Origin of the sequence: Roseomonas mucosa ATCC BAA-692 (assembly GCF_000622225.1) — a bacterium.
Lineage (GTDB): Bacteria > Pseudomonadota > Alphaproteobacteria > Acetobacterales > Acetobacteraceae > Roseomonas > Roseomonas mucosa.
Window position 1 is genome coordinate 55,573 of record NZ_JHWD01000018.1, and the last position, 41,565, is coordinate 97,137.

The 41,565-nt window shown below is 70.9% G+C and carries 37 protein-coding genes, 1 tRNA gene and 1 pseudogene (1 of these 39 only partly in view); 18 read left to right on the plus strand and 21 right to left on the minus strand.

The genetic code is table 11. The annotated features are described in order from the left end of the window. Positions 1-125: the 3' end of a potassium transporter Kup gene (locus BT98_RS0115705; protein WP_369699837.1), read on the plus strand. It extends 1,771 nt beyond the left edge of the window; the window shows 125 of its 1,896 coding nt (coding positions 1,772-1,896); its start codon lies off the left edge, out of view; its stop codon occupies positions 123-125. A 37-nt stretch (positions 126-162) separates the two neighbouring features. Further along, the gene (locus BT98_RS0115710) at positions 163-537 is read left to right on the plus strand and encodes a hypothetical protein (RefSeq protein WP_019462350.1); all 375 of its coding nucleotides are present in this window, start codon (positions 163-165) and stop codon (positions 535-537) included. Between the two features lie 141 nt (positions 538-678). Here the strand turns inward: BT98_RS0115710 and BT98_RS0115715 are convergent. Beyond that, a tRNA-Ala gene (locus BT98_RS0115715) sits at positions 679-754 on the minus strand. A gap of 158 nt (positions 755-912) precedes the next feature. Between BT98_RS0115715 and BT98_RS0115720 the strand changes: the two genes are divergently transcribed. Both BT98_RS0115720 and BT98_RS0115725 read left to right on the plus strand, forming a co-directional pair. Next, positions 913-1,662 (plus strand): CoA transferase subunit A, encoded by a 750-nt coding sequence (locus BT98_RS0115720; RefSeq protein WP_019462351.1) that lies wholly within the window; start codon positions 913-915, stop codon positions 1,660-1,662. A gap of 12 nt (positions 1,663-1,674) precedes the next feature. After that, on the plus strand, positions 1,675-2,325 hold the full coding sequence (locus BT98_RS0115725; protein WP_019462352.1) for a CoA transferase subunit B: 651 nt from the start codon (positions 1,675-1,677) through the stop codon (positions 2,323-2,325). Positions 2,326-2,573: 248 nt separating this feature from the next. On the opposite strand, the gene BT98_RS0115730 is transcribed toward BT98_RS0115725, so the two are convergent. From BT98_RS0115730 to BT98_RS0115750, 5 genes are all read right to left on the minus strand, one after another. After that, positions 2,574-2,969 carry a hypothetical protein gene (locus BT98_RS0115730; RefSeq protein WP_027297273.1) on the minus strand — a complete coding sequence of 132 codons (396 nt, stop codon included), beginning with the start codon at positions 2,967-2,969 and terminating at the stop codon, positions 2,574-2,576. Positions 2,970-3,085: 116 nt separating this feature from the next. Next, positions 3,086-3,565 (minus strand): hypothetical protein, encoded by a 480-nt coding sequence (locus tag BT98_RS0115735; protein WP_019462354.1) that lies wholly within the window; start codon positions 3,563-3,565, stop codon positions 3,086-3,088. A 98-nt stretch (positions 3,566-3,663) separates the two neighbouring features. Beyond that, positions 3,664-4,470 (minus strand): undecaprenyl-diphosphate phosphatase, encoded by an 807-nt coding sequence (locus BT98_RS0115740; protein ID WP_019462355.1) that lies wholly within the window; start codon positions 4,468-4,470, stop codon positions 3,664-3,666. A gap of 159 nt (positions 4,471-4,629) precedes the next feature. Further along, complete coding sequence (locus BT98_RS0115745) at positions 4,630-5,484, minus strand: prephenate dehydratase (RefSeq protein WP_019462356.1); 855 nt, start codon at positions 5,482-5,484, stop codon at positions 4,630-4,632. Further along, entirely contained in the window at positions 5,481-6,212 is a 732-nt protein-coding gene (locus BT98_RS0115750) for a 3-deoxy-manno-octulosonate cytidylyltransferase (protein WP_026033429.1), read from the minus strand. The genes BT98_RS0115745 and BT98_RS0115750 overlap by 4 nt, the downstream gene beginning before the upstream one ends. A gap of 242 nt (positions 6,213-6,454) precedes the next feature. Here BT98_RS0115750 and BT98_RS0115755 point away from each other — a divergent pair, with 242 nt between their 5' ends. Next, positions 6,455-6,997: a c-type cytochrome gene (locus BT98_RS0115755; RefSeq protein ID WP_019462358.1), complete on the plus strand. Its 543-nt coding sequence runs from the start codon at positions 6,455-6,457 to the stop codon at positions 6,995-6,997. An 11-nt stretch (positions 6,998-7,008) separates the two neighbouring features. Then, positions 7,009-7,803, plus strand: coding sequence for an inositol monophosphatase family protein (locus tag BT98_RS0115760; protein ID WP_019462359.1), 795 nt, complete (start codon positions 7,009-7,011; stop codon positions 7,801-7,803). A gap of 42 nt (positions 7,804-7,845) precedes the next feature. Here the strand turns inward: BT98_RS0115760 and BT98_RS0115765 are convergent, their stop codons facing one another. Further along, positions 7,846-8,025 (minus strand): hypothetical protein, encoded by a 180-nt coding sequence (locus BT98_RS0115765; RefSeq protein WP_019462360.1) that lies wholly within the window; start codon positions 8,023-8,025, stop codon positions 7,846-7,848. Positions 8,026-8,304: 279 nt separating this feature from the next. Between BT98_RS0115765 and BT98_RS0115770 the strand changes: the two genes are divergently transcribed. From BT98_RS0115770 to BT98_RS24650, 4 genes are all read left to right on the plus strand, one after another. Continuing rightward, positions 8,305-10,185 (plus strand): extracellular solute-binding protein, encoded by a 1,881-nt coding sequence (locus BT98_RS0115770; RefSeq protein WP_027297274.1) that lies wholly within the window; start codon positions 8,305-8,307, stop codon positions 10,183-10,185. 9 nt (positions 10,186-10,194) lie between these two features. Further along, positions 10,195-11,295, plus strand: a complete 1,101-nt coding sequence (locus BT98_RS0115775; protein WP_027297275.1) for a microcin C ABC transporter permease YejB — start codon at positions 10,195-10,197, stop codon at positions 11,293-11,295. Between the two features lie 62 nt (positions 11,296-11,357). Beyond that, positions 11,358-12,389 (plus strand): ABC transporter permease, encoded by a 1,032-nt coding sequence (locus BT98_RS0115780; RefSeq protein WP_019462363.1) that lies wholly within the window; start codon positions 11,358-11,360, stop codon positions 12,387-12,389. Between the two features lie 11 nt (positions 12,390-12,400). Beyond that, complete coding sequence (locus BT98_RS24650) at positions 12,401-14,059, plus strand: ABC transporter ATP-binding protein (RefSeq protein WP_019462364.1); 1,659 nt, start codon at positions 12,401-12,403, stop codon at positions 14,057-14,059. Between the two features lie 284 nt (positions 14,060-14,343). Here the strand turns inward: BT98_RS24650 and BT98_RS0115790 are convergent, their stop codons facing one another. Continuing rightward, positions 14,344-14,754, minus strand: coding sequence for a MarR family winged helix-turn-helix transcriptional regulator (locus BT98_RS0115790; RefSeq protein WP_027297276.1), 411 nt, complete (start codon positions 14,752-14,754; stop codon positions 14,344-14,346). Between the two features lie 116 nt (positions 14,755-14,870). Continuing rightward, positions 14,871-16,304, minus strand: a complete 1,434-nt coding sequence (locus BT98_RS0115795; protein ID WP_019462366.1) for a leucyl aminopeptidase family protein — start codon at positions 16,302-16,304, stop codon at positions 14,871-14,873. 346 nt (positions 16,305-16,650) lie between these two features. Between BT98_RS0115795 and BT98_RS0115800 the strand changes: the two genes are divergently transcribed. The 5 genes from BT98_RS0115800 to BT98_RS24660 all read left to right on the plus strand — a co-directional run bounded on the left by BT98_RS0115800 (position 16,651) and on the right by BT98_RS24660 (position 22,775). Further along, positions 16,651-17,790: a glycosyltransferase family 4 protein gene (locus tag BT98_RS0115800; protein ID WP_019462367.1), complete on the plus strand. Its 1,140-nt coding sequence runs from the start codon at positions 16,651-16,653 to the stop codon at positions 17,788-17,790. Next, entirely contained in the window at positions 17,787-18,989 is a 1,203-nt protein-coding gene (locus BT98_RS24655) for a glycosyltransferase (protein WP_019462368.1), read from the plus strand. The genes BT98_RS0115800 and BT98_RS24655 overlap by 4 nt, the downstream gene beginning before the upstream one ends. A gap of 196 nt (positions 18,990-19,185) precedes the next feature. Further along, on the plus strand, positions 19,186-20,166 hold the full coding sequence (gene gmd, locus BT98_RS0115810; RefSeq protein ID WP_019462369.1) for a GDP-mannose 4,6-dehydratase: 981 nt from the start codon (positions 19,186-19,188) through the stop codon (positions 20,164-20,166). 5 nt (positions 20,167-20,171) lie between these two features. After that, complete coding sequence (locus BT98_RS0115815; protein ID WP_019462370.1) at positions 20,172-21,167, plus strand: GDP-mannose 4,6-dehydratase; 996 nt, start codon at positions 20,172-20,174, stop codon at positions 21,165-21,167. A gap of 174 nt (positions 21,168-21,341) precedes the next feature. Further along, positions 21,342-22,775 carry a glycoside hydrolase family 28 protein gene (locus tag BT98_RS24660; RefSeq protein WP_081798621.1) on the plus strand — a complete coding sequence of 478 codons (1,434 nt, stop codon included), beginning with the start codon at positions 21,342-21,344 and terminating at the stop codon, positions 22,773-22,775. 352 nt (positions 22,776-23,127) lie between these two features. On the opposite strand, the gene BT98_RS0115825 is transcribed toward BT98_RS24660, so the two are convergent. The 12 genes and pseudogenes from BT98_RS0115825 to BT98_RS0115875 form a co-directional block, all read right to left on the minus strand. Continuing rightward, positions 23,128-24,552: a M20 family metallopeptidase gene (locus BT98_RS0115825; protein ID WP_026033430.1), complete on the minus strand. Its 1,425-nt coding sequence runs from the start codon at positions 24,550-24,552 to the stop codon at positions 23,128-23,130. Between the two features lie 40 nt (positions 24,553-24,592). Continuing rightward, positions 24,593-25,474 (minus strand): ATP-binding cassette domain-containing protein, encoded by an 882-nt coding sequence (locus BT98_RS24665; RefSeq protein WP_019462373.1) that lies wholly within the window; start codon positions 25,472-25,474, stop codon positions 24,593-24,595. Continuing rightward, positions 25,474-26,502, minus strand: a complete 1,029-nt coding sequence (locus BT98_RS0115835) for an ABC transporter ATP-binding protein (protein WP_019462374.1) — start codon at positions 26,500-26,502, stop codon at positions 25,474-25,476. The genes BT98_RS24665 and BT98_RS0115835 overlap by 1 nt, the downstream gene beginning before the upstream one ends. 359 nt (positions 26,503-26,861) lie before the next feature. After that, entirely contained in the window at positions 26,862-27,758 is an 897-nt protein-coding gene (locus BT98_RS0115840; protein WP_019462375.1) for an ABC transporter permease, read from the minus strand. After that, positions 27,755-28,762, minus strand: coding sequence for an ABC transporter permease (locus BT98_RS0115845; RefSeq protein ID WP_027297277.1), 1,008 nt, complete (start codon positions 28,760-28,762; stop codon positions 27,755-27,757). The genes BT98_RS0115840 and BT98_RS0115845 overlap by 4 nt, the downstream gene beginning before the upstream one ends. Before the next feature lie 43 nt (positions 28,763-28,805). Continuing rightward, the gene (locus tag BT98_RS0115850; RefSeq protein ID WP_019462377.1) at positions 28,806-30,365 is read right to left on the minus strand and encodes an ABC transporter substrate-binding protein; all 1,560 of its coding nucleotides are present in this window, start codon (positions 30,363-30,365) and stop codon (positions 28,806-28,808) included. Between the two features lie 14 nt (positions 30,366-30,379). Next, entirely contained in the window at positions 30,380-34,210 is a 3,831-nt protein-coding gene (locus tag BT98_RS0115855; protein ID WP_019462378.1) for a hydantoinase B/oxoprolinase family protein, read from the minus strand. A gap of 17 nt (positions 34,211-34,227) precedes the next feature. Next, a complete protein-coding gene (locus BT98_RS0115860; protein WP_019462379.1) occupies positions 34,228-35,010 on the minus strand; it encodes an IclR family transcriptional regulator in 783 nt (260 codons plus the stop codon). A gap of 347 nt (positions 35,011-35,357) precedes the next feature. After that, the gene (locus tag BT98_RS27830) at positions 35,358-35,828 is read right to left on the minus strand and encodes an amidohydrolase family protein (protein ID WP_202801222.1); all 471 of its coding nucleotides are present in this window, start codon (positions 35,826-35,828) and stop codon (positions 35,358-35,360) included. Between the two features lie 3 nt (positions 35,829-35,831). Then, a complete protein-coding gene (locus tag BT98_RS27835) occupies positions 35,832-36,314 on the minus strand; it encodes an amidohydrolase family protein (protein WP_019462381.1) in 483 nt (160 codons plus the stop codon). Beyond that, positions 36,311-37,801, minus strand: a pseudogene (locus tag BT98_RS28155) (MFS transporter). The gene BT98_RS27835 and the pseudogene BT98_RS28155 overlap by 4 nt, the downstream one beginning before the upstream one ends. 209 nt (positions 37,802-38,010) lie before the next feature. Then, complete coding sequence (locus BT98_RS0115875) at positions 38,011-39,267, minus strand: UbiH/UbiF/VisC/COQ6 family ubiquinone biosynthesis hydroxylase (protein WP_019462384.1); 1,257 nt, start codon at positions 39,265-39,267, stop codon at positions 38,011-38,013. Positions 39,268-39,433: 166 nt separating this feature from the next. Here BT98_RS0115875 and BT98_RS0115880 point away from each other — a divergent pair, with 166 nt between their 5' ends. The 3 genes from BT98_RS0115880 to BT98_RS0115890 all read left to right on the plus strand — a co-directional run. Then, positions 39,434-39,772 carry a P-II family nitrogen regulator gene (locus BT98_RS0115880; RefSeq protein ID WP_019462385.1) on the plus strand — a complete coding sequence of 113 codons (339 nt, stop codon included), beginning with the start codon at positions 39,434-39,436 and terminating at the stop codon, positions 39,770-39,772. 78 nt (positions 39,773-39,850) lie between these two features. Then, a complete protein-coding gene (locus tag BT98_RS0115885; protein WP_037251158.1) occupies positions 39,851-41,170 on the plus strand; it encodes an ammonium transporter in 1,320 nt (439 codons plus the stop codon). Positions 41,171-41,360: 190 nt separating this feature from the next. Beyond that, a partial coding sequence (locus BT98_RS0115890) for an antibiotic biosynthesis monooxygenase family protein (protein WP_027297278.1) occupies positions 41,361-41,565 on the plus strand: 205 nt, incomplete at its 3' end.

Genomic DNA, 41,565 nt, shown 5'->3' on the forward strand with positions numbered 1-41,565 from the left:
CGAAGATGCCGGGCTGGCAGCAGTGGCTGTTCACGCTGATGAGCCGCAACTCGCTGCCGGCCACGGAGTTTTTCCGAATCCCCAGCGACCGTGTGGTGGAGCTGGGCGCGCGGGTGGCCATCTGAGGCGCTGGCCGCCGCGATCCGCTGAAGGAGGTGGCGCTTGGCCCTGCTGATCCTCTCGCCGAGTGGCGGGACAGGGCTTCCGGAAGGAAGCCGCGAGCACCGCTACGAGATCACGCTGACGCTGGGCCCGGACGGGCTCCCCTCCCCCGGGGCATGGCAGGCGGACCCCGACCCCTGGCCTGCGCGGCGCCTCTGGCCGGGCGAGGGCCTCTCGGAGGGGGATGTGCAGTATAACGAGGACCTGGGCTGGGCGCTGCGCTTCTTCCGGCAGGGCGGGCAGGCCTCGGCGGCGATGGATGCGCCGCTGCATGCGGTGATGCAGTTGCGGGCGCGGCTGCGGCCCGGCGAGAACGTCACGATCGTCGAGGCGGACGGGCAGGAGCATGCCTGGCGGGTGGTCGGCCTGAGCTGAGGCGGGGCGCGGCCATTCGCCGGAAGCGAGGCGTTCCGGGCGACAGCTTCGTGCGGATGGTGGCGCGGACCAGACCGTTTCCGCGTTTGCAGGCCCCCGGAAAAGGTTCGAGGGGTTTCCGTTTCCGGAAACCCCTCGTCATGGTGGAGCCAATCGGAATCGAACCGACGACCTCCTGAATGCCATTCAGGCGCTCTCCCAACTGAGCTATGGCCCCGCCGTGCTGCGGTGAACGGGCTTTTAGCGGCGTCCGCAGACCCCCGCAAGCCCCCCACCATGACTTTAAAACATGCGCATGACGGATTACCGTGCTGCGAAATCCGCGGGGCAATGGGCCGGCGCATGGGGGCCAAGCATGAAGGCCAGGGAGTGGGAATGAGCAGAAAGGTCTACGACAGTCCGGCGGCGGCGCTGGACGGGTTGCTGCATGACGGGATGCTGATCCATTCGGGCGGCTTCGGCCTCTGCGGCATTCCGGCGGCGCTGATCGAGGCGGTGCGGGACAGCGGCGCGAAGGACCTGACGGTCGTGTCCAACAACGCAGGCATCGACGGCGCGGGGCTGGGGCTGCTGCTGGAGACGCGGCAGATCCGCAAGATGATCTCCTCCTATGTCGGCGAGAACGCCGAGTTCGCGCGGCAGTACCTGGCCGGGGAGCTGGAGATCGAGTTCAACCCGCAGGGGACGCTGGCCGAGCGCATCCGGGCTGGCGGCGCGGGCATTCCGGCCTTCTTCACCCGCACTGGCGTCGGCACCGCGGTGGCCGAGGGCAAGGAGGTGCGGAACTTCGATGGGCATGACCATGTGATGGAGCGCGGGATCTTCGCCGATCTCGCGCTGGTTCATGCCTGGAAGGCGGATACCGAGGGCAACCTCGTCTTCCGCAAGACGGCGCGGAACTTCAACCCGATGATGGCGACCGCCGCGAAGGTGACGGTGGTACAGGTGGAGGAGCTGGTGGAGCCGGGGACGATCGACCCGGACCACATCCATACGCCGGGGATCTATGTGCAGCGGATCGTGAAGCTGCCGGCGGGCTACGAGAAGCGGATCGAGCAGCGCACCGTGCGCAAGCGCGCCGGAACGGCGGGTGCCGCCGCCGGTTCCGAAACCGCCACCGCCTGAGGAGACGCGACGATGCCCTGGACCCGCGACGAGATGGCGGCGCGCGCCGCCCGCGAGCTTGAGGACGGTTTCTACGTGAATCTCGGGATCGGCATCCCGACGCTGGTGGCGAACCACATCCCCGAGGGGGTGAGTGTGCAGCTGCAGAGCGAGAACGGCATGCTGGGCATGGGCCCCTTCCCCCATGAGGGCGAGGAGGACCCGGACCTGATCAATGCCGGCAAGCAGACCGTGACGGCGCTGCCGACCACCTCCTTCTTTTCCTCCGCCGACAGTTTCGCGATGATCCGCGGCGGGCATATCGACCTGTCGGTGCTGGGCGCGCTGCAGGTAGCGGAGAACGGCGACCTGGCGAACTGGATGGTGCCGGGGAAGATGGTGAAGGGCATGGGCGGGGCGATGGACCTCGTCGCCGGCGTGAAGCGCGTGGTGGTGCTGATGGAGCACACCGCCAAGGGCGCGCCGAAGCTGCTGCACAGCTGCGACCTGCCGCTGACCGGCAAGGGTGTGGTGGACCTGGTGATCACCGAGCTCGCCGTCTTCGCCATCGACAAGGAGGCGGGGAAGATGACCCTGGCCGAGTTGGCGCCGGGGGTCACGCTCGACGAGGTGCGCGGCAAGACCGAGGCGGATTACGCCGTGGCGCCGGGCCTCGCCGGCTAAGGGGACGGGCGCCCTTCCCCGGCGTCGCGCTTTGCGGCTGGCCGCCGGAGAGCCCGGCTCCGGCGCGATCCGGCGTCAGCGAGCGCCGACGAGCCCGGTCCAGGGCTCGGAGAGTCCCGGCGGATAGGGGGCCGGGGGACAGGCGGCGCCTTTTCCCCCCGGGACAGCACGACGGAGGACACAAGGAAAAAGGACGGCCGGATGATCCGGCCGCCCTTTCCCGTTCCAGCGCCCAGGAGCGCGCCGGATCACGAACGCTTCTGCGTCACCTTGTAGGTGCAGGCGCCGTTCTGCGTGGTGGCGGTGCCGGTATAGGCGCCATCGGCGAACTTGCCGGTGGCGTGGCCGCCGTCGAACAGGAAGTCCACGCTGCCGTCCTGCTGGAGCTTGGTCTCGACCTCGGCACGGCGGGCCCAGCGCACCACGGCGGAGCCGTTGGCGACGGTGGTGGTCACCGGCTGGCGGGCGGGACGGCAGGCGCGCTGGGAGGCCACGGCGTAGCCGGTGTAGACGCCGTCGAGGCCCGGCGGGAAGGCCGGGGTCTCGGCGACGGGAGCGGGCGCAGGCGGCGGCGGCGGCGGGCTGCTGGCGCAGGCGGCGACCGCGGCGAGCAGGGGAAGGGCAAAGAAAAGACGGGCATTCATCCCGCATACTCCCTAGTTCTCAGGAGCGAATCGTGACGATCCGCCTGTCAAAAGAAAGAACAGACAACGGCCCTGGTTGCCACTACGGAAAGAGAGCAGGGCGTAACTTTTCGGCATCACTGTATCGCGGAAGACACGCCGGCCGCAGGCTTCGTGCCACCGTCCGAAGCGGTCCGCAGGCCCTGCAGACTGCGGCGGTCCGCCTCGATCTGGCGGCGCATGTCCTCCAGCTGCTTCTCACGTCCGGCGAGGCGCTGTTCCAGGTCGTTGATCCCGGTGGCCGAAGTGGAGGCGGACTGGCTCTGGGCGGCCGATCTCGGGGTGGTGGCGCGGGCGGTACGGCGGGGTACGGCGCGGGCGGGCCGGGGCGGCGGGGCCTGGGTCCAGACCGGCAGGGGCGCCACGGAGGGCGGTGGGAGAAAGGTGGCGGGGGCCGTGGAGGGTGGCGGTTGCAGGCGTTGCAGGGGCCGGAGGGCGAGTTCCTGCATGTCGCGGCGGGGGCCGACCTCGTTGGGCCACATCTGGGCCCTGGCAGGGTCCGGCAGGAGCCCGGCCAGCAGCAGGGCGGGAAGCGCGAGAGCGGCGATTCGGCGCATGGACCTCGGGGGAGCCTTTCCTGTCGCGGCGCCGGGCGCCACTTCAGGGTGAGCTTAGCGGAGGAAGTTCCCCCGAGGGTAGTCTTCCTGTCCTTGCCTCAGCGCAGGCTGAGGAGCGCGAGCATGACGAGGCCGAGAGCGATGCGGTACCACCCGAAGGGCTGGAAGCCCATGCGGCTGATGTGGCGGAGCACCCAGCGGACCACCAACAGCGCCACGACGAAGGCGGCGAAGAAGCCGATCGCGATCTCGCTGATGTCGCCGACGGCGAGCTCGGCGCGGGCCTTGTAGAGGCTGTAGACCGTGGCGGCGAGCATGGTGGGGATGGCGAGGAGGAAGGAGAACTCGGCGGCCGCCTTGCGTTCCACGCCGAAGAGCAGGGCGAAGATGATGGTGGCGCCGGAGCGGCTGGTGCCGGGGATCATGGCGAGCACCTGGCCGAAGCCGATCAGCAGGGCGCTGAGGGGACCGATCTCCGCGATGGAGTGGATGCTGGGCTTGGGGCGGTTACGCTCGATGATGATGAGCGCGATGCCGCCGATGATCAGGGCGAAGCAGACGACATAGGGGTTGAACAGGACCTCGGTGATGGTCTTGTGCAGCAGGGCGCCGAGCACCATCGCCGGGATGAAGGCGAGGAGCAGGTTGACGACCGCGTAGCGTTCGCGCGAGCGAGGGGTCCAGAAGCCGGTGGCCATGGCGATGAGGTCGCGCCAGTAGACGACGATGACGGCCAGGATGGCGCCGAGCTGGATGACGATCTCGAAGGTCTTGCCGGGCGGGCCCTGGAAGCCGATCAGGTCGCTGAGCAGGATCAGGTGGCCGGTGGAGGAGATGGGCAGGAACTCGGTCAGCCCCTCCACGATCCCCATCAGCAGGGCCGGAAGAATAATGGCGAGATCCATGCGGGCCGATGCTCCTGCGTCTCAAGAAATAGGCCGCGCATCAGGACCGGGAAGAATATTCGCCGGCCTGGATGCGGGCGCGGGTCTTGTGGAGCATTCCGGAAGCAGGCGGAAGGCAGGAATCCGGCCATGGAATTAATATTTGGCCGGACTTCTGTCTTATAGCGGAACCTCTTCCTGCTGCCGCCGATAGGGGTGGCCGGGATAGGCGCCGAGCACGTGCATCTGGCGCGAGAAGTAGCGCAGCTCCTCGAAGGCGCGTTGCAGCGGCGGGCTGCCGGGGTGACCGTCCACGTCGCAGAGGAACTGCGTCGAGGCGAAGCGGCCGTCGAGCATGTAGGATTCGAGCTTGGTGATGTTCACGCCGTTGGTGGCGAAGCCGCCGAGCGCCTTGTAGAGCGCGGCGGGGACGCTGCGGGTGCGGAAGACCAGGGTGGTGACGCAGCCGGGCGCGTCCACCGGCGGCAGGGTGGCCTCGCGTGACATGACGTAGAAGCGGGTGGTGTTGTGGGCCGCGTCCTCGACGTTGCGGCGGAGGATGTCGAGGCCGTAGAGCTCGGCGGCGAGCGAGGAGGCAACGGCGGCGTCCTCGGTGCCGCCGCGCTGGGCGACGAGCTGGGCGGCGCCGGCGGTGTCGGCCTCGATCACCGCCTGGAGGCCGGTCTCGCGCAGCAGGTCGAGGATCTGGCCGAGCGCCACGGGATGGCTGTGGATGCGGCGGAGGCTTTGCAGGGTGGCACCTCCGGGGGCCATCAGGCAGTGCTCGACGCGTTCGAAATGCTCGCCCACCACGTGCAGGCCCGAATCGGGCAGCAGGCGGTGGATGTCGGGGACGCGGCCGGCGAGGCTGTTCTCGCAGGGGAGCATGGCGAGATCCGCCCTTCCCTCGCGAACCGCGGCCATGGCGGCCTCGAAGGAGGGAGAGGGCAGCGTGGTCCAGCCGGGGTAGGCGGCGCGGCAGGCGAGGTCGGAATAGGCGCCGGGCATGCCCTGGAAGGCGATGGTCTGGCTCATGCTGCGAGGGTCCTGCGGGCGCGTTCGAGGTCGGCCTGGGTGTCCACGCCGAAGGGGGCGTGATCGACGCGGACCACGCCGATGCGCATCCCGGCCTCCAGGGCGCGGAGCTGCTCCAGCTTCTCGCGCTTCTCCAGCGCGCCTTCGGGCAGGGCGACGAAGCGGGCGAGCGCCGGGCGGCGATAGGCATAGACGCCGATATGGTGCCAGTGCGGCCCCTCGCCGGAGGGGATGAGGTTGCGCGAGAAGTAGAGGGCCGGGGCCACGGCGACGCCGCGCGGGAAGGCGCAGGCGACCTTGACCACGGAGGAGGCGGCGGCTTCCTCCGCGCTGGCGATGGGGGCGACGAGGGTGCCGATATCGACGCGCTGGTCGGCCAGCGGTGCCAGCACGGCGCGCAGCATGTCCGGCGGCATGGTCGGCAGGTCGCCCTGGAGGTTCACCACCACGTCGTGGGCGCCCACCGGGTCGATGCTGGCCAGGGCGAGGTTGATGCGGTCGGTGCCGGAGGGAACGTCGTCGGCGACCAGGATGGCGGTGCCGCCGGCGGCGCGCACGGCCTCCGCGATCTCGGGGCGGTCGCAGGCCACGGCGACGGGGCCGATATCGGCCTCCCGCGCGCGGTCGAGGACGTGGACGATCATCGGCTTGCCGTGGATGTCGGCGAGCGGCTTGTCCGGCAGGCGGGTGGAGGCCATCCGGGCGGGGATCAGGACGAGCGGGCGCACGGGTTGTGAGACGGGCCTTGGACGGTTAAGGTCCGGGCGCTTGTAATGGAGCCGGGAGGCAGGCGCAAACCAGGGCCTGAACGGGTTTCGCGCAGGCCGTCCGGTCGCATCCCCCTGGCCTTCCCGATGGAGGCCGTGCCGGGGGCGGGCCGGGAGGCCTGGCCGGGGCCCGGGGTGGGGATTGCGCCGCCGACGCGGCCCGCGCGGGCGCGGCAACAACGATAAAAGGGAACGACGGGGCGATGAGCCTGGAGGGGAACAAGGCGTTTGCGGCGATCCTGACGGCGGGCGTCGTCTTCGGAGTCGCCGGTTTCATCGGCAGTGTCGTCGTTTCCCCGCACCGGCTGGAGAAGCCTGCGATCCAGATCGGCGACGCGCCGGCCGAGGCCGGTGCCGCGGCGCCCGCACCCTATGAGGTGCCGCCCGTCGCGTCGCTGCTGGCCAATGCCAATGCGGAGACGGGCAAGACCCTGGTGCAGCGGCAATGCAGCGCCTGCCATGTCTTCGAGAACAACGGGCGCAACGGGGTGGGGCCGAACCTGTACGGCATCGTCGGGCGGCACCACGCGGTGGAGCCCGGGTTCAACTATTCCCCGGCGAACAAGGCGCTTGCCGACAAGGTCTGGGACTACGAGGCGATCAACCGCTTCATCTCGGCGCCGGCCAAGGCGATGCCGGGGACGCGCATGGCCTATGCCGGGCTGAGCAGCCCGCAGCAGCGGGCGGATGTGCTGGCCTATCTGCGGACGCTGTCGGACAACCCGCCTCCCCTCCCCACCCCCTGACGGTGCCCGACATGCCCGTGCTTCCCGAGAGCTTCGTCGCCGCCGCCCAGGCGGGGGCCGACCTGGCGGGGGCGGCGATCCGGCCGCTCTTCCGCTCGGCGCTGCTGGTGGAAGCCAAGGGCGACGCCAGCCCGGTGACCGAGGCGGACCGGCGGGCGGAGCTGGTGCTGCGCGAGCACCTGCTGGCGGAGTTTCCCGAGCATGGGGTGATCGGGGAGGAGCATGGCTCCGTGCGGCCCGGGGCCGAGTGGGTCTGGGTGCTGGACCCGATCGACGGGACGCGGGCCTTCGTCACCGGGCGGCCGCTGTTCGGCACGCTGATCGGGCTGCTGCACCGGGGCAGGCCGGTGCTGGGGGTGATCGACCAGCCGGCGACGGGGGAGCGCTGGACCGGGATCGCGGGGCGGCGGACGGAGTTCCGCGGCGGCCTCGGCGGGACGGTGGGGTGCCGGGCCTGTCCGGCGCTGTCGGCGGCGGAGCTGGCGATGACCAGCCCCACGATCTTCCGGCCGGAGGAATACGCGGCGCGGGATGCGCTCTGCGGCGCCGTGCGGCGGGTGAGCTGGGGCGGGGACTGCTACAGCTATGGCCTGCTGGCGCTGGGGCTGATCGACGTGGTGGTGGATTCCACGATGAAGCCCTGGGACTGGGCGGCGCTGGTGCCCATCGTGGAGGGCGCGGGCGGGCGGATCACGGACTGGCACGGGCGGCCGCTGTCGCTGGAAGGCGACGGCACGGTGATTGCCGTGGGGGATGCGGCGCTGCTGTCGCAGGCGGGGCGCATCCTGGGTTCATCGCCCGGTTGATGCCGGCCCCGGCCCCATGGCGGGACCGGAGGGTGGCTGCGTTCAGGCTTCCCAGCGGCGGCGGGAGCGCATGCGGTCCACCGCCTTCTTCGCCTTTGCGTCGAGATGGGCCAGGAGCTCGTCCGGCGAGCGGCGCAGGCGGTTCAGCCCGTTGCGCAGCATCTGGCCGCCATTCTTCACGGCGTCGCTGAGGCTCTTCGTGGCAGGTTGTTCCTCGGCCATCGGGGCACTCCTATGATGTCTCCGCCGGGGCTCGGCGGCGGGTTCAGGGGGGTCGGGATGGTTGGCTGGCCCGGCGATGTCCCCTGGCGGGGGAATGGCGCCGTGCCAGGATGGAACATTGCAGTGCGGCATTCGGTTTCGGGGGCGGATGAAATTCCTCGCCACGCCGCCGGTGCCCGGCGGCGCCCCCCTCCCTGGAATCCCCTTTGGGGGCGAATGACACGATATGCCATGCGGGGAGAGGTTGAGGGCGGGGCGGGAAAGCCGCATCTTCCCGCGATGTTCAGACGAGACCTGCTCGCCACCGCCCTGACGACCGCCGCCCTGCCGGGCCTGGGGTCACGTGCCGCCCTGGCCCAGGGCGCGGCGACCCCCTCCCCGGCCCCCGCCTCCGGCGCGGCGGTGCGGCGGGTGCATGGGCTGTCGCTGCTGGGCGATCCTTCGCTGCCGCCGGATTTCGCGCACTGGCCCTGGGTGAACCCCGAGGCGCCGAAAGGCGGCGAGATGGTGCGGACGGCGCTGGGTTCCTACGATTCCTTCAATCCCTTCATCCTGCGCGGCACGTCGGCGGTGGGGATCGGGCTGCTCTACGAGACGCTGCTGATGGACAGCTCGGACGAGGCCAGCGCCGCCTATGCGCATCTCGCGAAGCTGGTGGAGGTGCCGGCGGACAACCGCTGGGTGGCCTTCGAGCTGCGGGAGGAGGCGCGCTGGCATGACGGGAGGCCGCTGACGGCGGCGGACGTGGCCTGGACCTTCGCCACGATCATGGAGAAGGGGCATCCGCGCTTCCGTGCCTACTGGGCCGATGTGGCGGAGGCGGTGGCGGAGGGCGAGCGGCGGGTGGTCTTCCGCTTCCGCAACGCGGACAACCGCGAGCTGGCGCAGATCATCGGGCAGATGCCGGTGCTGCCGAAGCATTGGTGGGAAGGGCGGGATTTCGCGCAGCCCTCGCTGGAGGTGCCGCTGGGCTCGGGGCCGTACAAGGTGGAGCGCTTCGAGGCGGGGCGCAGCATGGTGCTGTCGCGGGTGAAGGACTATTGGGGCCGCGACCTGCCGACGATGAAGGGGCTGCAGAACTTCGACGTGCAGCGCTTCGAGTATTTCCGTGATCCCACGGTGGCCTTCGAGGGGTTCAAGGCGGGGCAGATCGATTTCCGGCAGGAGAACATCGCGCGTTCCTGGGCCACCGCCTATGATTTCCCCGCCGTGCAGCGGGGGCTGGTGAAGCGGGACGAGCTGCACCACGAGATGCCGGTGGGGATGCAGTGCTTCGCCATGAACCTGCGGCGGCCGATCTTCGCCGACCGGCGAACGCGGGAAGCGCTGGGGCTGGTCTTCGATTTCGAGTGGATGAACGCCAACCTGTTCTACAACTCCTACAAGCGTGCCTATTCCTATTTCAACAACACCGAACTCGCCTGTTCCGGCCTGCCGGAGGGGCGTGAGCTGGAGATCCTGCAACCCTATCGCGACAGGCTGCCGGCGGAGCTGTTCACGCAGCCCTTCAAGATGCCGGTGACGGATGGCAGCGGCAACAACCGCGACAACCAGCGCCGCGCGCTGGAGCTGCTGCGGCAGGCGGGCTGGGTGGTGCGCGACCGGCAGATGGTGAACGCGCAGGGGCAGAAGCTGAGCTTCGAGATCCTGCTGAGCGACGCGACGCTGGAGCGTGTGGCCCTGCCCTATGCGCAGTCGCTGCAACGGCTGGGGGTGGAGGCGAACGTGCGGACCATCGACCTGGCGCAGTACCAGGTGCGGATGGACCACTTCGACTATGACATGACGGTGGAGCTGTTCGGGCAGAGCCTTTCGCCCGGCAGTGAGCAGCGCGATTTCTGGGGCAGCGCCGCGGCGAAGCATGACGGCAGCCGCAACACGCTGGGCGTCGCCGACCCGGTGGTGGATGCGCTGGTGGAGCTGGTGGTGAACGCGCCGGACCGGAAGGAGCTGGTGACGCGCACCCATGCGCTGGACCGCGTGCTGCTGTGGAACTTCTACACGGTGCCTCATTATTTCAGTGACACGTTCCGCATCGCCTGGTGGGACCGTTTCGGACGGCCGCCGCGCAACCCGCGCTACAATATCGGCTTCGAGGGCTGGTGGATCGATCCCGCGCGGGACCGGGCACTGGCCGAGGCACGGCGCTCCCCGGCCTGAGCGGCGCGGATGGCCGCCTATCTTCTCCGGCGCCTGATCCTGGTGGTCCCGACGCTGTTCGGGATCATCCTGATCAACTTCGCCGTGGTGCAGTTCGCCCCGGGCGGGCCGGTGGAGCAGATGATCGCCGAGTTGCGGCGCGGCGGCGGCGGTTCCATCGGGCGGCTGACCGAGGGGGGCGGGAATGCGGAGGTGCGGCCCGCCCAGCCGCAGGGCGGCGGCGAGGGATCGGGCTATCGTGGGGCACGGGGGCTGGACCCGGCGGTGGTGAAGGATATCGAGAAGGCCTTCGGCTTCGACAAGCCGGCGCCGGAGCGCTTCCTGGCGATGTTGAAGGACTACCTGCGCTTCGACTTCGGGCAGAGCCTGTTCCGCGGGCGGCCGGTGATCGAGCTGATCGGGGAGCGGCTGCCGGTTTCGGTAAGCCTGGGGCTGTGGTCCACGCTGATCATCTATCTGGTCTCCATCCCGCTCGGCATCCGCAAGGCGGTGCGGGACGGCACGGCGTTCGATGCCTGGACCTCCGGCGTGGTGCTGGTGGGCTATGCCATCCCGGGGTTCCTGTTTGCCATCCTGCTGGTGGTGGTCTTCGCCGGGGGGTCGTTCCTCCAGTGGTTCCCGTTGCGCGGGCTGGTCTCCTCGGGCTCGGAGAGCTGGCCCTTCTGGCAGCGGGCGCTGGACTATGCCTGGCACATGGTGCTGCCGACCGTGGCGCTGGTGGTGGGCGGCTTCGCCGGGCTGGTGATGCTGACCAAGAACTCCTTCATGGACGAGATCGGCAAGCAGTACGTGCTGACGGCCCGGGCCAAGGGGGCGGGCGAGCAGCGCGTGCTCTACGGCCATGTCTTCCGCAACGCCATGCTGCTGATCATCGCGGGCTTCCCCTCGGCCTTCATCGGCATCCTCTTCACCGGCGCGCTGCTGGTGGAGATCGTCTTCTCGCTCGACGGCCTCGGGCTGCTCGGCTTCGAATCCGCGATCCGGCGGGACTACCCGGTGATGTTCGGCACGCTCTACGTCTTCACGCTGCTCGGCCTCGTCATGCAGATCATCGGCGACTTCGCCTATACCCTCGTGGACCCGCGGATCGACTTCGAGGCCCGGCGTTGAGGGTGGGTGCCGCGCTCCGGGGGGAGGTGGAGCCTCGCCCCGGCCATGGGAGGCCGCCCCGGATGAGTCCCCTGAACCGGCGCCGCTGGGCGAATTTCCGGGCGAACCGGCGGGGCCATGTCTCGCTGTGGCTGTTCGGGGTGATCTTCGTGGTGACGCTGTTCGCCGAGGTGCTGGCGAACGACCGGCCGATCGTGGCGCGGGTGGAGGGGCGGTGGTTCTTCCCGGTGGTCACGGATTATGCGGAGAGCGACATCCTGCCGGACGGCTTCCCGACCGATGCGGACTGGCACGACCCGGTGCTGGCGGCGGAGGTGGCGAAGCGCGGCTGGGCGGTATGGCCGCTGGTGCCGTACCGCTACGACACGGTGGTGCGGGACCTGGGGCGGCCGGCGCCTTCCCCGCCGGATGCGCGGCACTGGCTGGGGACGGACGACCAGGCGCGGGACGTGCTGGCGCGGGTGGTGTGGGGGTTCCGGATCTCGGTGCTGTTCGGCTTCGCGCTGACCTTCGCGGCCTCGGCGATCGGCGTCGCGGCGGGGGCGGTGCAGGGCTATTACGGCGGCTGGGTGGATCTGGGCTTCCAGCGCTTCATCGAGGTGTGGTCGGGGATGCCGCAGCTCTTCCTGCTGATCATCCTGTCCTCGGTGATCGAGCCGGGGTTCTGGACGCTGCTGCTCTTCCTGCTGCTCTTCTCCTGGATGAGCCTGACGGGGGTGGTGCGGGCGGAGTTCCTGCGCGGGCGGAACCTGGACTATGTGCGGGCGGCGAAGGCGCTGGGCGTGTCGGATGCGCGGGTGATGGCGCGGCATATCCTACCTAATGCGATGGTGGCGACGCTGACTCTGCTGCCCTTCATCCTGTCGGGGAGTGTCACGGTGCTGGCGAGCCTGGACTTCCTGGGTTTCGGCCTGCCACCCGGTTCGCCCTCGCTGGGGGAGCTGGTGGCACAGGCGAAGAACAACCTCCAGGCGCCCTGGCTGGGGGCCACGGCCTTCGCCGTGCTGGGGGGCACGCTGACGCTGCTGATCTTCATCGGCGAGGCGGTGCGCGACGCCTTCGATCCGCGCAAGCTGCCGGGGGGTCGCGGATGAGGGCGGGGCTGATGGCCGTGAGCGAGGCCGCGAGCGAGCCCGTGCTGGCGGTGGAGAACCTCCAGGTCGCCTTTCGCGGGGCGCCGGTGGTGCATGGCGTCTCCTTTGACGTGCGGCCGGGGGAGACGGTGGCGCTGGTGGGGGAAAGCGGGTCGGGCAAGAGCGTGACGGCGCTGTCCTGCCTGCGGCTGCTGACCGTGGGGGGGAGCAATCCCTCGGGCCGGGTGCGGCTGGACGGGGTGGAGGTTCTGTCCGCGAAGGAGGGCGAGCTGCGGCGGCTGCGCGGCGGCGTGGCGGGGATGGTGTTCCAGGAGCCGATGACCTCGCTGAACCCGCTGCACAGCATCGGGCGGCAGGTGGCGGAGGCGATCACGCTGCACCGGCCGCTGCGCGGCGCGGCGTTGCAGGAGGAGGTGCGGCGGCTGCTGCGGCGGGCCGGGCTGGCGGCGTTGGAAAGCCGGCTGGACGCCTTTCCGCACCAGTTGTCGGGCGGGCAGCGGCAGCGCGTGATGATCGCGGTGGCGCTGGCCAACGACCCGAAGCTGCTGATCGCGGACGAGCCGACCACGGCGCTGGACGTGACGGTGCAGGCGCAGATCCTGGACCTGCTGGACCAGCTCAAGCGCGAGAGCGGCATGGCGATGCTGCTGATCACCCATGACCTGGGCATCGTGCGGCGCCATGCCGACCGGGTGGTGGTGATGCAGAACGGCGTGGCGGTGGAGCAGGGCGAGACGGCCTCGGTGATCGCCGATCCGCGGCATCCCTATACGCGGATGCTGCTGAACGCGCAGCCGCATGGCGGGCCGGCGCCGGTCGCGGCGCGGGCGAGGATGGTGCTGGATGCGCGCGACATCCGCGTGCGCTTTCCGGTGCGGCGTGGGCTGATGCGGCGCGTGGTGTCGGAGGTGCGGGCGGTGGATGGCGTCTCGCTCGCCATCCGGCGCGGTGAGACGCTGGGCGTGGTGGGCGAGAGCGGATCCGGCAAGACGACGCTGGGGCTGACCGTGCTGCAACTGGAGCGCGGCGAGGGCTCGGTGCGGCTGGAGGGCGAGCGGATCGACGGGCTGGGGCGGCGCGCGCTGCAGCCGCTGCGGCGAAGCATGCAGGTGGTGTTCCAGGACCCCTTCGGCAGCCTATCGCCGCGCATGACGGTGGCGGACATCGTGGCCGAGGGTCTGGCGGTGCACGAGCCCGCCCTGTCGCGGGCGGAGCGCGAGGCACGGGTGGCGGATGTGCTGCGCGAGGTGGGGCTCGATCCCGGTTCGGCGCATCGCTATCCGCACGAGTTCTCGGGCGGGCAGCGGCAGCGCATCTCCATCGCGCGGGCGCTGGTGCTGCGGCCGAAGCTGGTGGTGCTGGACGAGCCGACCAGCGCGCTCGACGTCTCGGTGCAGGCGCAGGTGGTGGAGTTGCTGCGCGAGTTGCAGGCGAAGCATGGGCTCGCCTATCTCTTCATCAGCCATGACCTGCGCGTGGTGCGGGCCATGGCGCACCGCATCCTGGTGATGAAGGATGGGCGCGTGGTGGAAAGCGGCGAAACGGAGCAGGTGATGTCGGCGCCGCGCGAGGACTATACGCGCGTGCTGATGGCGGCGGCCTTCGAGACCTCCCGTGGAGGGCCGCTGGCCGTCCCCGGCGGGGATGAAGCTCCGGCTGTTCCCGGCTGATCCGTCCGGAAGGCTTTTCCGGGAAGCGTCGCGCCTTGCCGCTGGCTGCGGGGGGGGAACTCTGCTCTCCGGCGCGATCCGGCCGCGGCGAGAACCGGCGAAAATGGGTTCAGGGCCCGTAGGGTCCTGGCGGAAAGGCGGCGCATTCCTCCCGGGACAGCGCGGCGCCGGAACGGATCGAGCGTGGCGGGCGGGGAAAGCGCGGGCCGGGGTGTCCTGGCACGGAAGAGCTCCGGCGCGGGCGGCGGCGGTTGGCCGCCGGCCGCCGCCGGGGAAGTCTGACCTCAGGCCGCTACGTGACGCAGGCGGGGATCGGCCACCATCGGCTCGTTGGCCGGGTTGGCGGTGCCGGCTTCGCCGCGCGTCGCCTCGCCCATGATGGTGGACATCTCGCGCAGCAGCGACGTGCCTTTGGGTGTGCGCTGGACCAGCACGCTGCGGCGATCCTGCGGATCGGTCTTGCGGCGGGTCAGGTCGAGTTCGCCCAGACGGTCCAGCGCGCGGGTGATCGCCGGCTTGGACACGTTCAGCGTGGCGGCGAGACCGCGCACGGTATGCGGGCCGTCGGAGAGATAGGTGGTCAGGAAGACGCCGAGTTGCCGGGCCGAAAGGTCGGGGCCATCACGACGAACCAGTGCGACCACGGTGTCGCGCAGGATCTCTACGAGCTCATCTCCGCTGATCTTCGATGACATCAGTTTTTTCCATCCTTCTCTTCTTCTGGCAGCCCCGCACGGGTTCTGGACCCGCAACGGCCGGGACTGGTGATCGCGGCGCCGCAAGCGATGCCGCTTGTGGAACCGTCATGCCCTCATGTCGTTTCGCTTCCGGCATTTTCCCGCTGGGAGAGCCAATCGGCGATTCCGGCATGCAAGGCGCGAAGCGCCTGCGCTTCGCCACCTTCCGGGCGCCCGGGACGGCTGACATCGTTCCAGGCATAGAGATCGACGTGCAGCCAGGGCGTTGCCGCCGGCACGAAGCGATTGAGAAACAACGCCGCGACCACTGCACCGGCCATGGGCCGCGAGGCGACGTTGTTGAGATCCGCGATGGTACTGTCCAACCACGAATCGTAACCGCGCCGCAATGGGAGATGCCACACAGCATCGTGATGCGCGTCGCCGGCCCGCTGCACGATGCGCGCCAGCGCGTCATCGTTGGAGAAGATCGCGGGCAGATCGGGGCCGAGAGCCACGCGCGCCGCGCCCGTCAGCGTTGCGCAATCCAGGATGATCGCGGGCGACTGCTCGGCGGCGAAGGCCAGCAGGTCGGCGAGGACGAGGCGGCCTTCGGCATCGGTGTTGCCGACCTCGACGGTGAGGCCCTTGCGCGTGCGCAGCACGTCCATCGGGCGGAAGGCTTCGCCGGAGATGCTGTTCTCCACGGCGCCGACAAGGACGAGGAGGCGCACCGGCAGGCGCGCGCGGATGATCTGCGCGGCGAGGCCGAGCACCACCGCGGCGCCGCCCATGTCCTTCTTCATCCGCAGCATGCCGGCGGAAGGCTTGAGGTCGAGGCCGCCGGTGTCGAAGCAGACGCCCTTGCCGCAGAGCGCGACGAGCGGGCCGTCCGCGGCACCCTCCCAGCGCAGGATGCCGACGGCGGGCGCGCGCGGGCTGCCGCCGCCAACGGCGGCCAGGGCGGGGAAGCCCTGCCGCAGCGCGTCGCCTTCCACCGTCTCGAAGGCCGCGCCCTCGGCCTCTGCCATGGCGCGGGCGGCGGCGAGGAGTTCGGCCGGGCCGAGATCGGCGGCGGGGGTGTTGATCAGGTCGCGCACCCAGTGGATCAGCGCGGCGGTGCTGGCGGCCTCCCCTGCCCCGGGCGGGGTGACGAGGCGGGCGGGCTCGCGCTTCGCCGGCTTGAAGGCGGTGTAGGCATAGGCGCCCAGGCCCCAGCCCAGCGTGGCGGCGGCGGGGTCGGGACCCTCGCCTTCCAGGTGCCAGGCGGTGCCTTCGGGGAGGTTCCGGGGCAGGTCGCCATAGGTCCAGGGCTCGGCGCGGGCAGCGGCGGGTGCATCGCCGAGGCCGAGCACGGCGCCGGAAAGCCCCTCTGGCCCGGGCAGCAGGGCGATCTGCCCGGCTTTGGCCTTGAAGCCGGAGGCGCGGAGAAAGGCTGCGGCGGCGGGATCGAGCGTGGCGGCGAAAGCCTCCAGCCCTTCCTGCCCGGTGGCGTGCAGCGGCAGGCTGGCCTGGCTGTCGGTGGGCAGCAGGGCGGAAGGCCGGGAAAGAGGCGGTGGAATCATCATGCCACGAAACCGGACTGCTCCGCTCCTTGTTTGAGGTGCTATGTGAGAACGGTTGTATCCGTCTCACGAATGACCTTCGCTCGTGAAGGGCAAATCGTGCAATTTCCGGCCACCCGCCGGTTATTTCACTCTCGGAAACACTGCGATACTTTGTAACGCGTTTCCCGAGCGTCCGGCGTGCCGGGAAATGGAATTCCGGCGTGGCCATGCTGGGCTACGGGATGGGATTCCAGGCATCGGGGAGCCGGGCGATTCGGATAATGGGCCAGGGGCGCTTCCGAGCCCCCGGCGGCGCGGGGTCGCGAGCCGTCTTTGCAGCCCGGGCGCGGGATGATAGGCGCCGGGGGTGATCCATCTCCTCCTCTGGTACTGGGGGCGGCGGGGCGGCGGGGCGCAGCACACGCTGAACCTGGCGCGGGCCCTGGCGCGGCGGCCCGATATCCGGCTCGGCCTGTCCCTGGCGGACCGGCTCGAGGCGCTGGACGCCTTCCGCACGCTGGATGCCGATCTGGAGGTGGTGCGGACCTTTCGTGGCGCACCGGGTGCCCTGGCCGGGCTGGCGCGGCTGCCTTCGATGCGCGGCGGGCTGGTGGCGCAGGCGCGGCGGATGCGGGCGGACCTTGTGCTGTCCGCCATGAACCATGTCTGGACGCCCTTCGTGGCCCCGGCCCTGCCCCGGGCGGGCATCGCCTATGTGCCCTCGGTGCACGATGCGCGGCCGCATCCGGGGGACCCTTCCCTGCTCTGGGACTGGCGGCTGCGGCAGGAGCTGGAGGCGGCGCGGGCGGCGGTGGTGTTCTCCGAGGCGGTGGAGCGGGAGGTGGCGGCGCTGCGGCCCGGCCTGCCGTTGCTGCGCCTGCCGCTCGGCGTGCCGGTGGAGGTGTCTCCGGGACCGGAGGCCCTGGCCGGGGGGGCCGTGCCGGGGCGGTTCCTCTTTTTCGGGCGGCTGCGGGCCTACAAGGGGCTGGACCTGTTGCGCGATGCCTTCCGCCTGCTGCGGGAGCGGCATCCGGAGGCGACGCTGCGCGTGGTGGGCGAGGGCGATGCGGAAGCCTGCGCGCCGGGGCTTGCCGCCCTGCCGGGCGTGGTGGTGGAGCCGCGCTGGGTGGCGGATGCGGAGATCCCGTCCCTGCTGCGGCAGGCCTGGGCGGTGGTGCTGCCCTATCGGGAGGCCAGCCAGTCCGGTGTGCTGTCGCAGGCCCTGGCGCTGGGCGTGCCGGTGGTGGCGACGCCGGTGGGCGGGCTGGCGGAACAGTTTGGCGCGGAGAGCGGGGTCGCGCCCCGGGCCGCCCCTGGCGTGGTGGCGGAGGCGGCGGAGGCCCCTGCCCTGGCGGCGGCCATGGCGCGGCTGCTGGAGCCGGGGGCGCGGGACGGGTTCTCGCGCGCCGCGCTGGCGGCGGGGGCGGAGCTGCGGGACTGGGACGGGCAGGCGGCGCTGCTGGTGGAGGGCCTGCGCCGGCTGGGCTTCGGACGGGACATGGCATGAGCCCGCTGCACCGGCTGTGGCAGGCGCTGCCGCGCGGGCTGCGGCGGGAGGCGCTGTTCGGCGGGGCCGCGCTGTTGGCGCCGCGCCCGGCGCGGCCGGAGCCGCAGGGCGCGGGGCCGCTCCATGTCGCGGGCTATCTGGGCGCCGCCACGGGGCTGGGCGAGGGCGCTCGGATGATGCTGCGGGCGATGCGGGAGGCTGGGCTGCCGGCGGCGGGGATCGACCTGACCGCGGCGCAGCGGCAGGGGCCGCCCTTGCCGGAGCGGGAGATCGATGGGGGAAGCCTGTTGCCGGGCGCGGTGCCGGAGGGGCCGGGGACCATCGTGCTGCATGTGAACGGGCCGATGCTGCCCTGGGCGCTGCTGGCGCTGGGGCGGCGGGCGGTGGCGGGCAAGCGGCTGATCGCCTACTGGGCCTGGGAGCTGTCTGCCCTGCCGGCGGACTGGCGGCGGGGCTATGGCGCCTGCCACCGGATCTGGGCGCCGAGCCGGTTCTGCGCCGAGGTCTTCGCCCGGCCCATGGCGGGGCGGCCGGGCTTTCCGGCGCCGCTGGTGGTGCCGCACCCGCCGCCGCGGCCCGATCCCTCGGCGCTGGGGCGGGCGGATTTCGGGCTGCCGGACGGGGCCTTCGTCGGGCTGAGCATCTTCGACGCGACGTCCTCCCTGTGGCGCAAGAACCCGATGGCGGCGATCGAGGCGCACCGCCTGGCCTTTGGGGATTCGCCGGAGCATGTGCTGGTGCTGAAGACCCATGGCACGGCGCGGGCGGGCGAGGCCTGGGCGGAGGTGGCGCGGGCGGCGGCGGCGCGGCCGAACGTGCGGGTGCTGGATGCCGCCCTGCCCCGGCGCGATCTCTGGGCGCTGACCGCCTGCTGCGACGTGCTGGTCTCGCTGCACCGGGCCGAGGGCTATGGGCTGACCATCGCCGAGGCCATGGCGCTGGGGCGGCCGGTGGTGGCCACGGGCTGGTCGGGCAACGTGGATTTCATGGCCGGGCCGGGGTGCTTCGCCGTGCCCTGGCGGCTGGTGCCGGCGCGGGACCCGCAGGCGACCTATGACCTGCCCGACGCGGTCTGGGCCGAGGCCGACGTGGCGGCGGCGGCGGTGGCGCTGCGGCAGGTGGCGGGGGATACGGCGCTGCGGCACCTGCCCCCGGCACGGCTGCCGGTGCCGGATTACCGGGCCGCGCTGGCGGGGTGATCCCGCAGGGTCCTGACGGACGGGGGTTGGGGAAGACGGAGCCTTGCCCCCGAGACACGATGGAACCCATGACGGGCGGCGAGCGGGAAAGCGCGGGGATTTGCGCCGTTGCCGGCACAACCGGACGGCGAACGATCTGGCCAAGCGGGACGGGCACCGCTAAAGCGCGGCTTGTATCGTTTCGAGGCGGGGGACCATGCCGAAAGCGTTGATCACCGGGGTGACGGGCCAGGACGGCGCCTATCTCTCGCAGTTGCTGCTGGAGAAGGGCTACGAGGTCTATGGGCTGGTGCGGCGCTCCTCCTCCTCCGACGTGGTGGACGAGCGGCTGCGCTGGCTGGGGATCGCCGGGCAGGTCCGGGTCATGGACGGCAACCTGATCGACATCAGCTCGCTGATCCGGGTGCTGAACGAGGTGAAGCCGGACGAGGTCTATAACCTCGGCGCGCAGAGCTTCGTGAAGACCTCCTGGAACCAGCCGCTGCTGACCGGGCAGGTGACGGCGCTGGGGGCGAACAACGTGCTGGAGGCGGTGCGGCTGGTGGCGCCGCAGGCGCGCTTCTACCAGGCCTCATCCTCCGAGATGTACGGGCTGGTGCAGCACCCGATCCAGAGCGAGAAGACGCCGTTCTATCCGCGCAGCCCCTATGCGGTGGCCAAGCTCTACGCGCACTGGATGACGGTGAACTACCGCGAGAGCTTCGGGCTGCACGCTTCCTCGGGCATCCTGTTCAACCATGAGAGCCCGCTGCGCGGCATCGAGTTCGTCACCCGCAAGGTCACGGACGGGGCGGCGCGGATCAAGCTGGGCAAGGCGACCGAGCTGAAGATGGGCAACCTCGACGCCAAGCGCGACTGGGGCCATGCCAAGGACTATGTCCGGGCGATGCACCTGATGCTGCAGCAGGAGGTGCCGGACGACTACGTGGTCGCCACGGGGCGCACCACCACGGTGCGCGACATGTGCCGGATCGCCTTCGGGCATGTCGGGCTGGACTACGAGGAGTTCGTGAAGGTCGATCCGGCCTTCCTGCGCCCGGCCGAGGTGGACCTGCTGCTGGGCGATCCCTCCAAGGCCAAGGAGAAGCTGGGCTGGGCGCCGGAGATCAGCCTGGAGGAGATGATCAAGGAGATGGTGGACGCCGACCTGTTCCGCCACCGCTCGCGGATGGGCTGAGGCCGGTGTCCGGCGCGGTTCCGGAACCCGTCTCCCCGGGACGTATTCCGGGGCGCATCCTCGTCACCGGGGCGGGCGGCTTCGTCGGGGGGCACCTGCTGCCGGTGCTGCGGCGGCATTTCCCGGCGGCGCGGCTGATCGCCGCCAGCCGGGATGGCGGGAAGCACGTGCCCGGGGCGGACGAGACGCTGGAGATGGACCTGCTCGGCGGGGACCTCGCCGGGCGGATGCGGGAGGCGGCGCCGGATGCGGTGCTGCATCTGGCGGCGCAGGCCTCGGTGCCGGTCTCCTTCCGCGACCCGCGCCTGACCTGGCGGACCAACCTGGACGGAACGCTGGCGCTGGCCGAGGCGGTGCTGGAGGCGTCGCCGGCGGCGCGCTTCGTCCATGTCTCCTCGGCGGAGATCTACGGGCTGTCCTTCCAGGCGGGGGTGCCGCTGACGGAGGAGGCGCTGCCGCGCCCGGCCAATCCCTATGCGGCCTCGAAGGCGGCGGCGGACATCGCCATCGGCGAGATGGCGCTGCGCGGGCTGAAGGCGGTGCGGATGCGGCCCTTCAACCAGACCGGGCCGGGGCAGTCGGACGGCTTCGTGGTCGGCGCCTTCGCGCACCAGGTGGCGCGGATCGCGGCCGGGAAGCAGGAGCCGGTGATCCGCACCGGGGCGCTGGACCGCTGGCGCGACTTCCTGGACGTGCGGGATGTCTGCGAGGGCTATGCGCTGGCGCTGGCGGCGGAGTTGGCTCCGGGGACGGTGATCAACCTCGCCACCGGGGCGCCGCGCAAGGTGGGCGACATCCTGGAGGCGCTGCTCGCCCTGGCCGGGGTGGAGGCGCGGGTGGAGCAGGAGGCGTCGCGGCTGCGGCCGACCGATGTGGAGCGCACCGCGGGCGATATCGGCGCGGCGCGGCGGCTGCTGGGCTGGGCGCCGCGCATCCCGTGGGAGACCACGCTGGCCGACATGCTGGCGGACTGGCGGACACGGGTGGCGATGGAGGGCTGAGCGGCTTTCCGGGCCGCTCACAGGTAGGCGGGGCGGAAACGCGCCCTGCCCCCGGGAAGGTCACGCGAGGCTTGTACCGGGGCATGCGGTGGCCGGGATGCCGGGCGTCCGAAGCGGTGTTTCCAGGGGATCGGCAAGTGATCTAAGCAGGCAACCTCGCACCGAGGTTGCCCGATGCATCGTCTCGTCCCGTGCTTCCTGCCCCTTGCCCTCGCCCTGCTGGCCGGCACGGCGGGGGTGCGTGCCCAGGGGAGTGCCCCTGGTGGCGTTTCGGGGGAGGCCCGGGTGCCGGGCGTCCTGGCGAGCCATAGCTGCGACCCGCTGAAGCATGGCGCCCGGGGCGACGGGACCACCGACAACACCGCCGCGATCCAGGCGGCGATCGATGCCTGCTCGGCGCGCGGCGGCGGGCGGGTGAGCTTCGGGGACGGGGTGTTCCTGACCGGGCCCCTGGCGCTGAAGGACCATGTGACGCTGGAACTGGCGCGCGGCACGCGGCTGCGCGCCGTGGCGCAGGCGGACCGCTTCACCTGGGCCTTCATCGGACGCCCTTTCCGGCCGCACGAGGCGCTGATCTCCGGCGTGAATGTCAGCGATGTCGGCATCATCGGCGAGGGCACGATCGACGGCCAGGGCGCGGAGCTGTGGTGGCCGGCGGCGGTGGCGGCGCGGGAGGCGATGCGGGCTGGGGTGAAAAGCTGGGGGCCGGGGATGGAGAAGGTGCCGGCGGGCAACGGGCTGCCGCGCCCCTGGCTGATCGAGTTCTACAATGCCCGGCGGGTGCTGCTGCGCGGGGTCCACCTGACCAACGCGCCGATGTGGACGGTGGCGCTGCGCTATTCCGAGGATGTGGTGCTGCGCGATGTCCGCATCACCAACGCGCCGGATTCGCCGAACACGGATGGCGTGGACATCGTGTCCTCGCGCAAGGTGTCGCTGTCGAACCTCGGCATCGACACGGGCGACGACGGCATCGCCATCAAGGCCGGCCTGCCAGGCCCCGACATGCCGAAGCGTGCGGCGCGCAACATCACCATCAGCAACGTGCGCTTCGGCCATGGGCACGGGCTGGCGATCGGCAGCGAGCTGGCGCATGGCGTGGAGCATGTGCGGATCAACGGCGCCCATTTCACCGGAACGCAGTACGGCATCCGCATCAAGGCCGGGCGGGACCGGGGCGGCGATGTCGGCGACGTGCTGGTGCGGCATGCGCGGATGACGGATGTGGCGGTGCCGCTGTCGATCGACTCCTCCTATCCGGGCGAGCCCCGGGACGCGGCCCAGGCGCCCGGCCCGGGGGCGGTGGCCGTGGCCACGCCGGCCGCCCGGGCGGAAGCGCCGGTGACGCCGCTGACGCCGCGCATCCATGACGTCACGATCCAGCACCTCTTCGCCAGCGGCGCACGGCGGGCGGGGCTGCTGGCCGGCCTTCCGGAAGCACCGCTGCGCGACATCCGGCTGCAGCATGTCAGCATTGCCTCGCGCGGCGAGGGGATGGTGCTGCGCCATGTCGAGGGCAGCTTCAGCGGCGTGAAGATCACCGCCGCCCGGGGGAAGCCGGTCGAGGAAGGGCCGAAGACCCAGGTGGCGGTGCTGGAGACGCCCTGAGGCCCGGTTTCCAGGCGTCGCGCCCGTGTCCGGCCCCGGGGGAGGCGCCGCCTCCCCCAGTCCCCCTCCGCTGGGGGAATAGTATTCCCCCAGACCCCGCCTTGAGTGGGCACCAGGTGGCAAGGTCGGTCCGTTCTCCGGTCCCGGAGAGCAGGTGGATCGGCGGGGCTCCCGAAAGAAAGACTACCATGTCTGTGCATGTGGCGCACGCAGTCGCCGGAGAGCCTGGCTCTCCGGCGCGATCCGGCGTCAGCGGGGGCCAGCGAACCGGGTCCAGGGCACGCAGTGTCCTGGCGAAGTGGGGGTTTGGGGGCGAGGCAGCGCCTTGCCCCCAAGGGACCGCGCCGTGCGGTCAGCCTTTGGCCATGTCCAGCGGCGGCGGGATCTCGGCGGGGATGGGGCTTTCGTAGCGTTGGCCTTCGAGGCGGCGGGCGAGGTCGGCCTTGGCGCGGGCGATGAGATCCGGGTTTTCCAGGGCAGCCGTGGCGGTGGCGGCCATCACCTTGGCGGCGTGGATCATGCCCTTGTGGGCGTGCGGGCTCTGGCCCTGGGCAGTGAGCTGCCAGGAATGGAAGGGCGTGCCGGTGGCGCAGGTGGCGCCGTGGGCCTGCACCGTGGGAACGACCCAGGAGACGTCGCCGACATCGGTGGAGCCGACGGCGGGCTTCCGGGGCGCGTCGAGCGGCACGATGGTGTCGCAGAGGTCCATCGACGGGTCGAAGGGCAGGCCGGCGCTGCGGAAGGCGGCGCGGATGTCGCCCTGGTCCAGCGTGGCACGGATGGCGGCGGCGTAGGCACGGTCGGCCTCGTCGAATTCCGGCGGGCCGAGGCGGTCGAACTCGGCCTGCATGGCCTCTTCCAGCGGGCGGTTGCCGACGAGGTTGGAGAAGGCGCTGACGACCTTCACCGCCAGCGTGGTTTCCGTCATCAGCGCGGCGCCCTGGGCGATCTTCCTCACCCGCTCGAACAGCGCGCGCATGCCGGCGACATCGGTGTTGCGGATGGCGTAGCGGACCTTGGCGCGCGGCTGCACGACATTGGGGGCGATGCCGCCGGCGTCGAGGATGGCGTAGTGGACGCGGGCCTCGCTGTTCATGTGCTCGCGCATGTAGTTGACGCCGACATTCATCAGCTCGACGGCATCGAGGGCGGAGCGGCCCAGTTCCGGCGCGGCGGCGGCGTGCGAGGCGCGGCCGGTGAAGGTGAAGTCCACGCGGGTGTTGGCGAGCGCGATGGCGGGGGCGACGCCGGCAAAGGAATCCGGGTGCCAGGTGATGGCGATGTCGGCGTCGTCGAAGAGTCCGGCGCGGACCATGAAGGTCTTTCCGGCGCCGCCTTCCTCGGCGGGGCAGCCGTAGTAGCGGACGCGGCCCTGGATGCCGCGCTCGGCCAGCCAGTCCTTGACCGCCGTGGCGGCGAAGAGCGCGCCGGCGCCGAGGAGGTTGTGGCCGCAGCCATGGCCGGCGCCGTTCTGGCCCTCGACGGGCTTCGGCTCGGCGATTCCGGCCTGCTGCGAGAGGCCCGGCAGGGCGTCGTATTCGCCCAGGATGGCGATGACGGGGCCGCCCTCCCCGGCCTCCGCCATGATGGCGGTGGGAATGCCGGCGACGCCGGCCTCGACGCGGAAGCCCTGCTGCTCCAGCGCCTCGACATGCGCTGCGGCGGACCTGCGTTCGGTGTAGAGGGGCTCGGGCGTTTCCCAGACGCGGTCGGCAAGGGCGATCATCTCGTCCCGCTTCGCGTCCACGAGTTGCCAGATGCGCGGCGTGTTGCGCATGTCGGGAGTCTCCTCGGTCAGGGGCGTCGGCGTGCCGTCGTCATGGCGATGCGGCGGGTGGCTGTCCAGGCCCGGGGGCCGGGCGGGCGGCATGGGAAGAGGCGTGGAAGGGCGAGCGGTCAGGGTCCGGGTCCGGCATGGCCGCGAGGAGCATGCGGGCATAGTCGCTGGCGGGGCTGCGGAAGACGGTCTCGGTGTCGCCTTCCTCCACGAGCTGGCCGCGGTAGATCAGCGCGACGCGGTCGCAGATGTAGCGGATCACGCCCAGGTCGTGGCTGATGAAGAAGTAGGTAAGGCCGAGCTGGGCCTGGAGCTCGTGCAGCAGGTTCAGCACCTGGGCCTGCACGGAGACGTCGAGGGCGGAGGTGGGCTCGTCCAGGATCAGGAAGTCGGGCTTCGTGGCCAGGGCGCGGGCGATGCCGATGCGCTGGCGCTGGCCGCCGGAGAATTCGTGCGGGAAGCGCGAGAGGTGCTGCGTGCCGAGGCCGACGCGCTGGAGGAGTTCCGCCGCGCGGTCGAGGCGGCCGCGCCCGTCGAGGCCCATGCGGTCGCGGTGGATCTCCATCGGCTCGCACAGGATGTCGCACACGCTCATGCGCGGGTTCAGCGAGGCGTAGGGGTCCTGGAAGACGATCTGCACGCGGGCGCGCAGGCTGCGCATCTCGGCGGGCTTCAGCGTGGCGAGGTCGGTGCCGTCGAAGAGGATGCGGCCGGCGGAGACTTCCTCCAGGCGGAGGATGCAGCGGGTGAGCGTGGTCTTGCCGGAGCCGGATTCGCCGACCAGGCCGAAGCTCTCCCCCCGGCGGACGGAAAGCGAGACGTCGCGCAGGGCGCGTACCTCGGCCGCGGCGGTGCCGAGCAGGCCGGCGAGGCCCTTGCGGGCACCGCCATAGGTCTTGGTGACGTGTTCGATGCGGAGCATCAGGCGGCCTCCTCCCGCGTGCGGGCGGCGACGAGGCAGGCGGCCTCGTGATGCGGGCCGAAGCGCTCCATCGGCGGCAGGGCGGCGTCGCAGGCGGGCTCGGCCCAGGGACAGCGCGTGGCGAAGCGGCAGCCGCGCGGCGGGGCGATCAGGTTGGGCACGGTGCCGGGCAGGCCCTGGAGCTCGCCGCGCTTCGTGCCGGCGGTGGGGACGGCGGCCATCAGCGCGCGGGTATAGGGGTGGACGGGGTGCTTCAGGACCTCGCGCACCGGGCCGGCCTCGGCGACATTGCCGGCGTACATCACCGCCACATGGGTGCAGAGCTGCGCCACCACGCCGAGATTGTGGGTGATGAACAGCACGCCGAGGCGGTGCTCGCGCACGAGGTCGTGGATCAGGCGCAGGATCTGCGCCTGCACGGAGACATCGAGCGCCGTGGTGGGCTCGTCGGCGATCAGCAGGTCGGGGCGGCCCACCAGCGCCATGGCGATCAGCACGCGCTGGCGCATGCCGCCGGAGAACTGGTGCGGATAGTCCGCGAGGCGCGCGGCGGCGTCGGGGATGCCCACCTCCTCCAGCGCCTCCACCGCGCGGCGGCGGGCGGCGGCGCGCATCGCGCGGCGCGAGGCGCCGGGGGCGAGGCCCAGCAGCGCGGGATCGGCGCGGCCGGCATGGAGCGCGACATCGGTGATCTGCGTGCCGATGGTGAAGGCCGGATTCAGGTTGGTCGTCGGGTCCTGGAAGATCATGCCGATGCGGCGGCCGCGCAGGGCGCGCATCTCCTCCTCGCCCGCCCTGAGGAGGTCCCTGCCCTCGAAGCGGATCTCGCCCCGGATGTAGCGGGCCGGGGGCGAGGGCACGAGGCGCGAGACCGACAGGCCGGTCAGCGACTTGCCGCAGCCCGTCTCGCCCACGATGCCCCAGATCTCGCCGCGTTCGACGGTGAGGTCGATGCCGTTCAGCACATGCGCCTCGCCCTCGAAGGAGCGCATCGCCAGGTGCAGGTCGCGGATTTCCAGCAGCGCCATGGTTCAGGTCGTCCTTGCTGCCCTTGGGGAAGGCTCTGCCGGCCTTCGGCGCCGAAGCAGTGCTTCGGCCCCCAAACCCCATCCGCCAGGCCCCTGAGGGTCCTGGACCTCCCTTTCGCTGGCTCTGGCAATGGCGGGGGCCACGCCGGAAGGCCTGGCCTTCCGGCGCCTGTGATCGCCGCGCATGCTGAGGTTCTTCAGGGCGCTGCCTTGCCACCGGTGGCCGGGGAGCGGCCAGTGATGCGCGCCAGTCACATGCGCCCACTCAAGGCAGGGTCTCGGGGAGGCGCGGCCTCCCTGAGCGGAGAGGGGTCCGGGAAGAGGCGGAGCCTCGCCCCGGGATGCGGAAGGCCGGATCATCAGCGGCGTGCCTTCGGGTCCAGCACGTCGCGCAGCCCGTCGCCCAGGAGGTTGAAGCCGAAGACGGCGAGGAAGATGGCGAGGCCGGGGAAGATGGCGGTCCACCAGTAGTCGGGCATGTTGCCGCGGGCGACGGAAAGAAGGGAGCCCCATTCCGGCGTGGGGGGCTTCACGCCGATGCCGATGAAGCCGAGCGAGGCGACGGTGAGGATGGCGAAGCCCATGTCGAGCGACATCTTCACGATGATGGGGCTCATGATGTTCGGCAGGATGTGGCGGAGGAGCAGGCGGGCGGTACCGGCGCCGACGGCGCGGGCGGCGATGACGAACTGCTCCTCCTTCCTGGCGATGACCTCGCCGCGCACGAGGCGGGCATAGCCGGGCCACCAGGACAGGGTGATGGCGACGACCATGTTCAGCAGCCCGGGGCCGAGGGCGGCGGCGACGGCCATGGCGAGGATGAGGCCGGGCACGGTGAGCATGAGGTCGGAGAGGCGCATCAGCACCTCGTCCACCCAGCCGCCGAGAAAGCCCGCCAGGGCGCCGACCAGGATGCCCACGGTGCTGCCGAGGATCACCACGGCGAGGCCGGAGATGAGCGAGATGCGGGTGCCGGCGATGGTGAGGGAGAGCACGTCCTGCCCGACCTCGTTGGTGCCGAACCAGTGCGCGGCGGAAGGCGGGATGAAGCGGGAGGCGGTGTCCACCATGCCCGCGACATGCTGCGGATAGGGGATGATGGCGGGGCCGATCGCGGCGAGGAGGAGGAGCAGCGCGACGATGGCGAGGCCGAGGACGGAGACCCAGGAGCTGCGGAAGCGGTAGAGGCCGCGGCGCCAGCGGTCGGAGCGGGCGCTGGCGGGGGCTTCCACGAGGGTGGCGGTGACGTCGCTCATCCGAGGCGGACCCTTGGGTTCAGCAGGCCGTAGAGCAGGTCCACGATCAGGTTCACGGTGATGAAGAGCGCGCCGATGCAGAGGGTGACGCCGATGATCGGCATGAAGTCCTGGCTCAGCACGGCCTGGGTGGCGTAGAGGCCGATGCCCGGCCAATCGAAGACGGTTTCCACCAGCACCGTGCCGCCGAGCAGCCAGCCGAAATACAGGCCGATGACGGTGAGCGTGGCGGAAACGGCGTTCTTCAGCACGTATTTGAACAGGATCTGCCGGCCCGGCAGGCCCAGGGCGCGCTCGGTGGTGACGTAGTCCTGGCCCAGCACCTCGATGGTCGAGGCGCGCATCATCCGCATGATGGTGGCGAGCGGCGAGAGGCTCATCGCGATGGCGGGGAGCGCTAGGTATTGCAGGGCGACGCCGAAGGCGTGGAGGTTGCCGCTGGCCAGCGCGTCGATGGTGAGGAAGCCGGTGATGGTGGGCGGCGGGTCCTCGGTCAGCGGGAAGCGGCCGGAAAGGGGCAGCCAGCCGAGCCACATGGCGAAGGCGAGCTGGAAGACCAGGCCCAGGAAGAAGCGCGGCATGGAGATGGCGCCGAGCGAGACGGTGCGGGACAGGAAGTCGGGCCAGCGGTTGCGGTACACCGCGGCGAGCAGGCCGGCGGGGATGCCGAGGCCGACGGCCAGGATCATCGCGGCCAGGACGAGCTCCAGCGTGGCGGGGAGGTAGACGGCGAGGTCCTCGGCCACCGGGCGGCGGGTGAAGATGGAGACGCCCCAGTCGCCGCGCAGCAGCCCGGTCGCGTAGTCCCAGTACTGGACGACGAAGGGGCGGTCGAGGCCGAACTCCTTCGCCACCGAGGCGATGTCGGCGGCAGTGGCGTTCGGCCCGGCGGCGAGGCGGACGGGATCGCCCGGCAGGAGGCGGGCGATGCAGAAGACCAGGACGGACAGCCCCACCAGCACTGGCACCAGCAGGAGGATGCGCCTGAGGATGTAGCGGATCATGCGGTTATCCTGCTGGTTTCCTGCGCGGGTGGGGCGGCCCGCGTCAGAGCGAGAGCGGGAAGAGCTCGGGCGCGTTGGAGGCGACGGGGGTGAAGCGGAAGTTCCTCACCGTGTTGCGCATAGCGAGCTTGCGCTTCTCCAGCACGCCGAAGATGTCGCAGGCATCCTCCATCACGGTCTGCTGGAACCGCGCGTAGAGGGCGTCGCGCTTCGCCGGGTCCTGCTCGGCGCGGGCCTGCTCGATCAGCCGGTCCACCTCCGGGTTGTTGTAGACCGGGTTCTGCCAGTTGCCGTTCCGCGAGGAATGGAAGCCCGCGAAGGCGAGGTTGTCCGGGTCGCCGTAATTGGCGGTCTGGTAGACGGGGAAGAAGTCGGCCAGCGTCTCGGGCGAGCGGCAGGAGGCGACGAGGTCGGGCCAGGTGGCGGTGCGGATCTCCAGCTCGATGCCGAGCGGGCGCAGGCTGTCGAGCAGGATCAGCGCCCAGCGGCGCTGCTGTTCCAGCCCCGCGACATGGGTGACGGCGAGCTTGATGTTGCCGCTGGGGGTGGCGGACTTCGCCAGAAAGGACTTCGCCTTCTCCAGGTCCATGCGCCAGGGGGCGAGGCTCTTGTCGAAGCCCTGGATCGTGGGGGGCAGCGGGCCGGTCATCAGGTCGGCATAGCCGGCCACGTCGAGCATCGCCTGGTAGTTGAAGGCGCAGCTCACGGCGCGGCGGAGATTGGCATCCGCCAGCGGGCCGTGACGGGTGTTCATCTTGATCTGGAAGGTGCGGTACTCGGGCTCGATCACCAGATCGACGCCCGGGCGGCCCTTCAGCGTGTCCATGTCCTCGGAGGTGAGGTCGAGGGCGACCTGGGCCTCGCCGCGCTGGACCATCAGGCGCTGCGTCGCGGTTTCGCGCGTGATCTTCCAGATGGCGCCGGTGAGGTTGCCGCCTCCTTCCTTGCGCCAGCCATCGGCGACGCGCTCCAGCTCGTAGAGGTTGCCGGCCTCGGCGCGGCGGACGGCGAAGGGGCCGGAGCCGGCGATGTTGGAGCGCAGCCAGGTCTGGCCGTCATCCTCGCCCTTGTTGGCCTCGACCTGCTTCGGGTTCACCACCCAGATCCAGGGCAGGACACTGAGGAAGGGGACGAAGGGGGTGGCGAGGCGGAAGCGGACGGTATGGTCGTCCACCGCCTCGATGCCGCCGGGCACGACGATGTTCTGGATCATCCAGACATTGCCGCGGTTGAGGCGCAGGATGCGCTCGAAGGAGTAGCGCACCGCTTCCGCCGTGGCGGGGGTGCCGTCGTGGAACCTCGCGGCGGGGTCCAGGTGGAAGGTGTAGGTCCGGCCGTCCTCGGAGATGTCCCAGCTGCGGGCCAGGCGCGGCTCGGGCTTCGGCGGGTTGCCGGTGACGCCGACCAGGCTGTCATAGGTGTTGCGCAGCAGCCAGGAGGAGGAATAGCCCGTCGCCACATGCGGGTCGAAGTTCGGGATGTCCTGGTTGCTGGCGAGCACCAGGATGCGGCGCGACTGTGCCGAGGCCGGTTGCAGCAGGGACAGTGCGGGCAGGGCGGCGCCGGCGGCCAGGAGGGCGCGGCGCGTGGGGGTGATGCTCATGCTGTTCCGTTCCTTCAGGCCGTGACCGTGGTCTTCGCGGCGCCGTAGTCGCGCGCGGCGCCTTCCGGCGTGACCATGCCCAGACGCATGTCCCGTGCCAGCGCCTCGGGGTCGCGCCTCGCCGGATCGCCATAGCCGGAGCCGCCGTTGACGGTGATCTCGACGATCTGGTGCGGGCTGTTCACCTCCACCATCTCGCCGGGGCCGCAGTCATGCAGCTCGCGGCCGTCGAGATCGATAACGCGGCCGCGTGCCCCCGTGCCCGGGCGGCCGCCGAAGAGGCCGTCGATGTGGTTGGTGACGCCCTCCGGATAGACGGAGACCAGGGTGGTGCGGCCGTCATCGGTGAGCTTGCGCAGGCGCACGCGCTGGCCGAGGCCGCCGCGGAACTGGCCGGCGCCGCCCGTGTCGGGGACGTAGGCCTTCTCCACCACCAGCACCGGGGCGCGGCTCTCGAAGAGCTCGATCGAGGTGTTGGAGGCCGAGGTGGGCCAGAGCAGGGCGGACTTGCCGTCGCCCCGGGCCGAGGCGCCCTGCCCGCCGCCGACGAAGAGGTGGTCGGAATAGAGGCTGCCCCCGGCATCCTGGCCATAGACGTTGGTGGCGACCGGCAGACCGGTATTGGCCTGCACCAAGCTCGGCGCCGCCCCGGACAGGGCGCGGAAGATGTTGGGGGCGAGATACCAGCCGGTGCGGGTGCGCATGTTCACCGCCGCCGGGCGGCGCGGGTTCAGGATCGAGCCCTCCGGCGCCTCCACGGTGAAGGGGCGGTAGCAGCCGGCATTGCCCCGCACGTTGGGCGTCAGCATGCACTTGAGCGGATAGGTCGCGTGCGCCGCCGTGTAGTTCAGGGTGGAGTTCAGCCCGCCCTGGGGAAGCTGTGGCGGGGCGCCGTCGAAGTCGAGGTTGATGGTGTCGCCCGCGACGGTGAGCTTCAGCGGGTAGCGCAGCTCCTTGCCCAGCGGGTTGTTGCGGATCTCGGCATGGTAGTCGCCATCCGGCAGGGCGGCGATGGCGTCGCGCATCGCCTTCTCGGAACGGCCCTGCACCACCGCCGCCAGGGCGCGCAGGTCGCTCATGCCATAGTCGCGCATGAAGGAGAGCAGGCGCTCGCCCCCCAGGGCATTGGCGGCGATGAAGGAGTGCAGGTCGCCCAGCACCTGGTCCGGGTTGCGGACGTTCTCGCGGAACAGGGTGAAGAAGGTGTCGTTCGGCACGCCCGCGTCGAAGAGCTTCATCGGCGGGATCTGGAAGCCCTCCTCGAAGATCTCGCGCGCCTTCAGGGAATCCTTCGTGCCGCCGATGTCGGAAACATGGCCGACCGTGCCCATCAGCCCGACCACCTTGCCCTCCCGGAAGACGGGGGTGACGATGGCGATGTCGAAGAGATGCCCGGCGCAGAGCCAGGGGTCGTTGGTGATCAGCACGTCGCCCGGCTTCAGCGTTTCCGCCGGGTACTTCTCCAGCAGTGCCTTCACCGCGCGCGGCAGGGTCAGGTTGAAGACGGGCATGGCGCGCGGGGAATGCGCCAGGGTCTCGCCCTCCGGGTCCAGCAGCTCGCAGGCGAAGTCCTGGCTTTCGGAGATGATGAGGGAGAAGGCGGTGCGGACCACCGTCAGCCACATCTCCTCCACCACGTTCACGAGCCGGGACCACATGATCTCCAGCGCGATCGGGTCGGCCTCGATACGCGCCATGGCCTCGGCCAGCGGCATCTCCGCCGTCACCAGCTCGCCCGCCATGGCGGGGGCGGCGATGGCGATGCGCAGGTTCAGCGTGTCGTCCACCTGCACCGCGTCGCCGGGCGGGACGATGGTGGTGGCCTCGCGCTCCTCGACGATGGCGGGGCCGGGGATGCGGTCGCCGCTGGCGAGCGCGTAGCGGTCGTAGACCACCGCCTCCTGCCAGCCGCCCTCGAACCAGGCGCGCCGCGTGCCCTTCACCGCCTGGGCGGTGTCGCCGCCGCCGACCGCGCCGGTGAGCGACAGCTTCGGCTCCGGCCCGACGCAGCGGAGGCGGAAGTTGATCGCTTCCATCCGGGCGCCCTCATAGACCGAGGTGTAGCGGGCGGCGTAGATGCGGGTGAAGCGGGCGCGGATCTCGCCCAGGCTCGCCGCGCCGATCTCGCCCGCCGGCAGGTCCACCGCGATGTCGTGCATCTGGCCGACCAGGCGCATGTCGGCGGAACGCTCGACGCGGATGCTCTCCGGCGCCACGCCCGCTTCCACGAGGCGCGCGCGGCCCTCGGCCTCCAGCTCCGCCAGCAGGGCGTTCAGCCGGGCGGCGTCGAAGCCTTCCGAGAATTCCAGCGGCAGGGAGCGCACCAGCTCGAAGGAGAGCGGGGCGGCGAGGAAGCCCAGTGCCGAGGCGGCACCGGAGGCGGGCGGAATGATGACCTCGCGCACGCCCAGCGCGCGGGCCACGTCGGCGGCATGGGCCGGGCCTGCGCCGCCGAAGCCGACCATGGCATAGGCGCGCGGGTCCTTGCCCTTCTCCACCAGATGGACGCGGGCGGCGGCGGCCATGCTTTCCACCACGACCTTGTGGATGCCCCAGGCGGCCTCCATCACGCCCAGGCCCAGCGGTGTCGCCACGCTCTCCACCGCGCGTTCCGCCGCCGGCTTGTCCAGCGACATGCGGCCGCCGAGAAAGAAGCCCGGGTCGTAGTAGCCGAGGACGAGGTTGGCGTCGGTCACGGTCGGCTTCGTGCCGCCCATGCCGTAGCAGGCCGGGCCGGGGTCGGAGCCGGCGGAATGCGGGCCGACCTTCAGCAGCCCGACCTCGTCGATGCCGGCGATGGAGCCGCCGCCGGCGCCGATCTCGATCATGTCGATCACGGGCGCCTTGATCGGCAGGCCGGAGCCCTTGCTGAAGCGGTGGACGCGGCCAGCCTCCAGCATCGGGGCGATCTCGACGCGGCCGGCCTCGACCATGCAGGCCTTGGCGGTGGTGCCGCCCATGTCGAAGGAGATGACGTCCTTCTTGCCCGCCAGCTCGCCGAACAGCGCCGTCGCGAGGCCGCCGCCGGCCGGGCCGGATTCCAGCAGGCGGATCGGAAAGGCGCGCGCCGTGGCGGGGGAAACAAGGCCGCCCGCCGAGTGCATCAGCCGCAGCGCGCCGGTGAAGCCGCGCGCCGCCAATTCACGCTCCAGGCGCTTCAGGTAGCGGTCCATCAGCGGCTGGACATAGGCGTTGGCGCAGGTGGTGACGCAGCGCTGGTACTCCCACATCTCCGCCACCACCTCGGCGGAAAGGGAGACGGCCAGCTCGGGGAACTCCTCGCGCGCGATGCGGCCCACGGCCTGCTCGTGCGCCGGGTTGCGGTAGGCGTGCAGGAAGCAGACGGCCACCGCCTCCACGCCCGCTTCGAGCAGGGTGCGGAAGGCGGCGCGGACGGCATCCTCGTCCAGCACCTCGACCACGCGGCCATCGCGGTCCAGGCGCTCGGCGACCTCCAGCCGCAGGTCGCGCGGCACCAGCGGCTCGGGGAAGCCCAGGAACAGGTCGTAGATGTCGTAGCGCTGCTCCGTGCCCATCTCCAGCACGTCGCGGAAGCCCTGCGTGGTGATCAGGCCGAGCTTCGCGCCCTTGCGCTCGATGACGGCGTTGGTGACCAGCGTGGTGCCGTGGATGATCTCGCCGACCTCGGCCAGCGTGATGCCGCCCATGGCCACCAGTTCCTCCAGCCCCAGCAGCGCGGCCTCGGAAGGGTCGTGCGGCGTGGTCAGGCGCTTGTGCAGCCGCACCGTGCCCGCAGCCGCGTCGTAGAGGATGAAGTCGGTGAAGGTGCCGCCGATGTCGAAGCCGATGCGCCAGCGGTTCAGGGAGGGGGCGGTGTTTGCCATGGGCTCGTTCTCGGTGGTCAGTTCTGGGATTCAGGCGGCGTCGGACATGGTGACGCCGACGGATCGCCCAGCATCGCGGCGATGGCGCGGGCCTCGCGCAGCATCGCGGCCAGGATGTCGTCGCGCTCCGCCTCGGAGACGATGGCGGAGGGATAGACGATGCAGAGGCTGACCTCCTCGCCGCTGGCCGGGTCGCCCACGGCGGTGGCAAGGGAGTCGATACCGGGATTGGCCTCGTGACGCGCGATCTCGAAGCCCCGCTCGCGGATGCGGGCGAGGCGTCCGAGGAGTTCCTCCATGTCGCGCGGGGAGTTCGGCGAGGGCGGCTGCAGCGGCTCGGGGAAGAGGGCGCGCACCGCGTCGTCGCCGAGCCGCGCCAGCAGCGCGCGGCCGGTGGCGGTGGCCGAGGCGGAAAGGCGCTCGCCGATCGGGGTGCCGACGCGCAGGAGCTGCGAGCCTTCATGGTAGGTGAGGCCCATCACGTCGCACCCGTCGCGGATGCTGACATAGCCTGTATGGCCGCAGTCGCGGGAGATACGCGAGACCGCCGCATGAGCCTGGCTGAGCAGCGGCGAGCCGCGGCGGTAGGTGTGCCCCATCTCGAACATCAGCAGCCCGGCGCGGTAGCGACGCGTGCCCGGCACCTGTTCCAGGAAGCCGGCATCCCGCATGGCGCGCAGCAGGCGCGAGGCATTGCTCTTCGGCATGCCGAGCAGGCCCGTCACCTCGGTCAGGCTGAGCTCCAGGCGATGCGCCGAGAAGCAGCGCAGCACCTCGGCGGCGTTGGAGAGGATGCTCATACGGTTCCGTTTTTTGGAACTGCGGTTGCGTTATGCGGGAATGCTAGTGGTTGCTGCACTGCGTGAGCAAGCGGAGTTCCACCCTTCGACACCAGGAAGTGGCGGGTGGCGCGCGGAAATCCGGTGTCGCTCCGAGCGGAATAGCGAATTTCTAGGCATTTCATGGCGTGAATTTGGGCAGTTTGGGCTGGCGTCCGGCCGATCCACCTACGCCAGCGGACCGGGCGGAAGACCAGCCTTGCCACTCCGAGCCAGCGGAAGGCGGGGGCTGGAGAGATACCATCCCCCAGTGGAGAGGGTCCGGGAGGGTCGGCGCCTCTCCCGGGAGCGACACGGGAGGGCCGGCTTCAACCCGGGGCGGGGCGGCGTGGGTTCAGGGCGTAGACCTCTTCCGCCGTGCGGTGGAAGAGCCAGGCCTGATCCTCGGCCGGCAAGGCGGCGGCGATGCGCTTGAAGCCGGTGAAGATGGTGTCGAAGCTGGCGCAAAGCCCATCCACCGGGAAGTTGCTGGCGAACATGGCGCGGCGCGCGCCGAAGAGGGCGATGGTCTCACGCACGATCCAGCCATTGTCCTCGGCGCTCCAGGCATGGCCGGGGCGGCCGAGGCCGGAGATCTTCACCGCCACGTTCGGATGCGCGGCGAGGCGGGCCATGGCGGCGTGCCAGGCGGCGAGGGCATCGGGGCTGCGGTCCGAGGGCAGGCCGGTGTGGTTGAGGATGATGCGGGTGCGCGGGAAGTCACGGGCCAGGAGTTCGGCCTCGTGCAGGTTCCACCAAGGAGTCTGCAGGTCGAAATGCAGGCCGTGGCGTTCCAGCAGGGCTTAACCGCGGCGCCAGCGCTCGTCCGACATCAGTGTGCGCTTCCCATCTCGGGCGGCCTGGGGCGTGGCAGGGCCGCCGGGCTTGTGGCGGACGCTGCGGACCAGGGGGAAGCCGGCCTGGGCGGCGAGAACGGTTCCCACATCGGGGTGGTGCAGCCAAGCCTGGGCGACCATGGCGTTGGGCAGGCCGTAGCCCACCGCGAGGCCGCTGACGAAGCGAGTCTCGCCGATCGGATCGGCGGGGTCCCACTCGGCCTCCATGTAGACCGTGGCGCGGATGTCGTGGCCCGCAGCATCGGCCCGGTAGTCGGGCGGCAGGTAGGGGCGCATCAGCGGCGCGGTGTCGCCGTAGCGGAAGCCGGGCAGCTTTCCTTCCGGCGTCAGCCAGGGGTATCGACCGTTGCGGGGGTCCCAGACATGGTGGTGGGCATCGACGATGAGACCGCCCCAGAGAGGGGCATCGGCCAGGGCTTCCCGTGTCACCGCGCGGTCTCCCGCTCCGCGAGGGGCACCAGCAGCGTGCCGAGGACATAGAGCGCGGCGCAGCCGGAGAAGAAGTGCAGCACCACGGTGTAGGAGCCGGTCGCCTGCAGGATCATGCCGGCGATGATGGGAATGGCGATGCCGCCCAGGCTGCCGGCGAAGTTCATCATTCCGCCGACCAGCCCGACCTTGTCGGCAGGGGCAAGCAGGGCCGGGAAGCTCCAGTAAAGGCTGCCGAAGCAGAGCAGGAAGACGGTGCCGGAGAGCAGCGCCACGGCGGCGGCGGGGTCGGCGATGGTGGGCAGCAGCAGGAAGGCGCCGAGCACGCCGAGGCCGGAGAGGCAGAGCATCGCCTTCAGCACGAGGCTGCGCGGCAGGCCGCGGCGCTGCAGCGCGTCGGCGCCGAAGCCGGCGGTGAGCGAGCCGAGGAAGCCGCAGATGAAGATCACCGCCATGGCGCCGCCGAGCTGCTTCAGGTCGAAGCCGCGCGCCTGGGCGAGATAGCTGGGGCCCCAGGTGATCAGGCCGAAGTTCATCATCGCCCAGCCGCAGCGGCCGAGCATAACCGGCGCCACGGCACGGGACGCGAGCGGCGTGCCGGCGGGCACGACCTAGGCCATGCCGGGGACGGGGGTGCGGATATGGGCGAGTTCCACCTCATTCACGGCCGGATGCACCGCCGGGTCGTCGCGCAGGTAGCGCCAGGCGACGAGGCCGGCGCCGATGGTCACGATGCCCGCCACGGCAAAGGCCATTCGCCAGGAATCCAGCGCGTAGATCAGCCAGGCGATGACGCCGCCGCCGAGGCCGGCGCCGAGATAGGAGCCGCTGTCCATCAGCACGGCGCCGCGCCCGCGCTCGCGCGGGGAGAGCCAGAGGGCGTTGAGCTTGCCGCCGGCGGGGAAGAGCGGAGCCTCGGCGGCGCCGAGGCCGAGGCGGGTGACGAGCAGGGAGAGGCCGCCGGTGGCGAAGGCAGCCAGGGTCTGGAAGGCGCCCCAGGCCAGGGTGGAGATGGTGACGACGCGGCTGGGGCCCATGCGGTCGATCAGGTAGCCGCCGGGGACCTGGAGCAGCGCGTAGGTCCAGAAGAAGGAGCTGAGGATGAGCCCCTGCATGGTGGGGGAGAGGCCAAGCTCATGCGCGATGGTCGGCATGCCCACCGAGAGGGTGGTCCGATCGGCGAGGTTGATCACGGTCAGCAGTGCGATCACGCCGAAGATGCGCCAGCGGACGCCGGTCCTGGCTGACGCGGCGCCCCCTATCACCGATGGATGCGTGGTGCTCATGCCAGTTTTCCTCCCCGTTTCGTATAACTGAATACAGAATTCTTCGTGCAACAAGCGGAAAAGCACGGGGTGTTGCGAGGGCGGGACTTCGGAGTTCCTGGCTGCCATGTGGCATGGCAGCGTTGTACCATCCTGGGAGAAGGGTTCCGCCTTCCCTCCGAGCCCCCTATTTGCCAGGACGCTTTGCGCCCTGGATCTCATGCGCCGGCTTCTGCTGACGCCGGATCACGCCGGAGAGCCTGGCTCTCCAGCGGGTTATGCTCAGGGATCACGTGCCAGGCTGACGGCATCCACAGGCGCCGGCGAAAGCCCGTGGTCTGGTGACCGGCTTCGGCCCTCAGCGGAGGGGAATCGGGGGGAGGCGGTGCCTTTGCCGGGGGCAACCACCCGGCGCAACGGCCGGCAGTGGATCAGGGCGCGATCAGGCCACGTCCTTCGAGAAGGCCGGAGAGGGGGCCGCCGGAGAAGCCCATGGCGCGGCGGGCGAAGAAGCGCTTGAGGGGCGGCAGGCGGTCCACGGCGGCGATGCCCAGCCGACGGGCGAGCCGCAGCGGCGGCAGGTCGTTGCCGAAGAGGCGTTCCAGCGCGTGGGTGGCGCCGAGCATCAGCAGGGCATCCGGGCGGCGGGCGGCCTGGTAGCGGGCGAGAACCTCCACGGAACCGGGATCCTGGCCGGCATGGTGGGCCTCGATCGCGCATTCGGCCAGGGCGGCGACGTCACGGAAGCCGAGGTTGAGCCCCTGCCCCGCGATCGGGTGGATGCCGTGGGCGGCGTCGCCCACCAAAGCGAGGCGCGTGTCCACGAAGCGGGCGGCCTGCATGGCGGTCAGGGGATAGGACCAGCGGCGGCCGATGACGCGCACGGCGCCGAGATGGCTGCCCAGGCGGCGCAGGATCTCGCGCGACAGGGCCGCGTCGTCCATGGCCATGAAGCGTGTGGCCAGGGGGCTGCGGTCGGACCAGACGATGGCGGAGGCGTGGGGATGTTCCGGCGTGCCGGCCAAAGGGAGCTGGGCGAAGGGGCCGTTGGGCAGGAACTGCTCCAGCGCCAGGTTACCGTGCGGGCGCTCATGGGCGATGGCGAAGACCATGCCGGTCTGGTGGTAGTCGAGCCCGGCGGTGCCGATGCCGGCGGCGCGGCGCAGCGGGCTGCGGCGGCCCTCGGCGCCGACCACGAGGCGGGCGGCGATCTCCGTGCCGTCGGCCAGCGCGACCAGGGCACCCTCGGCGGTGCGGGTGACGGTGGGCTGGGCCGGCGCGAAGACATGCAGGCGCGGCAGGCCCGGCAGGGCGGCGTTCAGGGCGACGCGGAGGGAGCGGGCCTCGACCATCCAGCCGAAGGCGGGCTCGCCCAGGTCGGCGGCGTCGAAATGCAGGTCGAGCGGCGAGGCGGGTTCGCCCGGGCGGCCATCGGCCACGCGGATGCGGGTGATCGGGCAGGGCTCATCGGGCAGGCGGGCCCAGATGCCGGCGGCCTCCAGCAGGTTGCGGGAGGAAGCGGCGATGGCATAGGCGCGACCGTCGAATTCCGGCCGTTCCATTGGCGGCAGGGGGGCGGTGTCCACCACCGCGACCTCCAGCCCCGCCGCCGCCAGGGTGGTGGCCAGGGTGGCGCCCACCGGACCCGCGCCCATCACGCAGGCCTCGACCTCGATCCGTTTCGTCATGCCCGCCATCCTGCCGCATTGCACAGGTTTTGGGCAGGGGGTGGCGGGGCTTTCCTGCTCTCCCGTCGAATGGGCCGCACGGAATGCGTGCAGACTGCCCATTGCCCGTCTTGGCACGCGCTTCGCATCTCATGCGCCGAGAAGGATCGAAGGGGGCTCCGGCCGAATGAAGCTGATCATGGCGATCATCAAGCCCTTCAAGCTGGATGAGGTGCGCGAGGCGCTCACGCCGCTGGGCATCCAGGGGCTGACGGTGACGGAAGTGAAGGGTTTTGGCCGGCAGAAGGGCCAGACCGAGATCTACCGTGGTGCCGAGTACCATGTGAGCTTCCTGCCGAAGCTCAAGATCGAGGTCGCCGTCGCCAACGACATGGTGGACGCGGTTGTGGAGGCCATCGCCACCACGGCCCGCACGGGCAAGATCGGTGACGGAAAGATTTTCGTGTTGGATGTCGAACGGGTCATGCGGATTCGCACCGGCGAGACCGACGACGCCGCGCTCTGAGGGGGAATGATGAGCGAGTTGATGAAGACGCGGGCCCGCCGCGCGGCGGGCTGCGCCTTGGCGGCCCTGCCTGTGCTGATGCTGGCGCTGCCGGTGCTGGCGCAGACGACGCCGGCAGCACCGGAGGCGGTGCCCACGGCGCCGTCCACGCCCGATACCGGCGATACGGCCTGGATGCTGACCAGCACGGCGCTCGTGCTGATGATGACCATCCCGGGCCTGGCGCTGTTCTATGCCGGCATGGTGCGCAAGAAGAACGTGCTGGCCACCATGATGCAGTCCTTCTCGATCGTGGCGGTCGCCACGATCGTGTGGATGGTGGCGGGCTATTCGATCGCCTTCGGCGAGGGCAACGCCTATGTCGGTGACCTGTCCAAGCTGCTGCTGAACGGCGTGGCGGAGAACTGGAACGCGCCCTTCACGCTGGGCTCGGGCGACGGGGCGGTGGCCTTCACCATCCCCGAGACGGTCTTCCTGATGTTCCAGATGACCTTCGCGATCATCACGCCCGCGCTGATCAGCGGCGCCTATGCGGACCGCATGAAGTATTCGGCGATGGTGGTCTTCACCATCCTGTGGCTGCTGGTGGTCTATTGCCCGATCGCGCACTGGGTCTGGCACCCGAACGGCTGGATCTTCGCGCTGGGCGCGCTGGACTTCGCCGGCGGCACGGTGGTGCACATCAACGCGGGCGTGGCGGGCCTGGTCTGCGCGGTGGTGCTGGGCAAGCGCGTGGGCCTCGGCCACGACAACATGTCGCCGTTCAACCTGGGACTGGCGGTGATCGGCGCCTCGCTGCTCTGGGTGGGCTGGTTCGGCTTCAACGCGGGTTCGGCGGGCGCCGCCGGCGGGCGCGCGGGCATGGCGATGCTGGTGACGCAGGTCGCCGCGGCGGCCGCGACGCTGGCCTGGGTCTTCGTGGAATGGGCGGTGAAGGGCAAGCCTTCCGTGCTCGGCGCCATTTCCGGCGCGGTGGCGGGGCTGGTCGCCATCACCCCGGCGGCGGGCTTCGTGCTGCCGGTGCCGGCGCTGGTGATCGGCGTGGTCGCGGGGCTGACCGGCTTCTGGGGCGCGACGGCGCTCAAGCACTGGTGCGGCTATGACGACAGCCTCGATGCCTTCGGCGTGCACGGGCTCTGCGGCATCGTCGGCGCGCTGCTGACGGGCTTCTTCGCCTATGGCCCGCTTTCCGCCACCACCGCGGCGCCGGACGGCACCGCCGGCTCGATGGCGCAGTTCATGATCCAGCTCTACGCGGTGCTCTCGACCTTCATCTACACCGGGGTCGTGACCTGGATCCTGCTCAAGATCGTCGATGTGGTGATCGGGCTGCGCGTGACCACCGAGGAGGAGCGCGAGGGCCTCGACATCGTGCTGCACGGCGAGCGGCTGGAGTAAGGCGCGGCCTCGCCGCACCGGGCGGGGCGACAGGAAGGGCGCCGGCGGGGGAAACCCGGCCGGCGCCCTTCGCATTCGTGGTTCCCGTTTATGGTTCGGGTTTGTGGTTGGGGGATGGACGGGGCAACCTGCGCCTCGGCCAGCCGCCCTCCCGCCGGGAGAGCGGGGCAGGATTCAGAGGATGCCGCCCATGTTCGTCGCCATGAACCGTTTCAAGGTCGCCCCAGGCTCCGAGGCCGCCTTCGAGGAGGTGTGGAAGTCCCGCGACTCCCGCCTGCGCGAGGTGCCGGGCTTCGTGGAGTTCCACCTGCTGCGCGGCCCGGCAACGGAGGAGCATGTCCTCTACGCCTCGCACACCATCTGGCGCTCGCGCGAGGATTTCGAGAACTGGACCC

Coding starts and splice junctions, on each gene's coding strand:
- BT98_RS24665 (WP_019462373.1), bottom strand. CDS start 25,474: ATGCTCCGCATCGAACACGTCACCAAGACCTATGGCGGTGCCCGCAAG.
- BT98_RS0115880 (WP_019462385.1), top strand. CDS start 39,434: ATGAAGCTGATCATGGCGATCATCAAGCCCTTCAAGCTGGATGAGGTG.
- BT98_RS0115845 (WP_027297277.1), bottom strand. CDS start 28,762: ATGATCCGCTACATCCTCAGGCGCATCCTCCTGCTGGTGCCAGTGCTG.
- BT98_RS0115730 (WP_027297273.1), bottom strand. CDS start 2,969: ATGAATGCCCGTCTTTTCTTTGCCCTTCCCCTGCTCGCCGCGGTCGCC.
- BT98_RS0115720 (WP_019462351.1), top strand. CDS start 913: ATGAGCAGAAAGGTCTACGACAGTCCGGCGGCGGCGCTGGACGGGTTG.
- BT98_RS0115840 (WP_019462375.1), bottom strand. CDS start 27,758: ATGAGCGACGTCACCGCCACCCTCGTGGAAGCCCCCGCCAGCGCCCGC.
- BT98_RS0115790 (WP_027297276.1), bottom strand. CDS start 14,754: ATGTCATCGAAGATCAGCGGAGATGAGCTCGTAGAGATCCTGCGCGAC.
- BT98_RS0115775 (WP_027297275.1), top strand. CDS start 10,195: ATGGCCGCCTATCTTCTCCGGCGCCTGATCCTGGTGGTCCCGACGCTG.
- BT98_RS0115850 (WP_019462377.1), bottom strand. CDS start 30,365: ATGAGCATCACCCCCACGCGCCGCGCCCTCCTGGCCGCCGGCGCCGCC.
- BT98_RS0115765 (WP_019462360.1), bottom strand. CDS start 8,025: ATGGCCGAGGAACAACCTGCCACGAAGAGCCTCAGCGACGCCGTGAAG.
- BT98_RS0115875 (WP_019462384.1), bottom strand. CDS start 39,267: ATGACGAAACGGATCGAGGTCGAGGCCTGCGTGATGGGCGCGGGTCCG.
- BT98_RS0115855 (WP_019462378.1), bottom strand. CDS start 34,210: ATGGCAAACACCGCCCCCTCCCTGAACCGCTGGCGCATCGGCTTCGAC.
- BT98_RS0115780 (WP_019462363.1), top strand. CDS start 11,358: ATGAGTCCCCTGAACCGGCGCCGCTGGGCGAATTTCCGGGCGAACCGG.
- BT98_RS0115735 (WP_019462354.1), bottom strand. CDS start 3,565: ATGCGCCGAATCGCCGCTCTCGCGCTTCCCGCCCTGCTGCTGGCCGGG.
- BT98_RS24650 (WP_019462364.1), top strand. CDS start 12,401: ATGGCCGTGAGCGAGGCCGCGAGCGAGCCCGTGCTGGCGGTGGAGAAC.
- BT98_RS0115760 (WP_019462359.1), top strand. CDS start 7,009: ATGCCCGTGCTTCCCGAGAGCTTCGTCGCCGCCGCCCAGGCGGGGGCC.
- BT98_RS24660 (WP_081798621.1), top strand. CDS start 21,342: ATGCATCGTCTCGTCCCGTGCTTCCTGCCCCTTGCCCTCGCCCTGCTG.
- BT98_RS0115745 (WP_019462356.1), bottom strand. CDS start 5,484: ATGAGCCAGACCATCGCCTTCCAGGGCATGCCCGGCGCCTATTCCGAC.
- BT98_RS0115740 (WP_019462355.1), bottom strand. CDS start 4,470: ATGGATCTCGCCATTATTCTTCCGGCCCTGCTGATGGGGATCGTGGAG.
- BT98_RS0115860 (WP_019462379.1), bottom strand. CDS start 35,010: ATGAGCATCCTCTCCAACGCCGCCGAGGTGCTGCGCTGCTTCTCGGCG.
- BT98_RS0115770 (WP_027297274.1), top strand. CDS start 8,305: ATGTTCAGACGAGACCTGCTCGCCACCGCCCTGACGACCGCCGCCCTG.
- BT98_RS0115755 (WP_019462358.1), top strand. CDS start 6,455: ATGAGCCTGGAGGGGAACAAGGCGTTTGCGGCGATCCTGACGGCGGGC.
- BT98_RS0115835 (WP_019462374.1), bottom strand. CDS start 26,502: ATGGCGCTGCTGGAAATCCGCGACCTGCACCTGGCGATGCGCTCCTTC.
- BT98_RS24655 (WP_019462368.1), top strand. CDS start 17,787: ATGAGCCCGCTGCACCGGCTGTGGCAGGCGCTGCCGCGCGGGCTGCGG.
- BT98_RS0115795 (WP_019462366.1), bottom strand. CDS start 16,304: ATGATGATTCCACCGCCTCTTTCCCGGCCTTCCGCCCTGCTGCCCACC.
- gmd (WP_019462369.1), top strand. CDS start 19,186: ATGCCGAAAGCGTTGATCACCGGGGTGACGGGCCAGGACGGCGCCTAT.
- BT98_RS0115825 (WP_026033430.1), bottom strand. CDS start 24,552: ATGCGCAACACGCCGCGCATCTGGCAACTCGTGGACGCGAAGCGGGAC.
- BT98_RS0115725 (WP_019462352.1), top strand. CDS start 1,675: ATGCCCTGGACCCGCGACGAGATGGCGGCGCGCGCCGCCCGCGAGCTT.
- BT98_RS0115885 (WP_037251158.1), top strand. CDS start 39,851: ATGCTGGCGCTGCCGGTGCTGGCGCAGACGACGCCGGCAGCACCGGAG.